Annotated in this window: 65 protein-coding genes and 3 pseudogenes (2 of these 68 only partly in view); 51 read left to right on the top strand and 17 right to left on the bottom strand. The window is 39.1% G+C overall.

The genetic code is table 11. The features are described 5' to 3' along the window. Positions 1-31, top strand: the 3' end of a protein-coding gene (locus NSQ23_RS08050) for a zinc-finger domain-containing protein (protein WP_339170054.1). Its footprint begins 158 nt before the window's first position; 31 of the gene's 189 nt are visible here — the last part of the coding sequence; the start codon falls outside the window, past its left edge; it ends in the stop codon at positions 29-31. A 32-nt stretch (positions 32-63) separates the two neighbouring features. Here the strand turns inward: NSQ23_RS08050 and NSQ23_RS08045 are convergent, their stop codons facing one another. Continuing rightward, the gene (locus NSQ23_RS08045; protein ID WP_064220540.1) at positions 64-345 is read right to left on the bottom strand and encodes a DUF2564 family protein; all 282 of its coding nucleotides are present in this window, start codon (positions 343-345) and stop codon (positions 64-66) included. 109 nt (positions 346-454) lie between these two features. After that, complete coding sequence (cspD, locus tag NSQ23_RS08040; RefSeq protein WP_003398931.1) at positions 455-655, bottom strand: cold-shock protein CspD; 201 nt, start codon at positions 653-655, stop codon at positions 455-457. Positions 656-904: 249 nt separating this feature from the next. Between cspD and NSQ23_RS08035 the strand changes: the two genes are divergently transcribed. The 10 genes and pseudogenes from NSQ23_RS08035 to NSQ23_RS07990 all read left to right on the top strand — a co-directional run bounded on the left by NSQ23_RS08035 (position 905) and on the right by NSQ23_RS07990 (position 9274). Then, positions 905-1153 (top strand): hypothetical protein, encoded by a 249-nt coding sequence (locus tag NSQ23_RS08035; protein ID WP_339170045.1) that lies wholly within the window; start codon positions 905-907, stop codon positions 1151-1153. A gap of 120 nt (positions 1154-1273) precedes the next feature. Next, on the top strand, positions 1274-1675 hold the full coding sequence (locus NSQ23_RS08030; protein WP_035019670.1) for a secondary thiamine-phosphate synthase enzyme YjbQ: 402 nt from the start codon (positions 1274-1276) through the stop codon (positions 1673-1675). Then, positions 1672-2226, top strand: a complete 555-nt coding sequence (locus NSQ23_RS08025; RefSeq protein WP_128356628.1) for a glycerol-3-phosphate responsive antiterminator — start codon at positions 1672-1674, stop codon at positions 2224-2226. The genes NSQ23_RS08030 and NSQ23_RS08025 overlap by 4 nt, the downstream gene beginning before the upstream one ends. Positions 2227-2389: 163 nt before the next feature. Next, entirely contained in the window at positions 2390-3220 is an 831-nt protein-coding gene (locus tag NSQ23_RS08020; RefSeq protein WP_192948552.1) for an MIP/aquaporin family protein, read from the top strand. Between the two features lie 23 nt (positions 3221-3243). Then, the gene (gene glpK / locus NSQ23_RS08015; RefSeq protein WP_339170041.1) at positions 3244-4734 is read left to right on the top strand and encodes a glycerol kinase GlpK; all 1491 of its coding nucleotides are present in this window, start codon (positions 3244-3246) and stop codon (positions 4732-4734) included. A gap of 127 nt (positions 4735-4861) precedes the next feature. After that, positions 4862-5023, top strand: a pseudogene (locus NSQ23_RS08010) (HD family phosphohydrolase); the annotation flags it as partial. Positions 5024-5179: 156 nt separating this feature from the next. After that, positions 5180-5929: a DeoR/GlpR family DNA-binding transcription regulator gene (locus tag NSQ23_RS08005; protein WP_339170038.1), complete on the top strand. Its 750-nt coding sequence runs from the start codon at positions 5180-5182 to the stop codon at positions 5927-5929. After that, positions 5929-6852 carry a 1-phosphofructokinase gene (gene pfkB, locus NSQ23_RS08000; protein ID WP_339174346.1) on the top strand — a complete coding sequence of 308 codons (924 nt, stop codon included), beginning with the start codon at positions 5929-5931 and terminating at the stop codon, positions 6850-6852. The genes NSQ23_RS08005 and pfkB overlap by 1 nt, the downstream gene beginning before the upstream one ends. Continuing rightward, a complete protein-coding gene (locus NSQ23_RS07995; protein WP_339170035.1) occupies positions 6849-8705 on the top strand; it encodes a fructose-specific PTS transporter subunit EIIC in 1857 nt (618 codons plus the stop codon). Before pfkB ends, NSQ23_RS07995 begins: the two co-directional genes overlap by 4 nt. Before the next feature lie 128 nt (positions 8706-8833). Continuing rightward, positions 8834-9274, top strand: coding sequence for a flavodoxin (locus tag NSQ23_RS07990; RefSeq protein ID WP_339170033.1), 441 nt, complete (start codon positions 8834-8836; stop codon positions 9272-9274). 79 nt (positions 9275-9353) lie between these two features. Here the strand turns inward: NSQ23_RS07990 and NSQ23_RS07985 are convergent, their stop codons facing one another. Then, complete coding sequence (locus tag NSQ23_RS07985) at positions 9354-10661, bottom strand: ATP-binding protein (protein WP_339170031.1); 1308 nt, start codon at positions 10659-10661, stop codon at positions 9354-9356. Positions 10662-10854: 193 nt separating this feature from the next. Between NSQ23_RS07985 and NSQ23_RS07980 the strand changes: the two genes are divergently transcribed. Then, entirely contained in the window at positions 10855-11661 is an 807-nt protein-coding gene (locus tag NSQ23_RS07980; protein ID WP_339170029.1) for a uroporphyrinogen-III synthase, read from the top strand. A gap of 21 nt (positions 11662-11682) precedes the next feature. Here NSQ23_RS07980 and NSQ23_RS07975 read toward each other — a convergent pair whose 3' ends face one another. Further along, positions 11683-12207, bottom strand: coding sequence for a methyl-accepting chemotaxis protein (locus NSQ23_RS07975; protein WP_339170027.1), 525 nt, complete (start codon positions 12205-12207; stop codon positions 11683-11685). Between the two features lie 110 nt (positions 12208-12317). Beyond that, positions 12318-13424, bottom strand: a complete 1107-nt coding sequence (locus NSQ23_RS07970; protein ID WP_339170024.1) for an acyltransferase — start codon at positions 13422-13424, stop codon at positions 12318-12320. Positions 13425-13589: 165 nt separating this feature from the next. On the opposite strand from NSQ23_RS07970, the gene NSQ23_RS07965 reads away from it, so the two are divergent. From NSQ23_RS07965 to NSQ23_RS07925, 9 genes and pseudogenes are all read left to right on the top strand, one after another. Further along, entirely contained in the window at positions 13590-14090 is a 501-nt protein-coding gene (locus NSQ23_RS07965; protein WP_339170021.1) for a metal-dependent hydrolase, read from the top strand. A 65-nt stretch (positions 14091-14155) separates the two neighbouring features. Then, positions 14156-14632, top strand: coding sequence for a ribonuclease E activity regulator RraA (gene rraA / locus NSQ23_RS07960; RefSeq protein WP_339170019.1), 477 nt, complete (start codon positions 14156-14158; stop codon positions 14630-14632). A 42-nt stretch (positions 14633-14674) separates the two neighbouring features. Next, a complete protein-coding gene (locus tag NSQ23_RS07955) occupies positions 14675-14827 on the top strand; it encodes a hypothetical protein (RefSeq protein ID WP_164970109.1) in 153 nt (50 codons plus the stop codon). Positions 14828-15064: 237 nt separating this feature from the next. Beyond that, positions 15065-15748, top strand: coding sequence for a 5-oxoprolinase subunit PxpB (gene pxpB / locus NSQ23_RS07950; protein ID WP_339170016.1), 684 nt, complete (start codon positions 15065-15067; stop codon positions 15746-15748). A 22-nt stretch (positions 15749-15770) separates the two neighbouring features. After that, positions 15771-16781: a biotin-dependent carboxyltransferase family protein gene (locus NSQ23_RS07945; RefSeq protein WP_339170014.1), complete on the top strand. Its 1011-nt coding sequence runs from the start codon at positions 15771-15773 to the stop codon at positions 16779-16781. A gap of 1 nt (position 16782) precedes the next feature. Continuing rightward, positions 16783-17553: a 5-oxoprolinase subunit PxpA gene (gene pxpA / locus NSQ23_RS07940; protein WP_339170012.1), complete on the top strand. Its 771-nt coding sequence runs from the start codon at positions 16783-16785 to the stop codon at positions 17551-17553. A gap of 56 nt (positions 17554-17609) precedes the next feature. Beyond that, a complete protein-coding gene (locus tag NSQ23_RS07935; protein ID WP_339170009.1) occupies positions 17610-18728 on the top strand; it encodes a transposase in 1119 nt (372 codons plus the stop codon). A 144-nt stretch (positions 18729-18872) separates the two neighbouring features. Next, positions 18873-20063, top strand: coding sequence for an NRAMP family divalent metal transporter (locus tag NSQ23_RS07930; RefSeq protein ID WP_339170007.1), 1191 nt, complete (start codon positions 18873-18875; stop codon positions 20061-20063). 71 nt (positions 20064-20134) lie between these two features. Continuing rightward, a pseudogene (locus tag NSQ23_RS07925) lies at positions 20135-20221 on the top strand (DUF1445 domain-containing protein); the annotation flags it as partial. 263 nt (positions 20222-20484) lie between these two features. Here the strand turns inward: NSQ23_RS07925 and NSQ23_RS07920 are convergent. Further along, positions 20485-20619 carry a hypothetical protein gene (locus tag NSQ23_RS07920; protein ID WP_268915713.1) on the bottom strand — a complete coding sequence of 45 codons (135 nt, stop codon included), beginning with the start codon at positions 20617-20619 and terminating at the stop codon, positions 20485-20487. Between the two features lie 65 nt (positions 20620-20684). Here NSQ23_RS07920 and NSQ23_RS07915 point away from each other — a divergent pair, with 65 nt between their 5' ends. Then, on the top strand, positions 20685-21359 hold the full coding sequence (locus NSQ23_RS07915) for a class I SAM-dependent methyltransferase (protein WP_004890518.1): 675 nt from the start codon (positions 20685-20687) through the stop codon (positions 21357-21359). A 9-nt stretch (positions 21360-21368) separates the two neighbouring features. Here NSQ23_RS07915 and NSQ23_RS07910 read toward each other — a convergent pair whose 3' ends face one another. Continuing rightward, positions 21369-22871 carry an MDR family MFS transporter gene (locus NSQ23_RS07910; RefSeq protein WP_339170005.1) on the bottom strand — a complete coding sequence of 501 codons (1503 nt, stop codon included), beginning with the start codon at positions 22869-22871 and terminating at the stop codon, positions 21369-21371. A 90-nt stretch (positions 22872-22961) separates the two neighbouring features. Further along, positions 22962-23870: a homoserine O-succinyltransferase gene (metA, locus tag NSQ23_RS07905; protein WP_339170004.1), complete on the bottom strand. Its 909-nt coding sequence runs from the start codon at positions 23868-23870 to the stop codon at positions 22962-22964. Between the two features lie 144 nt (positions 23871-24014). On the opposite strand from metA, the gene NSQ23_RS07900 reads away from it, so the two are divergent. From NSQ23_RS07900 to NSQ23_RS07890, 3 genes are read left to right on the top strand one after another with little or no spacing between them, the layout of a single operon-like run. Continuing rightward, complete coding sequence (locus NSQ23_RS07900; protein WP_032099505.1) at positions 24015-24449, top strand: BrxA/BrxB family bacilliredoxin; 435 nt, start codon at positions 24015-24017, stop codon at positions 24447-24449. Between the two features lie 40 nt (positions 24450-24489). Then, positions 24490-25266, top strand: a complete 777-nt coding sequence (locus NSQ23_RS07895; RefSeq protein ID WP_339169997.1) for a class I SAM-dependent methyltransferase — start codon at positions 24490-24492, stop codon at positions 25264-25266. A gap of 34 nt (positions 25267-25300) precedes the next feature. After that, the gene (locus NSQ23_RS07890) at positions 25301-25432 is read left to right on the top strand and encodes a YuzL family protein (protein WP_080601142.1); all 132 of its coding nucleotides are present in this window, start codon (positions 25301-25303) and stop codon (positions 25430-25432) included. Positions 25433-25548: 116 nt separating this feature from the next. Here the strand turns inward: NSQ23_RS07890 and NSQ23_RS07885 are convergent, their stop codons facing one another. Then, entirely contained in the window at positions 25549-25914 is a 366-nt protein-coding gene (locus tag NSQ23_RS07885) for a GIY-YIG nuclease family protein (RefSeq protein ID WP_339169993.1), read from the bottom strand. A 91-nt stretch (positions 25915-26005) separates the two neighbouring features. Here NSQ23_RS07885 and NSQ23_RS07880 point away from each other — a divergent pair, with 91 nt between their 5' ends. From NSQ23_RS07880 to NSQ23_RS07830, 11 genes are all read left to right on the top strand, one after another. Then, positions 26006-26200: a twin-arginine translocase TatA/TatE family subunit gene (locus tag NSQ23_RS07880; RefSeq protein ID WP_035018658.1), complete on the top strand. Its 195-nt coding sequence runs from the start codon at positions 26006-26008 to the stop codon at positions 26198-26200. Positions 26201-26288: 88 nt separating this feature from the next. Beyond that, positions 26289-27008, top strand: coding sequence for a twin-arginine translocase subunit TatC (gene tatC, locus NSQ23_RS07875; RefSeq protein ID WP_339174341.1), 720 nt, complete (start codon positions 26289-26291; stop codon positions 27006-27008). 25 nt (positions 27009-27033) lie between these two features. Continuing rightward, on the top strand, positions 27034-27246 hold the full coding sequence (locus NSQ23_RS07870; protein ID WP_339169992.1) for an AIR synthase-related protein: 213 nt from the start codon (positions 27034-27036) through the stop codon (positions 27244-27246). 94 nt (positions 27247-27340) lie between these two features. Next, positions 27341-28135, top strand: coding sequence for a thymidylate synthase (gene thyA, locus NSQ23_RS07865; protein WP_064221177.1), 795 nt, complete (start codon positions 27341-27343; stop codon positions 28133-28135). A 13-nt stretch (positions 28136-28148) separates the two neighbouring features. Beyond that, a complete protein-coding gene (locus tag NSQ23_RS07860; RefSeq protein WP_339169989.1) occupies positions 28149-28637 on the top strand; it encodes a dihydrofolate reductase in 489 nt (162 codons plus the stop codon). A 123-nt stretch (positions 28638-28760) separates the two neighbouring features. Then, positions 28761-30029: a threonine ammonia-lyase IlvA gene (gene ilvA, locus NSQ23_RS07855; RefSeq protein ID WP_339169987.1), complete on the top strand. Its 1269-nt coding sequence runs from the start codon at positions 28761-28763 to the stop codon at positions 30027-30029. 97 nt (positions 30030-30126) lie between these two features. Continuing rightward, positions 30127-30378 carry a YpmP family protein gene (locus NSQ23_RS07850; RefSeq protein WP_004890472.1) on the top strand — a complete coding sequence of 84 codons (252 nt, stop codon included), beginning with the start codon at positions 30127-30129 and terminating at the stop codon, positions 30376-30378. A 141-nt stretch (positions 30379-30519) separates the two neighbouring features. Then, entirely contained in the window at positions 30520-31362 is an 843-nt protein-coding gene (locus NSQ23_RS07845; RefSeq protein WP_004890470.1) for a DegV family protein, read from the top strand. Between the two features lie 13 nt (positions 31363-31375). Beyond that, positions 31376-31948: an SCO family protein gene (locus NSQ23_RS07840; protein WP_339169984.1), complete on the top strand. Its 573-nt coding sequence runs from the start codon at positions 31376-31378 to the stop codon at positions 31946-31948. A 65-nt stretch (positions 31949-32013) separates the two neighbouring features. Then, on the top strand, positions 32014-32766 hold the full coding sequence (locus NSQ23_RS07835) for an SGNH/GDSL hydrolase family protein (protein ID WP_339169982.1): 753 nt from the start codon (positions 32014-32016) through the stop codon (positions 32764-32766). 3 nt (positions 32767-32769) lie between these two features. Next, complete coding sequence (locus NSQ23_RS07830) at positions 32770-33330, top strand: YpmS family protein (RefSeq protein WP_339169980.1); 561 nt, start codon at positions 32770-32772, stop codon at positions 33328-33330. A 30-nt stretch (positions 33331-33360) separates the two neighbouring features. On the opposite strand, the gene NSQ23_RS07825 is transcribed toward NSQ23_RS07830, so the two are convergent. Together NSQ23_RS07825 and plsY are read right to left on the bottom strand one after the other, a co-directional pair. Next, positions 33361-34725 carry an RsmF rRNA methyltransferase first C-terminal domain-containing protein gene (locus NSQ23_RS07825; protein WP_339169978.1) on the bottom strand — a complete coding sequence of 455 codons (1365 nt, stop codon included), beginning with the start codon at positions 34723-34725 and terminating at the stop codon, positions 33361-33363. After that, positions 34725-35306, bottom strand: coding sequence for a glycerol-3-phosphate 1-O-acyltransferase PlsY (gene plsY, locus NSQ23_RS07820; protein WP_035018654.1), 582 nt, complete (start codon positions 35304-35306; stop codon positions 34725-34727). Before plsY ends, NSQ23_RS07825 begins: the two co-directional genes overlap by 1 nt. Before the next feature lie 135 nt (positions 35307-35441). Between plsY and NSQ23_RS07815 the strand changes: the two genes are divergently transcribed. From NSQ23_RS07815 to NSQ23_RS07800, 4 genes are all read left to right on the top strand, one after another. Next, the gene (locus NSQ23_RS07815; protein WP_004890457.1) at positions 35442-35846 is read left to right on the top strand and encodes a CoA-binding protein; all 405 of its coding nucleotides are present in this window, start codon (positions 35442-35444) and stop codon (positions 35844-35846) included. 123 nt (positions 35847-35969) lie between these two features. Beyond that, entirely contained in the window at positions 35970-37943 is a 1974-nt protein-coding gene (parE, locus tag NSQ23_RS07810; RefSeq protein ID WP_192948445.1) for a DNA topoisomerase IV subunit B, read from the top strand. Positions 37944-37947: 4 nt separating this feature from the next. Further along, on the top strand, positions 37948-40344 hold the full coding sequence (gene parC, locus NSQ23_RS07805) for a DNA topoisomerase IV subunit A (protein ID WP_339174194.1): 2397 nt from the start codon (positions 37948-37950) through the stop codon (positions 40342-40344). Between the two features lie 68 nt (positions 40345-40412). After that, positions 40413-40799: a PilZ domain-containing protein gene (locus NSQ23_RS07800; protein WP_035018652.1), complete on the top strand. Its 387-nt coding sequence runs from the start codon at positions 40413-40415 to the stop codon at positions 40797-40799. Positions 40800-40902: 103 nt separating this feature from the next. Here NSQ23_RS07800 and rpmG read toward each other — a convergent pair whose 3' ends face one another. Further along, a complete protein-coding gene (rpmG, locus tag NSQ23_RS07795; protein ID WP_339174190.1) occupies positions 40903-41076 on the bottom strand; it encodes a 50S ribosomal protein L33 in 174 nt (57 codons plus the stop codon). A 98-nt stretch (positions 41077-41174) separates the two neighbouring features. Beyond that, positions 41175-42023, bottom strand: a complete 849-nt coding sequence (speE, locus tag NSQ23_RS07790; protein WP_035018651.1) for a polyamine aminopropyltransferase — start codon at positions 42021-42023, stop codon at positions 41175-41177. Between the two features lie 241 nt (positions 42024-42264). Here speE and NSQ23_RS07785 point away from each other — a divergent pair, with 241 nt between their 5' ends. The 9 genes from NSQ23_RS07785 (at position 42265) to NSQ23_RS07745 (ending at position 51133) form a co-directional block, all read left to right on the top strand. Further along, a complete protein-coding gene (locus NSQ23_RS07785) occupies positions 42265-43083 on the top strand; it encodes a formate/nitrite transporter family protein (protein ID WP_004890446.1) in 819 nt (272 codons plus the stop codon). Positions 43084-43176: 93 nt separating this feature from the next. Next, a complete protein-coding gene (purU, locus tag NSQ23_RS07780; protein WP_339174186.1) occupies positions 43177-44076 on the top strand; it encodes a formyltetrahydrofolate deformylase in 900 nt (299 codons plus the stop codon). 160 nt (positions 44077-44236) lie between these two features. After that, complete coding sequence (locus NSQ23_RS07775) at positions 44237-44611, top strand: helix-turn-helix transcriptional regulator (protein WP_003397201.1); 375 nt, start codon at positions 44237-44239, stop codon at positions 44609-44611. 61 nt (positions 44612-44672) lie between these two features. Next, on the top strand, positions 44673-44936 hold the full coding sequence (locus NSQ23_RS07770; RefSeq protein ID WP_003397198.1) for a metal-sensitive transcriptional regulator: 264 nt from the start codon (positions 44673-44675) through the stop codon (positions 44934-44936). Positions 44937-45132: 196 nt separating this feature from the next. Further along, the gene (locus tag NSQ23_RS07765; protein ID WP_230456253.1) at positions 45133-45954 is read left to right on the top strand and encodes a MoxR family ATPase; all 822 of its coding nucleotides are present in this window, start codon (positions 45133-45135) and stop codon (positions 45952-45954) included. A gap of 10 nt (positions 45955-45964) precedes the next feature. Further along, positions 45965-47869 carry a VWA domain-containing protein gene (locus NSQ23_RS07760; RefSeq protein WP_339174180.1) on the top strand — a complete coding sequence of 635 codons (1905 nt, stop codon included), beginning with the start codon at positions 45965-45967 and terminating at the stop codon, positions 47867-47869. A gap of 25 nt (positions 47870-47894) precedes the next feature. Then, entirely contained in the window at positions 47895-48062 is a 168-nt protein-coding gene (locus NSQ23_RS07755; RefSeq protein ID WP_231106962.1) for a hypothetical protein, read from the top strand. A 119-nt stretch (positions 48063-48181) separates the two neighbouring features. Continuing rightward, positions 48182-48376, top strand: a complete 195-nt coding sequence (locus NSQ23_RS07750; RefSeq protein ID WP_006318467.1) for a hypothetical protein — start codon at positions 48182-48184, stop codon at positions 48374-48376. Positions 48377-49048: 672 nt separating this feature from the next. After that, complete coding sequence (locus NSQ23_RS07745) at positions 49049-51133, top strand: DNA topoisomerase 3 (protein WP_339174173.1); 2085 nt, start codon at positions 49049-49051, stop codon at positions 51131-51133. Positions 51134-51156: 23 nt separating this feature from the next. Here the strand turns inward: NSQ23_RS07745 and NSQ23_RS07740 are convergent. The 3 genes and pseudogenes from NSQ23_RS07740 to NSQ23_RS07730 form a co-directional block, all read right to left on the bottom strand. Continuing rightward, a pseudogene (locus NSQ23_RS07740) lies at positions 51157-51981 on the bottom strand (FAD-dependent oxidoreductase); the annotation flags it as partial. A 541-nt stretch (positions 51982-52522) separates the two neighbouring features. Then, on the bottom strand, positions 52523-52906 hold the full coding sequence (locus NSQ23_RS07735; RefSeq protein WP_032101750.1) for a hypothetical protein: 384 nt from the start codon (positions 52904-52906) through the stop codon (positions 52523-52525). Positions 52907-53005: 99 nt separating this feature from the next. After that, positions 53006-53710, bottom strand: a complete 705-nt coding sequence (locus tag NSQ23_RS07730; protein WP_042536415.1) for a phosphodiester glycosidase family protein — start codon at positions 53708-53710, stop codon at positions 53006-53008. Between the two features lie 215 nt (positions 53711-53925). Here NSQ23_RS07730 and NSQ23_RS07725 point away from each other — a divergent pair, with 215 nt between their 5' ends. Further along, a complete protein-coding gene (locus NSQ23_RS07725) occupies positions 53926-54456 on the top strand; it encodes a winged helix-turn-helix domain-containing protein (protein ID WP_042536414.1) in 531 nt (176 codons plus the stop codon). 26 nt (positions 54457-54482) lie between these two features. After that, positions 54483-54986 (top strand): IS630 family transposase, encoded by a 504-nt coding sequence (locus NSQ23_RS07720; RefSeq protein ID WP_244463840.1) that lies wholly within the window; start codon positions 54483-54485, stop codon positions 54984-54986. Positions 54987-55485: 499 nt separating this feature from the next. Here NSQ23_RS07720 and NSQ23_RS07715 read toward each other — a convergent pair whose 3' ends face one another. Continuing rightward, positions 55486-57180 carry the 3' portion of a helicase-related protein gene (locus NSQ23_RS07715; RefSeq protein WP_339174168.1) on the bottom strand. 987 nt of this gene lie beyond the right edge of the window, so 1695 of the gene's 2682 nt are visible here — the last part of the coding sequence; its start codon lies beyond the right edge, outside the window; it ends in the stop codon at positions 55486-55488.

Here is a 57180-nt window from a genome sequence, read left to right as displayed (position 1 = left end):
CGGTCAGTTGCTTGTGAAACAAAAAACGTAACAAGGTGCCCCGGGATACGGGACACCTCACCATTACGTGTGGTGGATCGTTTTTGATAATTGATGATACGCGTCCGCTAATTCCTTTTCACATTGTAATAGCAGTGGATCCTCGATGTTTGTTTTAGCGCGTGCGATCGCTTCTTTTGCATTTTCGATCGCTTGTTTTGCGTGATCGAAAGTGTGGCTGTCTAAACTCATCGTTGCCGCTGCAACCATCTTTTTTGCCGATTCAACCGCTAAATGTGCATCTTCAATTTTCGTAAATACGCTATCGGCCTGAAGGTGTGGCTTTTTTGGATTTTGTGTCATCATGATCCCTCCTCACTTGTAGTATTTGTGTGAAAAGAGGAGAGTATGTAATAAAAAAGACCAGCATATTGCTGGTCCTTTCGTCGAGCTATATATGAATCATCTCAGACGATTATAATTTCACTACGTTTGCAGCTTGAGGGCCACGGTTTCCTTGAACGATCTCAAAAGAAACAGCTTGACCTTCTTCTAACGTTTTGTAGCCTTCACCTTGGATCGCTGTGAAGTGTACGAATACATCGTCTCCACCTTCAACTTCGATGAATCCGTAACCTTTTTCGTTGTTAAACCATTTTACTTTACCGTTTTGCATAATACTGAATCCTCCTAATACCTTTTAGCCAACAGGCTAATGAAAAAATTTTTCATATAACGGAATATACTCACAGCAACCAAGTCGGTGCAGGACATATATTCAGTTAGATGATAATTAGAATATACACGAATGATGAGGAAGAGTCAAGACAAAAAGGCGATTTTTTCAAAAAATTTTTTTAGAGGAGGATTTTTACTATAAGTGCATAACATTAACAGTAAGTAGTATAGAAAGGGAGTGAGCGGTATGTATCGTGGTCAAATTCGTGGAAAAGAAGTGATCATTAAGTTAAGCAATCATGTACGGAAGCAAAAAGTCGATCAAGAAAAGCTATACCAAACGGTTTTAGCATTTAGTGAAGCTGCATTTGACCAACAGAAAGAACAATTTGGTATTGTAAGCAAGCAAGGATTTATCGTCGCGTCCGTCGAACAACATGATTTGCCTGTCATTTCAGTAGATTATATTATCCCATCCCATCATGTGTATGAATAAAGTCCAGTAAAGTCTGGGCTTTATTTATGTTATAGTCGTCAATAGATGAATTTTTTATAGAAAACAATTGTGAAAATATGTATGATCATAAATATATGAGGATAAAGGTGGGAACGTATGATGATCAAACAATGGGCGATTCAGACGACAAAGCGGGATGAATTTGTAGACATTACTTCACTTGTTCAATCCTTTATTACAGAGAGTGGTGTACAAGAAGGAGTTGTTGTTGTTTATTGTCCACACACGACAGCAGGAATCACGATTAATGAAAATGCTGATCCAGATGTTAAACGGGATATGATTCGCCGTTTTGATGAATTGTATCCATGGTATCATTCTCTCGATCGGCATAGTGAAGGAAACACAGCTGCTCATATGAAAGCAAGCACGGTTGGATCGTCTGCGCATGTCATTGTCACAAAAGGTCAGTTGCTTCTCGGAACATGGCAAGGCATTTATTTTTGCGAGTTCGATGGACCGAGAACGAGAACATTTTATGTGAAGGTGATTGAAGGATGAATGGACAACGTATTTTGCCAGCAGTGCGTTCGATGAAAGATTTTGACAGGCTATTAAAAATGAATTATGAATATGGTGTGTTTTTAGACATTCATGTTGGCATGTTGAAAAGTGTATATGCATATGCGAATGAACACGGGAAAAAGATGTTTCTCCATGTTGATTTGATACAAGGGTTAAAAAGTGATGAGTATGCCACGGAGTTTTTATGCCAACTTGTGAGGCCGTACGGATTGATTTCTACAAAAAGCAGTGTGATTGCAAAAGCAAAACAAAAGGGAGTCATCGCGATTCAACGAACATTTATTATCGATTCAAATGCCTTTGAAAGAAGTGTTCAACTCGTAGAAAAAACAAATCCTGATTATGTCGAGGTATTACCTGGTGTCGTGCCGAAAGTTATTTCCAAACTTCATGAACGAACAGGTAAAAAAATAGTCGCTGGAGGGTTGATTGAAAACGAAAGCGAAGTTGAAGCAGCACTTGCTGCAGGGGCGGTGGCAGTAACGACATCAAATGTCGAACTTTGGCGATATTTCGAGCCAAAATAATACAAAAAAATCTGTTGACAACGTTTTCAATATTTATTACACTTGTAAACAAGTTAATCAACTTTGTGACGGAGAAAAGGAGACTCACGCATGTTCCATGTAGCAGGGATATGTGTGAGTCTTTTTGTTTCCGTCAAAAAAATAGCAAAGGGGAGGAGAGGCTATGACACCATTTATAGCCGAAGTTTTAGGAACAGCGGTATTAATTATTTTTGGGGGAGGGGTTTGTGCAGCAGTTAGTTTGAAGAAGTCATTTGCCCAGAATGGCGGTTGGATTGTGATCACAATGGGGTGGGGACTTGGAGTCGCTATTGCAGTATATGTCGTTGGGCAATATAGCGGTGCTCATCTAAATCCTGCTGTTACACTAGCTTTAGCATTTAATGGAGATTTTCCATGGAACCAAGTTCCTGAGTATGTTTTAGCTCAAATGATTGGCGCAATGATTGGCGCAATATTTGTATTTTTGTACTATTTGCCACATTGGAAAGAAACAGAAGATCCAAATGTGAAACTCGGTGTATTTTCTACGGGACCAGCCATTCCAAATCGCTTTGCAAATTTACTCAGCGAGATACTAGGAACTTTTATTTTAACTGTTGGAATTTTAGCAATTGGAGCGAATAAGTTTACAGAAGGTTTAAATCCGCTTATTGTTGGTTTTTTTATTGTTAGTATAGGTCTTTCTCTTGGTGGAACGACTGGATATGCGATCAACCCTGCAAGGGATTTAGGACCGAGAATTGCCCACTTTTTGTTGCCTATCCCGGGTAAAGGAAGCTCGAATTGGGGATATGCTTGGATTCCGGTTGTCGGTCCAATATTAGGCGGTTCGTTAGGTGGACTTTTTTATAAAGGTGTGTTTAAAGGGGAAATGACACAATCATTTTGGTATGTTTTTATTTTGACAATGCTCATTTTAGTCATCGCGTTTGCATCAGAGCAGAGAAAAAATAATAATCCACAGATATCAAAAAAAATAACAATACAGTAAAAATGGTGAGGGGAGAATAAAATATGGGTAAATACATTTTAGCTCTTGATCAAGGAACGACGAGTTCACGTGCCATTTTGTTTAATCAAAAAGGGGAAATTGTTCATATTGCACAAAAAGAGTTTACACAATATTTTCCACAGCCAGGATGGGTGGAGCATAACCCAAATGAAATTTGGGGTTCTATTTTAGCTGTCATTGCAACGGTATTGTCAGAGGCAGCTGTCGAACCAAAGCAAATCGCCGCAATCGGTATTACAAACCAACGTGAAACAACGGTCGTATGGGACAAACAAACAGGACAACCGATTTATAACGCCATCGTGTGGCAATCGCGCCAAACCGCACAAATTTGTGAGCAGTTAAAGCAAGCTGGATACGATGAAGTGTTTCGTGAAAAAACAGGTTTGCTTATTGATGCTTACTTTTCAGGAACAAAAGTGAAATGGATTTTAGATCATGTTGCGGGGGCGCGCGAAAAAGCAGAACGTGGGGAGTTGTTATTTGGAACAATTGATACATGGCTCACTTGGAAATTGTCTGGAGGAAAAGCGCATGTGACAGACTACTCTAACGCTTCAAGAACGTTAATGTTCAATATTTATGAACAAAGATGGGATGATGAACTACTCGGTATTTTACAAGTGCCAAAAGCAATGCTACCGGATGTTCGGCCATCTTCAGAAATTTACGCACATACAGCACCGTACCATTTCTTCGGGCAAGAAGTGCCGATCGCTGGAATTGCAGGAGATCAACAGGCAGCTTTGTTCGGGCAAGCATGCTTTGAAGAAGGTATGGCGAAAAACACGTATGGAACAGGTTGTTTTATGCTGATGAATACAGGGGAAAAAGCTGTGCAATCGAATCATGGTTTGTTAACAACGATTGCATGGGGAATTGATGGAAAAGTTGAATATGCGCTAGAAGGAAGCATTTTCGTTGCTGGATCTGCCATTCAATGGTTGCGTGACGGATTACGAATGATTAAAGAAGCAAAAGATAGTGAAGCGTATGCGACAAAAGTACAATCAACAGATGGTGTATATGTGGTACCGGCGTTTGTAGGACTTGGGACACCATATTGGGATAGCGATGTACGAGGAGCGGTATTTGGCTTGACACGCGGAACGACAAAAGAGCACTTTATTCGCGCAACGCTTGAGTCACTTGCATATCAAACGAAAGATGTGCTAACTGCCATGGAAGCGGATGCGGGGATTACGTTGAAAACGTTACGAGTAGATGGTGGAGCGGTAAAAAACAATTTTCTAATGCAATTTCAAAGTGACATCCTCGGCGTACCCGTTGAAAGACCAGTTGTGAACGAAACGACTGCTCTCGGTGCTGCTTACTTAGCAGGGCTCGCGGTTGGCTATTGGCAAAGTAGAGAAGAGATTGCGAAACAATGGAACATCGACCGTGCTTTCGAACCAAAAATGAACGCTGATACTCAGCAACGATTGTATGATGGGTGGAAAAAAGCAGTTCGTGCTGCACAAGCGTTTAAATAAAAATAAAACCGGCTGCTTTTTAGGCAGTCGGTTTTTCTATAAATAAAACTATGTTCTAAATAATCAAAAAGAAAAACAAAATATTTCGTCAATATAACCGTTTCCATAGCAAAAAAAACGTGCTATTCGTCCGTATCAACGAGCAAAAACATTCTCCGAAGCGATTGTTGAATTGCGACGCTGTTCTGGTACGCAATTTGATCCTCAATACATCAAGCCATTTATCCAAATGATTGAAGAATATTATCCTGAGAAAGTCGGAAATGAAAACAAAACTGTCTCACCGTGAGGCAGTTTTTATTTTTTTTCTGAAAATTGACCGTTTGTGAATGATATATGGATTAAAGTGATTATTTTTGATTAAAATTGAGCGAATTTGGTTGATTTTTTGTATGTACTTCGGTATGATAAAGATGTAAGCGATTTAAAATAAGGAGGTGTAGAGTTGTTAACACCGGAACGACATCGTGTTATTTTACAGTTGTTGCAAGAAAAAGAAGTCGTAAAGTTGCATGAATTTGTTGAAGCTACACAATGTTCAGAGTCAACAATTCGGCGCGATTTAAGTCAGCTAGAAAAACAAAAAAAGCTAAAGCGTGTCCATGGTGGTGCGGCGTTATTACAGCAAAAAAGAGAAGAGTTAAGCGTTTTTGAAAAATCGACTAAAAACATTCACGAAAAACAACTTATTGGTAAATATGCCGCAAGCCTGATCCAAGACGGGGACTGCATTTATTTGGATGCAGGAACAACGACGTGGCAGATGATCCCCTATATTGAAGCGAAAGATATTGTCGTCGTGACAAACGGTATTATGCACATTGAAGCGCTGTTAGAAAGAAATATTCCAACGTATCTTGTTGGGGGGTTCGTGAAGAAAAAAACGAATGCGCTAATTGGTCGAGGGGCGATCCATTCGTTGCAACAATATAGCTTCGACAAATGTTTTATCGGTGTAAACGGTGTTCATATTGATTCTGGCTATACGACTCCTGATCCGGAAGAAGCGTTTATGAAACAAACAGCGATTCATTTATCTCGACAAGCTTTCGTATTAGCGGATCATTCAAAACTTAACGAAATCACGTTCGCTAAAATTGCCGAATTACAGGAAGCTACGATGATTACGAATGAAACGGATGAAGAATTATTAGCAATGTATGAAGCAAAAACGACAGTAGAGGTTGTGAAATGATGATTTATACATGTACGTTAAACCCTTCCGTCGACTATGTTGTTGAAGCGCAACAGATCGAACTTGGAAAATTAAATCGTGCGACAAAAACATCCTATTTTCCTGGGGGGAAAGGAATTAATGTATCACGCGTGCTAAAACGACTACACATTCATAATATTGCCCTCGGGTTTATTGGTGGATTTACCGGACAGTTCATTGCTGATGAATTGAAACGGGAACATATTTTAACGGATTTTATTACTGTACCTGGACAAACGCGATTAAACATTAAGTTAAAAGGAGAAAGAGAAACAGAAATAAATGGCGAAGGGCCTGTCATTAGCGATAAACATAAAGAAGCGCTGATCGATAAAATTAAGCAGCTAAAAAAAGGAGATATCCTTGTTTTAGCAGGAAGCCTTCCGCCGTCGATAGATGATACATTTTACGTCATGATGATGGAAGAAGCGAAAAAACGAAAAGTTGCAGTTGTTGTTGATACGAGTGGTAGTGCATTGAAACAAGCAATCGCATACGAGCCGTTTTTACTTAAACCGAATCAAATGGAGCTTGGGGAATTGTTCGGAGTGAGTATTCATAGTCGCCATCAAATTATAGAATACGGAAAAAAACTAATTGACAATGGTGTGCAACATGTCATTGTGTCCCTTGCTGGAGATGGAGCGATTTTGTTTCATAAAGACGTCATATTAATCGCTCAAGCCCCAAAAGGAATGGTAAAAAATTCAGTTGGGGCAGGTGATTCGATGGTAGCAGGATTTTTAGCTGCGTACGTGAACGAAGCACCACTTGAAGAAGCATTTCGATATAGCGTTGCGGCCGGTAGTGCAACAGCTTTTTCTGAAGATTTATGTACGGAGGACGGGGTTCATCGTTTGTTAAGTGAAGTGACTATTACAAGAATGGAGGATGCTGTATGAGGATTACGGATATATTGACAGAAGATACAATTGTCCTTGATTTGAAGTCAAAAACAAAAACAGAAGTCATCGAGGAATTAGCAGATGTGCTAGAGAAGACTGGGAAATTGTATGATCGCGAAATGTTTCTAGAAGCGATTTTTGCACGAGAGGCGCAAAGTACGACAGGAATTGGTGAAGGAATTGCTATTCCACATGCGAAAACGAAAGCAGTTCGTACCCCGGCGGTTGTTTTTGGACGCTCAAAAGAAGGAATTGACTACGATGCGTTAGACGGAAAACGAAGCCATTTGTTTTTTATGATCGCAGCGCCTGAAGGAGCAAATGACACACATTTGGAAGCGCTCTCCCGATTATCGACGTTGTTAATGGACGCATCATTCCGTTTGAAAATTGAAAGCGCTTCAACAAAGCGCGACATTATTCAAGCGATACAAGAAAAGGAGGGAGAAATGGTGACTGAAGAAAAACAGACGGTTGGAAAGAAAAAAGTATTAGCCGTGACAGCGTGCCCAACAGGGATTGCGCATACGTATATGGCTGCTGATGCTCTGAAGGCGAAAGCAAAAGAAATGGGAGTGGACATAAAGGTAGAAACGAATGGTTCAAGCGGGGTGAAAAATGAGTTAACACAACAAGAAATTGAAGATGCTGTTGCCATTATCGTTGCAGCAGATAAACAAGTAGAAATGGATCGATTTGACGGTAAACATGTCATCCAAGTACCTGTTGCCGATGCGATTCGTAAACCAGAGCACCTCATTGACCGAGCATTAAAACAAGATGCCCCAATTTATCGTGCAAGTGGTGGCAATCGCTCGTATGCGTCAAAAGAACGAACAGGTTTTTATAAACACTTAATGAATGGCGTATCGAATATGCTTCCGTTCGTTGTTGGTGGCGGAATTTTAATTGCGATCTCATTTATTTTTGGTATTAAAGCGTTTGATCCGAACGATCCGTCGTTCCATCCGATTGCAAAAGCATTAATGGACATTGGTGGCGGCAGTGCATTCGCACTCATGATTCCTGTATTGGCTGGCTTCATTGCAATGAGCATCGCCGATCGCCCAGGATTTGCACCGGGGATGGTCGGAGGATTTATGGCAGCGAATGGTGGCGCTGGTTTTTTAGGTGGACTAATTGCGGGATTTTTAGCCGGTTATCTCGTTGTTGGATTGAAAAAATGGTTTAGTCGTTTGCCACAATCACTCGAAGGAATTAAACCTGTTCTTCTTTATCCGTTATTCGGAATATTGCTCACGGGACTTATTATGATGTATGTCGTCATTGACCCAGTGAAAGCATTAAATGAAGGAATGAAAACATGGCTTGAAAATATGGGCACAGGTAACCTTGTTTTGCTTGGCCTTGTCCTTGGAGGAATGATGGCGGTTGACATGGGAGGACCGATTAACAAAGCAGCGTTTACGTTTGGAATTGCGATGATTGATGCAGGGAACTATGCACCGCATGCAGCTATTATGGCAGGTGGAATGGTTCCACCTTTAGGATTAGCGATTGCGACAACATTATTTAAAAAGAAATTTACAAAAGCAGAGCGGGAAGCAGGAAAAACATGCTATATTATGGGGGCTTCATTTATCACAGAAGGAGCCATTCCGTTTGCGGCGGCTGATCCAGGACGTGTCATTCCATCAATTATTGTTGGTTCAGCGGTTGCCGGAGCGTTGACGATGATGTTTGGCATCGGTCTCCCAGCACCACATGGTGGAATTTTTGTAATCCCGATCGTAAAAGGAAACCCGTTGTTATATGTGCTTGCCATTTTAATTGGTTCACTTGTGACAGCGTTTATGGTTGGATTATGGAAAAAAGAAGTAAAAGAATGATAGATAAAAAAGTAAGCGTGCGATGACAACATCGCGCGTTTTTTTTTTTTAAATTGACAAAGATAATCATTATCATTTAATATAATTATTGAAAGTGATTATCACTTATATACATAGGGGGACTATGCATGCCAAAAGCAATAATGATATTTACAAGCATGACAGGGAATACAGAAGAGATGGCTGAAGCGATTGCCGAAGGAGTTCGTGAACAAGGGATCGAGTTGGATGTAAAAGAAGTGTTAGATGCCGTAGCGGTAGAGCTTGAACAATATGACGGGATTTTGCTGGGGGCGTACACATGGGGAGATGGAGAATTACCTGATGACTTTTTAGATTTTTACGATGAACTAGATGACGTTGATTTAACAGGTAAAAAAGCTGCTGTTTTCGGTTCGTGCGATTCGAGTTATGAGAAGTATGGTGCAGCTGTCGACATTTTAATTGAAAAATTACAGGAGCGCGGCGCAGAAGTCGTCCTCGAGGGACTGAAAGTAGAATTGACGCCGACAAATGAAGAAAAGCAACTATGTATTGCGTTCGGTCGTAATTTTGCCAAACAGTTGTAAAAGGTCGTGTACGAAACGACCTTTTATTTAATTAAACTATGTTCTAAATAATCAAATTAAAATTAAAAAAAAGAACAAGTTAACAACTAACTTGTTCAACAGAGCGTTTGGATGATTTTTCGACATCTGATTTATAATATGAAGGAAAGTACATATATACGTCTGTTCCTTGACCGACTTCACTATGAATAAACAAATCGCCTTTCATTGTTTCAACAATGCGGTAAACAACCATCATTCCAAGGCCTGTCCCTTTCGTTTCTTTTGTTGTGAAGTAAGGTTCACCTAGACGTTCAATTTGTTCTTTTGTCATTCCAACTCCGGTATCACTAATATGAATCAACACATAATCTTTATCAATCGATACGTTAATGCGCAACGTTCCTCCGTTTGGCATGGCTTCAATGGCATTTTTCATTACGTTCAGTAAACATTGTTGAAACTTTTGACGTTCTCCTCTCACTGCAAACGGGACAAGAGATGTTTGAATTTCAATGCTACTCATGTTGGCAAAGGGGCGTAAAATATCAATCACTCGTTCGATTTCTGTTTTTACATTTAACTTTTCGACGTGTTCTGGCGCAGGTTTAGCAAATGTCAAATAATCTGTAATGATTGCTTCCGCGCGATCAATTTCCTCAATGGCAATTTGAATATATTGTCTATCCTTATAGTTTACTCGTTCACTTTGTAACAACAATTGCATAAATCCTCTAGATACGGTTAACGGGTTTCGTACTTCATGTGAAATGGAAGCAGCTAAATGTCCAACAACTTCTATTTTCTCAGCGCGAATGATGCGACGTCGAAGATCGCTATGTTTTTGAATCGCCTCGGTAATATAAGAACCTAAAAATGCTGTAAGTGGTTGAGCTGAAAAATATGTCGAAAGCATACGGATAAGCTGTCGCTCATCATTCATCCATATATGAGATAATATGATCGTTAAAACAGCTGTTCCAACTGATAGAGCAGTGATGGTGGTAATTCGTTGTTTGGAAGATAAATGTGTTTGAAACTTTTTATAAAAAAATAAACAGACGATGATTTGAATGGTCGTAATGATTATTGTGACAATAATACCTTCTGTTCCGCCAATCATCATCCGATAAATTATAGTGATCATTGCAAGAAAAAGGGTAGAGAACGCCCCACCGTACAAGCCACCAATCCAAATCGCCACTTGCCGTAAATCAAAAACGAACCCATTTGTTGTTTGAATAGGAAACATCATACAAAAGACAATACATATGCCGATTGCAAACGTTTTTAAAATGGCCTTTGAGCGATCGGATATGCGACGTTCTTCAAGCCAAATAGGAGCAATTAGCAACGCCAATATAATAAAAAATAGGTTAAGCAATACTTCTTCAATTAGTGGGGGCATATAAGCCCGCTCCTTTCGACATGTATTTCAGAATAATAAGAATATTTATGTCGGATGATTTCTTTTACATTGTAAGCTAATGTAGTTACGTTGTGAACACAAAACAGTTCGATGTTTTATGTCAAGATTCAACAAATTTTGCACTACTTTTCACTTTTATATGATATGATGGGAAGAAAAAGGGGGACGACGTATGGAAAAGGCATTAGCAAACAAAAAGATTGTGCTATGTGCTTCACGAAAAATTGAAGAAATGAGCGCGCTCATTGTCAAACAAGGGGGGATTCCGATTTTGCGACCCGCCCAAGGAACGACATTTTTGAATGAAGAGTTAGAGCAACATCTTCATCATATCGTTCACGAACAAAATGATTGGTTTATTTTTACAACGGGGATTGGTGTAGAGGCATTGATCAAAAAGGCGAAGGAATATGGGATTGAACAATTACTGCTTCAGTCCATTCGTCGTGCACATGTAGCGGTGCGTGGTTATAAAACGATGAATGTATTACGTACATATGGAATTACCCCTTGCATATGTGCAGACGACGGAACAACAAAAGGTTTGATCCGCGCATTACAAGAAGTCGACTGGAAAAGTAAAAAAGTTGTTGTCCAGCTTTATGGAGATTCCATTCCATCATTACAACAATTTTTAGTGAAGCGAGGGGCTTTATATAAGGAAATATGGCCATATCGACATACTCCGCCTACATTCGATGTAATGAAGCAGCTTACTGATGATATTATTTCCCGTGCTGTGCAAGCGGTTTGTTTTACATCAGCGATTCAAGTTCGCTTTTTCTTCTCGTTTGTTCGTGAGCACGGATATGTCGAACAGATCAAGCAGGCTTTTGCTGAAGATATCGTAGCTGTTGCTGTTGGAAAAGTAACGAAAGAGGCGTTACAAGAGGAAGGAATTAATCGTGTGATCGCACCGGCTCATGAAAGAATGGGGGCGATGGTCATCGAGTTAGCAAAGTACTATAGCATGATGTAGACGTGCACAAATATGGCACGTCTACATACGAAATGACTCAACTGTTGTGCGGGGTTGCTCGTCGAGTTTGGCAAGCGTTTGGGCACTAGAAGTGATTTGTTCGTTGACAGCTAATTGTTCTTCAACTGTTATTATGCTTTCATTGCTTCTTTGCATCACTTGCTCAGAAAGTTGCTTCAGTTGACTCATTGTTTGAGTTAGCTCGTTGGAAATGGCGGTTATTTGCTCGATAGCTGCCGATGTGGTTTGCACTTTAGAAAACACTTGTTCCACAGACTCGTCAATTGCGCAAAACGAGCGTTCTGCAGTATCGTAATATGTCTCGCCATCAACGAGTTTTCTTGCACTATGTTCCATGGATTGCGATACTTTTTTTGTTTCCACTTTTATTCTATCTAGCATTGTTTCGATTTCTTTTGCCGCTTCTTTTGACTGCTCGGATAGTTTGCGGACTTCATCAGCGAGCACAGCGAATCCTTTTCCGTGATCACCGACCCGCGCGGCTTCAATAGCAGCATTTAAGGCAAGCAAATTAGTTTGTTCCACGTTTGTAGTTCAGTGACAACATGTGCGCGTTCTTGTTTATGAGCTGTGCGTAAAATATGTTTGAAATAAGAAGTGGTTTGTGTGAACAAAATAAAAAAGCATCCCAAATATTAACTTGGGACACTCTTTTTAGATTTCGATAGCGATAGGATAGAAATAGTCCGATGTTCGCGCGCTTGACCGATAAACAGCAAGCTAAGTGGTGTAGCATGTATAATATAGCAAACGCCAATGGAAACGATTGTTGTGATTGTAAATAATATAACAGCTTGCAACATCGAATACATCGTTGTCGGAATGATCGGTGCAAACACGTATAAGAAAAACATATGTGCAATATATGCTCCATAAGTATATCGACTAATGAAACGTAACGCCGTATACAATCGAGATTTTGTTTGCACAATGGTAATCGATAAAGCGTATAGCAAGAAAATTTCTGATGTCACATACAACACCATCGAAGGCTTTAAATACGTAATCGCCGTTAAATCAATCGAAAAGATGCTTTGTGACGTAAACAGTTCATAACCAACAACGATAAAAAGCGATAAAAATAAAAATGTGTTGAACGGAATGGATCGAATGACAAACTTTCGCCATGCTGGTAACGTGTATGCAGCCATACCACCTAAACAAAAATAAAAGAAATAAGCTAAAAACGTACGGTCTACATAATGTATATATGATTCGCTTTGAACAATTGGAGAAATGAACGTAATGAAGCCAATGTAAATAATTGCGCTAACGATGATAAATGATTTCCAATACTTTTTTTGGTCAAGCCAACGGAAAAATGGAACAATGATTAAAATGAGTAAATGAAATTGTATAATCATTACGACGTACCATAAATGCGGTGCTGCCTCGCCGAGCAGTAGTTGTTTCATTGCATCAAGTACATGCAGATGACTAGAAAATAATATAAAGTAAACAAATGACCATATGATATACGGGATCATGAGTTCTACCCATTTATGGGATACGTAACGTCGATAATGAATCGCTTCTTTCTGTTGCACCATATGAAATCCTACTAAAAACACGAACACAGGAGCAGAAAATTTGACGAAATGAAACAGCATGCCAATCATAATCGCTTCCTCTGGATGAGGGGAACGATAATTCATTACGTATAGTAACGCGCTTTGAAAAACAACAGCTAAAAATGCTAAACTTTTCATAACGGTTAATTCTGCGGGTGTACTCTTTTTCATTTTCCTCACCAGCTTTATTTGTCAGTTTGTTCATACATTAGTATAATGCTAATAGTTTCACAAAGTTGGCTGGAGCGGTGAACATTTATTGAAAAAATCGTCTCGAATTCATGAATATTAATAACGAATATTATATAAAACGTTTACAAAAGGAAGGGAAAAACGATGCGTTATCATACTCATATTGTTTCATCATTAGCGGTTGGAACCGGGATTGCTGCGTACACTCCTGTTTCATTTACAATCGCCTATGCGGCTGGGCTGACGCTCGGGAGCTTGCTTCCAGATATTGATGAGCCTAACTCATACATCGGTCGTCGCTCGTTTGGGGTTGCCAAGCAGGTGAACAAGGCGTTTGGTCATCGTGGGTTTACCCATTCATTATTAGCATGGGGGGCTATCACTATCGTTTTATTATTGCAACATTTTTCTCCTTTTACGCTAGGGTTATGTCTTGGATATGCATTTCATGTTTTAGCCGACTATTGTTCAAGTCAAGGTGTTCCGTTACTATGGCCATTTTCTAAAAAAAGATATCGGTTTGTGATAACATATCGTACGTCTAGCTTTTTAGAAACACTCCTTTTTTATTGCTTTCTTGTTTTGTTCATTTATTTTTTAACAAATGTTGCGATTGAAGATAGTAGCTCGATCTTCTTATTTTAATTTATTGATTTTTTAGAATAGATTGACTATTATTGTGATGAGATTGACAAAAGTGGGGGATGAGGATGAAAACGGCAGATTTGTGTGATCAATATGGAGAAAGTGTCCGTGTTTGCTCTCTTTCGTTCCGAAGTTACGGTGGAAAAGCAACGTTTTATGGACGAATTACAACCGTCGATGTATGTGATGATAACGTTCTTGTTCGGGAAGCGCTGGAAACGGCACCGGCAGGAAGCGTCGTCGTTGTGGATGGCAAAGGTTCAAACAAGTGCGCCCTTGTTGGAGATCGGCTTGCACAAATTGCATGTGACCGTCAATTGGCTGGCATTATTGTACATGGGTGCATTCGTGATTCAAAAGAAATAGGGAATATGCCAATTGGCGTACTTGCGCTTGGGACATGCCCACGCAAAAGTAAAAAAGAAGGAAAAGGGATGCGAGATACAATTGTACATTTTGGCGATATTGAGTGGAAGCCGGGTGCATACGTATATGTTGATGAAGATGGAGTGGTTGTTTCAGACGAGCCTTTGCATGAATAACGATTTGTTCGGTTATTCTATCGTCTAAAGGGGGAATAGACGATGGATAAAAAGCGAACAATGATAGAAGACGAAGTAGCATTTGCTGAACAAGAGATCAATCGATATTTTTACGATCATCAACCTGAAGAAGTTGTCCCGTTTTATGTCGGCAACAACACACCTGCCATTCGCGTCAGTAAACAAGAAGAGTGAGTCGGGCTAATCGCCCGACTTCAGCTTGTCGACAAAGTCGACAAGCTGTTTTATGGTATTATGTCAAAAAATAATATGAATCTTTTTGATTTGCTTTTTCAATGCTTCCTGTCTTTTCTTTTGTTGACTTTCTGGTCGTCTGGCCCATGCATAGTATCCACTTCTTGAAACGCCTAAAAATGTTAATATAAAAAGTAAGATTTTGCTTATTCCTAAAAATGGTTAGGAGTTGTAAAAATGGATTATCTTTTTCATCCATTGGGTGATAACGCAGTAATAATTGAACTGGGCGAAGATATTAATTTAGAGACTCATCAAAAGGTAAACATGGTTACAACCTTGTTTGATGAACAGCCATTCGAGTGGATGATCGAATATGTTCCTGCATTTACAACAGTAACTGTGTTTTATGATCCGTTAAAGATTTCGGATTTTATCTCTTATACACTCCCGTATGATTACGTTTGCGGGCAATTGAAACCCTTATTGGAATCACTTAAGATCGGTGAATTTTCATCTGAAAGGATCGTGGAGATTCCAGTTTGTTACGGGGGAGAGCTAGGACCTGATTTGGAATATGTTGCGGAATATAATGGTCTCACGCCTGAAGAAGTCATTCATATCCATTCCAGCGGTGATTATTTAGTGTATATGATCGGATTTGCCCCTGGATTTCCATACATAGGAGGCATGTCGGAGAAAATTGCCACACCGCGAAGAGAATCTCCGCGATTAAAAATTCCTGCCGGTTCTGTTGGTATTGCTGGTAAACAGACCGGTATTTATCCGATCGAAACGCCAGGGGGATGGCAACTTATTGGCCGAACACCGATAAAGCTGTTTCGTCCTGATGACAAATCACCTAGCTTATTAAAGGCGGGGGATAAAATCCGATTTAAACCCATCACTATAGAAGAATAGAAACAATGGAAGGAGGACGTCAGTGATAAAAATCATTAAGCCGGGCCTCCTTACGACCATTCAAGATTTAGGAAGATACGGTTTTCAAAAATTTGGAGTGATTGTAAGCGGGGTAATGGATTCACTGTCACACAGAATTGCAAATCTATTAGTTGGTAACGAAGAAAATGCCCCTACTTTAGAAATAACAATGGTAGGTCCTGTTATTGAATTTGAAAGAGATACACTAATATCTATTTGCGGGGGAAATTTATCACCTTCTATTGATGGAAAATTTGTTCCGTTATGGCGACCAGTTCTTGTAAAGAAAGGTAGTCAGCTTCGTTTTGGGCAATGTAAAGCAGGCTGCCGAAGCTATCTAGCTGTTGCGGGAGGATTCGATGTTCCGCGTGTGATGGGGAGTACTTCCACCTACCTTAGAGCGGGCATAGGCGGATTTAAAGGACGTCCATTAAAGACCGGTGACGAGTTAAAATTATCTCCCCCTAATAATCGATCGGTCCAAATGATTCATGATTTTTCTACAAAAATAGGAGATCAAAAGTTTGTAGCGACGAAATGGTCGGTATCTGCTGGATTTATTCCCATTTCTAATAAAATTCCTTCCATTCGGGTAATAAAGGGGAGACAATACCAACTATTTTCAAAAGAAAGTCAAAAAAGTTTTTTTCGTGAACCATTTGAAATTACAACCCAATCCGACCGGATGGGATATCGTTTGAAAGGCTCCGTTTTGTCGTTAACATCCGCGGAAGAAATGATTTCGGAAGCCGTGAATTTTGGTACTATTCAAGTTCCGCCTGATGGAAATCCGATTGTGCTTCTAGCTGACCGGCAAACGACAGGCGGTTATCCGAAAATCGGACAAGTTGCCACCGTGGATTTACCATACATCGCCCAATTAAAACCGGGTGACAAAATAAAGTTTGTTGAAGTTTCTCATGAAGAAGCACAAAGGCTTTATTTAGAAAGAGAAAGAGAGATCCAACAACTGAAACGAGCATTATCAATAAAATGGAAAGGAGAAATGTAACATGCATATTGTCGATTTGAACTGTGATATGGGAGAGAGCTTTGGCGCTTATAAAATGGGGAGAGACGAAGAAATTTTAGATTATGTTACATCAGCCAATATCGCTTGTGGTTTTCATGCGGGCGATCCGTCAACGATGAGGAAAACAGTTCGTTTAGCCCTTGAAAAAAACGTCGGAATTGGCGCCCATCCTGGATTTCAAGATTTAGTGGGATTTGGCAGAAGAAACATCGATATTACTCCTCAGGAAGCTTACGACATTGTTGTGTATCAAATTGGCGCCTTATATGCATTTGTAAAATCTGAAGGTGGAAAGCTTCAACATGTAAAACCACATGGAGCATTATATAATATTGCCGCTAAAAACGCTGCGATTGCTCAAGCCATTGCAGAAGCAGTTTATAAAGTAGATCCGGAATTAATCTTGTTAGGATTAGCGGGTGGAGAGCTTGTCAAAGCGGGAAAAAAAATCGGCCTTAAAACCGCTAGCGAAGTGTTCTCCGACCGCACTTACCAAGAGGATGGGTCCTTAACATCAAGACGGGAAGCGAATGCTCTCATCAAAGACCATGACGTAGCTTGCCAGCAAGTTATTCGTATGGTAAAAGAAGGAAAAGTTACATCTCTTCAAGGGAAAGATGTATCGATTCAAGCTGATACGATCTGCATACACGGAGATGGAGAACATGCATTAGACTTTGCAAAATACATACGTAAAGCGTTGAAGGAAGCCAATATTACAGTTACAAAACTTGGTGGTTTTCTAAAATAAAGATTCATTTTTCGCTAAAAAAATATAAAATAAAATTAGTGAAAGGTGGTGAGGACATGAAATTGACTTTAACAGCAAAAATTAAAATTTTACCGACATCTGAACAAGAACAACTTCTTCAAAAAACGATGCAAGCATATCGTGATGCGTGCAATGCGGTGTCGGAAGTGATATACAAAGAAAACACCCTTGTGCAAGCCAAACTTCACAAGATGACGTACCGCAAACTTCGCTCTACATTTGGCTTAAAATCTCAAATGGCGCAGTCTGTGTTAAAAACGGTGATTGCAAAATATAAAACCAACCAAACCAATGGACATAAGCGTTGTCAGATTGCGTTTAAAAAACCGCAAATAGACCTCGTTTTTAATCGAGATTACAGCCTAACCAAAGGGTTGTTTTCCATCAATACGTTAGAAGGACGAATCAAAGTTCCTTTTCAAACGAAAGAACTTGAAACGTATTTCGACGGAACATGGACGTTTGGAACAGCAAAGTTAGTGAATAAACATCAAAAGTGGTTTCTCCATATTCCTGTATCCAAAGAAATGGAAGAAGCAAACCTTCATCACATTTGCCAAGTGGTTGGCGTAGATATGGGTGTAAATTTTCTTGCGACTGTTTATGATTCAAACGGACAGACGTTATTTTTCAAAGGTAGACACATCAAACACAAACGAGCAAAGTATAAACAACTCCGCAGACAACTACAAAAAAAGCAAACTCCGTCTGCTCGTAGAAGATTAAAGAAAATCGGTCAACGAGAAAACCGTTGGATGCAAGATGTCAACCATTGCATCAGTAAGGCACTCGTTGAGCGTTATGGTAAGAACACGCTGTTTGTGTTAGAGGATTTAACAGGTGTTCGCCAAAGAACAGAAAAAGTGTCCGTTAACCATCGGTATGAAATGGTATCTTGGGCGTTTTATGATTTAAGACAAAAAATCGAGTACAAAGCACACAAACACCGAGCCAAAGTGATTGTGGTAGACCCAACATACACATCCCAAACATGTCCAAAATGCGGACATACAGAGAAAGCAAACCGAAATAAGAAAACGCACACGTTTTGTTGTCGAACATGCGGATATACCTCAAACGATGACCGAGTTGGTGCCATGAACCTTCAACGAAAAGGAATCGAGTACATCGTTGAAGGAACGACACAGGCATGACCTGCGTCGTTGGGTAGTTGTCAACCTGCCCTGATGCAACCCCAAGTGAAGGAAGGAGGATAACATCCGCTTGCACTTCTGGGGAGTTGCAAGCCCACGGCTTTAGTCGTTGGGTAGTTGACAGGTTCTTAGGGGGGATAGAAAATGCAACAAAAAAAGAATATAAATGTACTTTTAGGTGCGGCGTTTTTGATGGCTACTTCGGCCATCGGTCCAGGATTTTTGACACAAACGACACACTTCACACAAACGCTTGCAGCAAGCTTCGGATTTGTTATTTTAATATCCATAATTATTGATATTGGAGCTCAAATGAACATTTGGCGCATTATGGCGGTCGCAGAAAAAAGAGCTCAAGATATTGCCAACGAAGTATTGCCGGGATTGGGATATTTTCTTGCTGCACTTATTGTCGCCGGTGGACTTGCATTTAACATTGGAAACATTGCTGGTGCTGGATTAGGAATCAACGTATTATTCGGGATTTCTCCAGAAATGGGGGCATTATTAAGCGGGATCGTCGCGATCGCTATTTTTGTCGTGCGGGAAGCTGGAAAAATGATGGACCGCTTCGCTCAATTGATGGGTTTTGTCATGATTGCTCTAACGTTATATGTGATGTTTACAGCTAAGCCCCCTGTCGGAGAAGCAGTGGTAAAAACCTTTGTTCCAGATACGATCGATATTCTTGCTATTGTTACACTTGTTGGCGGAACGGTTGGAGGATATATTACGTTTGCGGGCGGGCACCGCTTATTGGATGCTGGAATAAAAGGAAAGGAAGCACTTCCTGAGGTGACCCGTAGTTCGATTTCAGGAATCGGTATTGCGTCTATTATGCGAATTTTCTTATTTTTGGCAGCTTTAGGTATTGTCGCGCAAGGGTTAACCCTTGACCCTTCTAACCCTCCGGCATCCGTATTTAAATTAGCTGCAGGCAATATTGGTTACAAAATATTCGGAGTGGTTATGTGGGCAGCAGCCATTACTTCCGTTGTAGGTGCCGCGTATACATCGGTTTCATTTATTCGTACCTTTCATCCAATTTTGGAAAAGTACCACAAGTGGATTATTATCGGATTCATTGCCATTTCAACGTTAGTTTTCGTTTTAGTCGGAAGACCAGTGAAAATCTTAATTTTAGTAGGCTCATTAAACGGTCTGATCTTACCAATTTCTCTAGGCGTGATGTTAGTGGCGGCATACAGAACAAAAATTGTCGGAGATTACAAACATCCATTATGGATGACCATTTTTGGCGTTATTATAGTTATCGCTATGGCTTATATGGGTGTTTACTCTTTAATTAATGGTATACCAAAACTATTTGAATAAGAATCGATGGGGATCATGATGTTTCCTGTTGCGACAATGAGTCCTGCGGAGGCTCGGGAAATGATACGAAATTAGGATGCAGTTTTACGTTTGAGTATGCTTTGATCAACAATGGCATTCCCGTTCGGCATATAGAAGAAAATTGCAATGTTCCGATCAGAAGGGAGTGTGGTCGCCACGTTAGCCATCGGTGAGGCTTTCGGGCTTTCTCTAAGGGAAAATAGCGGGTTTTGTACAGAGAACTTTTTGCGTCATTGGTCTCGTTTCGATCATTCAAAGTGTTTTTGTTCACCGAATGCCTATTGCAGAAGGTTCTGCTGTTTTATGGTGGGGAGTTTTCCTCGTTTTTTAGGCTTAAATGGAACAAATAATGGAACCCATTTTGTCAACAGTCTGTAGTCGGGCTAATCGCCCGACTTTTTTAATGGTCGGTTTTATCGTTTTGGCTTTTGTTTTGTTTGCGTCCTTTACTGTTGTCCCCTGCCCCCTCATTCAACTTGCCATGTTGTGTCGGTGCGTTTTGATTTTTGCTTCCTTCGTTCACTTTTTTTGTCATGTTCTTTGCCCCTTTCTGCTACAATAAACGTAACATGTTTATTTTTTTCAAAAAGGGGTGGAGTTATGCGCGGGTGGCATAAAGAGGCTGAAAAACAATGGGATGAGCGAGCAGAATGGTGGCATCAAAGCAGCGAGGAGATGTGGGAGAGAGGAAGTCGAAAAACGATCATTCCGTTTGTGACGACATATATGCCGAAAGAAGGATATATTGCAGATATTGGATGTGGAGATGGATACGGATCGTATAAGCTATGTCAACAAGGATATCGTGTCATCGGATTAGATTTATCGAGTGAAATGATTGAATTAGCCAAAAACCGAAGAACTCATGAACATCTTCATTTTCAACAAGCGGATATTATGAATTTACCTTTTCCAGATGAAACGTTTACAGGTGCGATGATTATTAACTGCTTTGAATGGACGGAACGTCCGCTTGCTGCGCTTGAGGAAGTGCGGCGTGTATTAAAAGCAAATGCATATGTTTGTGTAGGTATCCTTGGACCGACAGCTGCTCCGCGAGTAAATAGCTATCGCCGCTTATATGATGAGGCGGTGATCTGCAATACGATGATGCCATGGGAGTTTGAACGGCTAGCTACTGAAAATGGTTTTACAGTTGTTGATGGAGAAGGGGTGTATAAGCGCGAAATTGATAATTCTATTATCCGACATTTACCGACAGAGTTAAAACAGGCCGTTTCTTTTATGTGGTTATTTATGTTGCAAAAAAGGTAGGAAGACGCATCATTGCTCCCTACCTTTTTGTTGAACTTCTAATTTTTCGTTTCCCATGAAGAAAATAGCTATTGCACTAAGAGCGATCGGAATTAATGCAATAGAAAATGTAAATGTAATTGACGAAGCCATCGCATCGACAATTTTTTGCAGCACGTTCGGTGGTATTTGAGCCCGTGCTCCTGTTTCAAACAACGCATGTGGATCTAGCGAAAATGTTGTCGTATTCGCACCGAATGATTCGCGTAATTCAGCAGCTAGCTTATTTGATTGAATCGTTCCGAAAATGGTTATACCAATTGTCATGCCGAGCGAACGAAAAAATGAATTTGTTGAATTCGCTGTCCCACGGAAACGGGGCTCTAAATTATGCATAGACGCCGATGGCAAAAGTGAAAAAGAAAATCCAACCCCAAATCCAGCTAATGCCATATAAACAGTTAACCATATTCTCGATGTTTCTGGCGTCATCATACTAAGAAGAAGCATGCCAAAAAAATAAGCGACAATCGAAACGAACATAATGTTTCGATAAGATGTTTTCGTTTGGGAAATTCCTGCCGTCGAGCTTCCCGCAACAGAACCAAGCATCATTGGCATTAAAATAAGCCCTGCGTTTTTGGCCGTTCCACCATATACCGCTTGTACGAATATAGGAATAAAGACAGTTAAAATAACGAATGTTGCTCCATATAAAAATGCTAATAGTTGTGCGATCGCAAACGTGCGCCGTTTAAACAAAACAAATGGGATGATTGGCTCTTTTGCTTTTGTTTCTACATATAAGAAAGCAATAAAGAACACAAAGCTAATAGAAAACAATGAAATGATAGGTGCAGATTTCCAATCGTATTGTTTTCCACCTAATTCTAATGCAAACATTAAACTAACGACAGCAACAACGAGAGTCAAAGCGCCAAACCAGTCAATGGCTTGTTTTGTATGCTGTGTCGATTCTTTGTAATAACGAACAATGAAAAAAATGGACAATAAACCGATTGGGACATTCACATAAAATACCCAATGCCAACTTAAATAATCGGTAATATAAGCACCGAGCAATGGACCAAGCACGCTTGACATTCCAAAGACTGCACCGAGCAACCCGGTCATTTTTCCCCGTTTTTCAGGTGGGAATACATCGAATACAATCGTGAATGCGATGGGCATTAACGCACCGCCACCAATTCCTTGAATTGCACGAAAAATGCTGAGCTGGACGATGTTTTGAGCTAAACCACACAAAGCGGAGCCGATGAGAAAAACAATGAGTCCAAAAAGAAAAAATCGTTTTCTTCCATACATATCAGATAACTTCCCGAAAATTGGCATGCCGGCCATGACGGTCACCATGTAAGCAGATGTGACCCAAATAAATTGATCTACGCCGCCTAAATCTGCGACAATTGTACCGATTGCGGTTGCAACAATTGTATTATCCATTGCTGCCATAAAAATAGCTAACAGCAATCCTGCTACAATAAAAGAAATATGTCGGGTTTGATCAACCACGTGTACATCTCCTTTCTTTATGTATACAAAACATTATATTCTTTTTTTACATACTTACAAATAAAAAAGCTCTCGCAGAAAAGCGAAAGCCTACTCCCACACATAAGGCGTCTCTTGATAAACATAATAGTTGAGCCAATTGACAAACAGTAAGTTAGCGTGAGAGCGCCATGTGTTATACGGTTGTTTATTTGGATCGTCATGTGGAAAATAATATTTTGGAATTTGAATGTCTAGACCTCTGGCTAAGTCGCGTTCGTATTCTTCTTTTAGCGTTGTGGCATCATACTCTGGGTGCCCTGTTAAAAACACTTGTTTGCCATCGTTTGAAATGACGAGACAGACGCCAGCTTCTTCGGATGAAGATAAAATCGTTAACTCTGAAACCGCTTCGATATGTTCACGTTTCACATCTGTATGGCGTGAGTGTGGAATTTTATGAATATCGTCAAATCCACGAATCAGTTTCACGTGCTTTTGTTCTAACACATGATCAAATACACCAAAACATTTTTGTGGTAAATCGTATTTTGGAATACCATAGTGATAGTACATCCCTGCTTGTGCACCCCAACAAATATGTAACGTAGATGTGACATTTGTTTTTGTCCATTCCATTATTTTGGTCAATTCATTCCAGTAATCGACTTGTTCAAACGGTAAATGTTCAACAGGAGCCCCGGTAATGATCATACCGTCATACTTTCGATGTCGTACATGCTGAAATGTCGTATAAAATTGATCGAGATGGTGTTTCGATGTTGTTTTTGCTTCATGTGTTTCTGGACGCAAGAAGGTTACATTCACTTGTAGCGGTGAATTTCCAAGTAAACGTAGCAATTGTGTTTCCGCTTTTTCTTTTTGGGGCATTAAGTTTAAAATAATAATGTTTAGCGGTCGAATGTCTTGAGAATAGGCGCGATCTTCATCCATGACGAAAATATTTTCTTGTTCTAGTACCTCTTTCGCAGGAAGATCACGTGGAATATTAATTGGCAATGTCCTCAACCTCCATTTACATTATATAAATACATTCATTATAAAAATTTTTAGAAAATTATTCAATGTTTTTTATTTTATTGATTTTTCTATTTACATTGTTGTATTCTTGTAAAAGCAAGAATGATTTGGAGGGATGTACGTATGTTTATGTCATATGAAGAATATATGCGCCAAGTTGTACAACCGATGCGTGATGAATTAGTAAACGGTGGATTTAAAGAATTGCGCACGAGTGAAGAAGTGGAACAGTTTATGGAGCAGGTAGAGGGAACAACTTTTGTTGTCGTTAATTCTGTTTGTGGTTGTGCAGCAGGGCTTGCGCGTCCAGCAGCTATTCAGGCGGTACAAATGAGCGAGAAAAAACCGAATCATCTCGTTACTGTTTTTGCAGGGCAAGATCGAGAAGCGACAGCTAAAATGCGTGAGTATTTTGTCGGTATCGAACCTTCTTCTCCATCGATGGCATTATTAAAAGGTAAAGAAGTTGTTCATTTTATTCCACGTCACGATATCGAAGCAAACTCGCTCGAAAATATTATGCAAAATATTATGCAAGCTTTTGAAAAACATTGCTAAGGGTGTCCTACAGACATCCTTTTTCTTTTGAGGTGAACGTATGATTGTGACAACTGCAGGTAGAACGAATGACCAAATGATCGAGAAAGCGAAACAAATTGCGTTAGAATTACAAACTTCATACATTCCACGTCGAAAACGTTCCATTACGACCATCCACCAATTCGTAGCTCAACCTGTTCTTGTCGTTGGAAAAGAGAGATTAGAACTCCATTTTCCGAACGGGCGTGAACCGTTATTTTTTCATCCTAATTCTGCTTCTTTTCGAGCAAAGCGCATTTTAAAAGGAGAAAGTGAACCGTTTTTACAAGCTACGAAGTTACAAAAGGGGATGACGTTTTTAGATTGTACGCTTGGATTGGCGACCGATAGTATTATCGCCAGCTTAGCTGTTGGTTCGGAAGGAAAAGTGGTAGGAATTGAGGGGAGTGTATATATCGCTTACTTAACAAAACAAGGGTTACGTCATTGGGATAGCGATGTAGTTGAACTTAATGAAGCGATGCGACGTATTTGTGTGCATCATGATGATTTTCGCTCATTTTTAGCGCAATGCGATGATAAATCATATGATGTTGTTTATTTGGATCCGATGTTTGAAGTAAGTATTGAAGAGTCGGATGGGATAAAGGGATTAAAACAGGCAGCGCTATATACGAACGTAACAAAAGAAGATATCGAACAGGCGAAACGAGTAGCCCGTCAACGAGTTGTGTTGAAAGATCATTGGCAAAGCTCGCGATTTCATCAATTTGGTTTCTCTGTTTATCGAAGAAAAACAGCAAAATTTCATTTCGGTACGATTGAACTTTCGTAAATGGCACAAAATAAAGCAGTAGGGGGTGAATCAGATGGGAAAACGAAAAAAAGATGCTTCGAAAACAGGATTAAGTGCGCCAGAAATTAAGGGACAAGGAACAACAGAACAGGAAACAGGAAACATTGAGTTGGATTCAAGTCGTAAAAAAACAAAACGGATGTAACTTACTACTTCTTTCCCCTCTTTTCCGAGCGAAGTTGAATACGTGTTGCAGGAAAAGGAGCAAAATCGAAAGAAACATATGGGGAATAAAGGTTAACGAGGGAGTGTATCCCTCGTTTATTCTTTATAGTAAATAAGGTGGGAAGGACAACGGCAGTCAGATGAACCAAATCCTTTTACGATCCATTGTCCTTTGTATTGTTGTAAAAGTTGTTGGGCACGCTCACATTCACTAAGCTCAGAAGAATATGTTTGAACGTGTGTAATTTCTCCATATGGACGAATGTAATCGATATGCCAACGTTTTCGTTTTTCCAGTTGCATATGACGTTGAATACGTGATTGAATGTTTCGTTTCGCACTCCCTACATAAATATAGTTTCCGCTCGGGAATAAAAAAGTGCCTAATTTACCCACTTCAACGGTTACATCACTAGATATTGTAAAGAAAACTGCATAAATAGTATGATGATTATCAAACATTTCACACACCTCTAAAAAAATTGTCATTGAAAAATGAAGATCTTAGCAATACAATAAAAGAAGCGTATGTATGAAAAAAGGAGATGACGTTATGCTTTCAAATATCGGAGTGCCTGGTTTAATTTTAATTCTTGTCATCGCTCTTGTCATTTTCGGACCGAAAAAACTGCCTGAAATTGGACGTGCTTTCGGTGAAACGTTGCGTGAGTTTAAAAAGTCAACAAAAGGATTGCGCGATGAAGTATTAGAGGAGCTTGACGAAAAGAAAGAAACGCGTAAATCATAAAGCGGCAACGATGTGTTGCCGTTTTTAACATGGAAAAAGGTTGGTGTTTACGCTCGTGGAAGAAAAGCAACGATATGAAGATAAAGAGATGACGTTAGTTGAACATTTAGAAGAATTGCGCAAGAGAATTTTTATTGTTGTTGGAGCACTGATTTTATTTTTTATTGTAGGATTTATTTTTGTTCAAGATTTATATCGTTGGCTGATCGCCGATTTAGATGTCAAGCTAACGATTTTAGGGCCGACCGATATTTTGTGGGTATATGTGATGTTAGCTGGAGTATTTGCGATTACAATGACGATTCCTGTATTTGTTTGGCAACTATGGATGTTCGTGAAGCCTGCTCTTACTCCAAGAGAACGAAAAGTAACGTTATCGTATATTCCAGCGACATTTTTGTTATTTGTTCTCGGTTTATGTTTTGGTTACTTTGTTGTTTTGCCGATGGTGTTCCACTTTTTAATGAGTCTTGGCGAAGATTTGTTCGCGACGATGTTTACAACAGAGAAGTATTTTCGATTTATTTTAAACATGACGATTCCGTTTGCTATATTGTTTGAATTACCGATCATCGTTATGTTTTTAACAAGCGTTGGTTTAATTAATCCGTACGCATTACAAAAAGTAAGAAAATACGCGTATTTTGTATTAGTTATTATTGCGGTAACGATTACCCCACCAGACTTTATTTCTGACTTTTTAGTAACCATCCCGTTACTCCTATTATATGAAGTGAGTATATCTATTTCAAAATTTGTGTATAAACGCAAAGAAAAGCAGACAGAGCAAGAAGCGTCTTCAGAGTAGAAGGCGCTTTTTGTTTTTTAATTATTTGGCTAACGAAGGAAAAGTAGTCATGATCGTACCAAAAGAAGATGAACAGACCATTCTTGATGTACTTCGTTCCCAACTAGAAGGAAAAGACGCAGCTGTGATCGGAACAGTTCGAGCAACAAACAAAGAGCAGTTGTTATTACGGACACCGCTTGGTACAACACGACGGTTATATCGACTGACAGGGCTTATGTTACCTCGTATTTGTTAAACCGTAGGGCAAATCCTACGGTTTTTTTGTCTTTCCTACTTTTTTGCTTTATGTCATAATAAATGACAGTAAATAAAAAAAGGGTGAGGGCATCATGAAGCAATATTTACAATTACTTGAAGATATTTTGCAAAACGGTGTGTATAAAGATGACCGTACGGGGACGGGAACGCTTTCTGTATTTGGACGTCAGTTACGTTTTGATTTACGAGAAGGATTTCCTTTACTGACAACCAAAAAATTACATATTCGTTCCATTATTCATGAATTGCTTTGGTTTTTGAGCGGAGATACGAATATTCGCTATTTAAAAGAAAATGGTGTAACGATTTGGGATGAATGGGCAGATGAAAACGGAGATTTAGGACCGGTGTACGGAGCGCAATGGCGTTCGTGGAGAGGAGCAGACGGACGAACGATTGATCAAATAAGTGAAGTGATTGAACAAATAAAAACAAATCCAAACTCCCGCCGTCTTTTAGTGAGCGCGTGGAATGTGGCAGAATTAGATCATATGAAATTGCCACCTTGTCATTATGCTTTTCAGTTTTATGTGGAAAATGGGACATTATCATGCATGTGGCAACAGCGATCTGTCGATACGTTTTTAGGTCTTCCGTTCAATATCGCAAGCTACGCGTTACTTACATATATGGTTGCTCAACAATGCGATCTGCAGCCGAAAGAACTTATTTTTACTGGCGGTGATGTCCATTTATATATGAACCATATTGAACAAGCAAAATTGCAATTAACAAGAGAACCGCGACCGCTCCCGAAATTGATAATCAAACGAAAGCCTGCTTCTATTTTTGAGTATCGTTTTGAAGATTTTGAAATTGTTGATTATGATCCACATCCGCATATTAAAGCGGACGTGTCTGTATAAGGAAGTGATTTAGTTGATCTCTATTATTGTGGCTATGGATCGAAATCGAGTCATCGGTTATAACAATACGTTACCTTGGCATTTACCAGCAGATTTAGCTTATTTCAAGCGGGTAACTATGGGACATCCGATTGTCATGGGGCGAAAAACATTTGCATCGATTGGTCGTCCACTCCCAGGGAGAATCAATATCATACTGACACGAGACAAAACGTTTTCAACAGATGCGAATGTGCAAGTCATTCATTCGATAGATAACATTCGACAAATCGAACAACAATATGGTCATGTGTTCATTATTGGAGGGGCACAAGTATTTGAACAAGCGATGCCGCTAGCGGATCGCCTGTATGTTACACATATTGACGCAACGTTTACAGGAGATACATTTTTCCCGCCAATTGATGAAAAAGAATGGATGCTTCGTACCGCTCAACCGGGTGTACAAGATGAAAAAAATCGCTATCCACATACATTTTGCATATATGAACGAGCTCGCTAATCGGCGGGCTTTATCTTTTTAAATAATTTTTAGAGAATTTACTTTTCTTTATCCGAAAATATGATATATTTTAGAATAACATAAATGTGACAACGAATTTATAAATGGAAAGGAAACGAGAAGATGGAACAACAAGTAAAACGAAAACATGGCGTATATGTAGAAGATATTTTAATTGCTTATCAAACGTTAAAAGATGTCGTGTATCATACTCCTTTACAAAAAAATGAATTGCTTTCAGAACGTTATGATTGCCACGTATACTTTAAACGAGAAGATTTACAAGTCGTTCGATCGTTTAAAATTCGCGGGGCATATTATCGAATGAAAAGTTTATGTGAAGAAGAAAAGAAAAACGGGATTGTTTGTGCAAGTGCAGGAAATCACGCCCAAGGCGTTGCTTATTCGTGTCGAGTACTCGGCGTACACGGTAAAATTTATATGCCGTCTACTACTCCACGACAAAAAGTATCACAAGTACAATTTTTTGGTCGGGAATTTGTTGATATCATTTTAGTTGGTGATACATTTGATGACTCTTATGAGCAGGCGATTGTTTGTGCCAAAAAAGAGCAACGAACGTTTATCCATCCGTTTGATGATGAGGCTGTCATTGCTGGACAGGGAACGGTCGGGGTTGAAATTTTAAATGATTGTGAAGAGCCGATCGACTATGTGTTCGCAAGTATTGGCGGGGGAGGGCTTATTTCTGGTGTCGGTACGTATATAAAAAGCATTTCACCAACGACAAAATTAATCGGTATCGAACCTGAAGGAGCTCCTTCGATGAAAAAATCGTTTGAAGCAAAAGAAGTCGTTACTTTAAATGGAATCGACCCATTTGTAGATGGTGCAGCAGTCAAGCGCGTGGGTGAAAAGACATTTACGTTAGCGAAAGAGCTCGTTGACGATATTGTAGTCGTTCCTGAAGGAAAAGTGTGCACAACAATTTTGCAACTTTATAACGAGAATGCGATCGTTGTAGAACCTGCTGGAGCGTTGCCAGTTGCTGCACTTGACTTATATAAAGATCACATTCGTGGCAAAACAGTTGTTTGCATTATCAGTGGAGGAAACAACGATATTGGACGTATGCAAGAAATTAAAGAGCGTTCTATGATTTATGAAGGACTTCAGCATTATTTTATTGTCAATTTTCCACAACGTGCAGGCGCTTTACGTGAATTTCTTGATGAAGTGCTGGGACCAACAGATGACATTACATTGTTTGAATATACGAAAAAGAATAATAAAGATAGTGGTCCAGCTCTTGTTGGTATTGAATTGAAATGTCGTGAAGATTATGGTCCGCTCGTTGAACGAATGAAGAAAAAAGGTTTTCCGTTTATGGAAGTGAATAAAGATAGTAGTTTATTCCATTTGCTCATTTGACAAAAATTTTTTATAATTCGATGACGAAATGTGACATACTTCAACACAAAAATCGTGTATAATATAAGTAAATCGGTCAAAAAAGAGGATTGATATTTTGTTATTCAAAAGCCTAGAGTTTAAAAACGTAGATGGGCAAAAAGTAAAAATTATTGAAATTCCGGTATTGGAGGACGATAACCCTTATCAATTTATGGTAAAAGTAAGGTTACAAACGTTTATTGCACAAGTGTATGCGAGCAAAAAAACAAAGAAGGTGCATTCGTTTAAAGATTATTTAAAACGTGTGTTGAAGTGGCCGGTATACGAACAAATATTTAAATCTGAAATTTTAAAAAACAATGCATAAATGACGAAGGAGCTGTTTTGCTAATGTGCAAATCAGCTCTTTTTTTACAAAAAATTTTATGAAAACGAAGACACGCAGGGCGATTTTATTATATAATTTCACCGTACGAAAATTTTAGAATGAAATACAGGAAGTGAAAAAATGAGTAAAGTAAAAATTGTAACAGACTCTACGGTCGATTTACCAAAAGAAATAATTGAAGCGTGGGACATTCGTGTCGTTCCATTATCCATCTCTATTGATGGGGAAACATATTTAGATGGTATTGACCTAACTCCACAACAATTTATTGAAAAAATGAAACAAGCAAATGAACTTCCGAAAAGCTCTCAACCGTCTGCAGGACAGTTTTTACAAGTGTATGATGAACTTGGAGAAGCGGGATACGATGTTATCTCGATTCATATGACAGGAGGAATGAGCGGAACGGTGCGCTCTGCCGAAAGTGCAGCTGCGATGACAAAGACGAACGTCACCGTTGTCGACTCACGCTTTATTTCTCTTGCACTTGGCTTTCAAGTATTAGAAGCGGTCAAAATGGTCTCTGAGGGAAAGACAGTATCAGAGATTGTTTCCCATCTCGATACAGTTCGTGCGAATACACATTTATTCGTTGTTGTTGATACGCTTGAAAATCTCGTCAAAGGTGGACGTATTGGACGAGGGAAAGCGATGATAGGTTCGTTACTAAACATCAAACCGATCGCTTCATTAGAAGATGGGGTATATACGCCTGTCACAAAAGTTCGGAGCCAGTCCCAAATTGTCAAATATTTAACCAATCAATTTGTTGAACATACGAAGGGAAAAAAAGTTCGAGCAGTCGGAATTGCTCACGCAGAGGCGCTTGATTTAAGTGAACGATTAAAACAATCCATTGCGGAAACGACAGGATGGACACAGACGGACATTGTGTATACAACTCCAATCATTTCGACACATACAGGTCCAGGAGCGATAGGGTTTATGTACTATACGGAATAGGAGGACATAAAAGGTGAAGCGTATACGCTTATGGCTGTTTGCTGTGCTTTTGTTGTCGCTTGTCGCTTGCCAGCAAGCGATTCCAGATGCAAAAAATTGGCCGATCGAAGATTTCACATTTACTGACCAACATGGTCAACAGTTTGGTCTAGCTGATTTAAAAGGAAAAGTGTGGGTAGCCGATTTTATTTTCACACGATGTGCTGACGTTTGTCCACCGATGACAGCAAATATGGCGAAACTACAAAAAATGGCTAAGGAAAAAGGGTTAGATGTGCACTTTGTTTCATTTAGTGTAGATCCCGAAAACGATACACCAGATGCGTTAAAAACGTATGTTGAAAAGTTTCAAGGAGATTTAAGTAATTGGCACTTACTTACAGGTTACACCCAACAAGACATTGAACGCTTTGCGCAGAAAAACTTTAAAGCCGTTGTAAAAAAGCCACAAGAAGGGGATCAAGTCATTCACGGTACAGATTTCTATCTCGTTGACCAAAATGGAACGATCGTGAAGTATTATAGTGGCTTAAACGATGTACCGTACGAAGAAATTTTAAAACATATTGACATGTTACAAGAATAACATATGCAGACAAAAATGATGACCGTGTCATTTTTGTCTTTTCTTTTATAGAGAGGGGAGCCCATATGAACAAACTGCTTCTTCTATTTCTTTGTGTATGTTTAGTCGGATGTTCCTCGACCTCTACAACTACTGTCCCAACGACCATACAAGAAAATGAACAAGAACAAATAAAGCCACGTGATTTACATGTTGTAGCGTTAGGTGATTCGTTAACGAAAGGGGTAGGGGATGGTAAAGGTGGCTATGTCACATTCATTAAGCAATATTTAGAGCAACGTGAAGATGTGAATAAGGTGTTTGTTCAAAATTTTGGCAAACGGGGGTTGCGTAGTGAACAACTAACTGATGTCATCATGAACAATGAATCGGTCATTCGAAAAGCAGATGTTATTTTGATTACAATTGGCGGAAACGATGTCATGAAAGTTATTCGGTCACATTTTTTATCCTTAACGTATGAATTGTTTGTTAAAGAACAACAGATGTTTGCTTCCCGACTTGACGAGCAATTGCAACTTCTTCGCTATATGAATCCAGATGCTTATATTGTACTTATCGGGTTATACAATCCGTTTTCTTCGGCTTTTCCGAATATACAAGAAATGGGGGAGATCATACACATGTGGAACGAAGGAAGTAAGAAAGTGATCTCGCGTTATGATCGTGCGCTATTTGTACCTATTGACGATTTGTTTGAAGAACGTGATGATATATTGTATGACGATCAATTTCATCCGAACACACGTGGCTATGAACTAATCGCACAACGTATGTATGAACATCTACAAAAACATGAAGAATGGATAGGGGAATAAATAGTGAAGTGGAAAGTGTTATTTTTTAGTTTGTTAGGAATAAATAGTTTAGTGATGGCGTTATTACTTTTTTATATGTTTCAATCATCTCCTTCCCCATATATATCGAATGTTAACGTGGAAGGACCGACATTTACTGTTCAAACATCTAAACAACATCTAAATGCGTTAGTGAACGACTATATTCAGAAGCATGAAAAAAAAGGTGGTTTGTCTTACAATGTTCAATTAGCTGATCGGTTGTATATAACAAGTGCTATCCCGATATTTGGAAAGCCTGTTGATTTGACAATGGCATTTGATCCAAGGGTGGATGAGAATGGTCATGTTGTACTTGCTCATCCGACGATGACGTTTGGGCAACTCCGTTTACCTGTACCGTATGTATTAACGTATATCAATAAACATGCTTCATTGCCAAATTGGGTGAAAATCGATGCGAAACGTGAACGCATTTATATTGTTGTAAGCAACATTCGTATAAAAGAAGGACTCGTGTTGAAGGCGAAAACGTTCGATTTAAATAAAAATGATATCACTTTTACAGTTACTATAACAAAATAATAAGGATGTCTCTCATTACTGAGGGACATCCTATTTGATTCGCAATCCTTTAGGATAAAAGTTTTTTACAACTCCTTTTACTTCTTTTCCCCAACCAAGCGGATATCCATCAATAGTCACTAATATCCATCCACGATCTCCGCTCGTTTGTAATGTTTCTCCTTTCATGTATCGTAGGCTTTCTTCAAATGTAAGAGACAGATATGCTTGTACTTGTTGTTTTGTTAATGCCATCGCTAAAGCGTGGTTTGGTTCAAAGCGATTTTTTTTCCATTCTCCGATATGGAGACCAGGGCGGACGACTTTTAAGCCATCTAAGCGAGGGCACGAATGTGGGAGGGCAAATAAGTGTGCACCAAACGCATACATCGTTCCTTTTATTGTTGTTTGGATGGTATGATTCGTAAACGTTTCATAATCACGCCACATCACTTTAGGGACGTTACATGCAACTGTTTTTCCATTCCAACGTTTGACGCTACTTCGTTTGCGCATTTTTGCGACGAAATGTCCTTCCCCTTTTAGATGATGCGGCCAGAGCCTTGCTGTATGTGCAATGTTTCCATGATGTGTGTTTGTCCAATGTGACACACCTGGTTGAATGCCATGTTTTTTTTCAATTGGTATTAATTCCATATCCTCGTAAGTTGTTAAAAACCAGTCAATGATTTGCTCGTTTTCTTCTGGAGAAAATGTGCATGTCGAGTAAACGAGTGTGCCTCCTTCGCTTAACATCTTATAAGCACATGATAAAATGTGCCGTTGTGTTTGTGCACATTTTTGAACGTGTTCTAAACTCCAAAATTGGATCGCTTCTGCGTCTTTTCGAAACATGCCTTCTCCTGAACATGGAGCGTCAACTAAAATTTTATCAAAAAACCCTTCAAACGTTTCCGATAATTTTTCAGGCGTTTCATTTGTCACAACAGTATTTGTAATTCCGAGCCGTTCAATATTTTCAGATAAAGCTTTGACGCGTTTTGGATGAATTTCGTTTGCCAGTAGAAAACCTTCGTTATTCATCATCGCTGCTAATTGTGTCGTTTTCCCCCCCGGTGCTGCGCATAAGTCGAGCACTCGTTCTCCTGGAGATGGGGCAAGCACTTCAGCGACAAACATGGCGCTAGGTTCTTGAATGTAATACAATCCCGCAGCATGATATGGATGTTTTCCGGGTTGGGCGTTGTAATAATAAAATCCTGTAGGACAAAAAGGGATCGGTTCAAGTTCCCATGGGCTTATGTGTAAAAATGTTGATGGTGATACTTTCAATGAATTGATCCGTAAACCGTTGACTTTTTCTTCATTGTACGTCGCAAAAAAACGCTCCGCTTCATCTCGAAGCAAAGCATTCATTTTCGTTACAAATTGTTTTGGTAAATGACATGTAGCCACTATAACCACTTCACTTTCGGTTCTGTTTTGTTTAAAATACGTTTTATGTTCGCTCGGTGACGATAAAACACAAAAAGTGTTAATAATGTGACGACAATGCGCAAAGGAACGTCATCTGTCCACACGAATGCATAGACGGTCGCATACACGCCTGTTAACATAGATGAAAGTGAAACGTATTTTGATATATATAGAATGAGAAAAAAGACAGCTAACATCGTCATAAATAGAACGGGTGAATAAAATAACAACACTCCACCAGATGTAGCAACCGCTTTTCCACCGCGAAATTGAGCAAACACCGGATATGTATGACCAAACACAGCAAACATTCCTGTAAGAAGTGGGTGAATATCTACAGAAAACAATATAGGTAGGCTCGCGGCTAACGTCCCTTTTAAAATATCAGCAATTGTCACAATTAATCCCGCTTTTCCACCGAGCACGCGAAATGTATTTGTTCCACCTAAATTGCCGCTCCCGTGTTCACGTATGTCAATTCCATACCCTATTTTTCCAACGATCAATGCGAACGGAATTGAACCAAGTAAGTAACTGAAAATCACAAGCAAAACAGACATCATATGCCCCCTCTACTCCATTCATAGTTCCTCTATGGATGTTATGTTTTTATTGTAACATGCTTTTTTAAAAAATGAAGGCAGGATTATTTTTTTACATGAAGAAGTACTAGTTTATTATGGGAGGTAGATGATATGGGTCCAAGTCGTGAACAAATTAAACAAATTTTAAACAAGGCGAAGCGAATTGCTGTGGTAGGATTGTCAGATCGTCCGGAGCGTACATCTTATATGGTTGCAAAAGCAATGAAAGAGGCAGGCTACGACATTATTCCAGTTAACCCTCTTATTAAAGAGTGGGAAGGCATTCCAGCCGTTGCTACGTTAACAGATATCGAAGGACATGTCGATATTGTTAATGTGTTCCGTCGCTCTGAACATTTGCGTGAAATCGCTGAACAGTTTGTTCAAATGGATGCAGACGTGTTTTGGGCGCAATTAGGTGTATATGATGAAGGCGTATATCATGATTTAACAAAAAAAGGGTATACGGTTGTGATGGATCGCTGCATCAAAGTAGAACATGCGCTCACACGGTAAAAACGACCATTCTTTTTGTAATGGTCGTTCTTTTTCTTCACGACGTTGGACGTTTTACGAATGTATGTTAAAATAGAGAAAGTCAAAAAAAACAGAAACAAATGTTCTTGTTGTGAAAGGGGAATGATTGTGACAGATAAGCAGCTTCTTACATATAACGAAGACGCCATTCAAGTGTTAGAAGGGTTAGAGGCGGTTCGTAAACGTCCGGGGATGTATATTGGAAGTACAGATAGTCGCGGTTTGCATCATCTTGTATATGAAATTGTTGATAATGCGGTTGATGAGGCGCTCGCAGGATATGGGAGACGCATTGTTGTAACGATACATAACGATCAAAGTGTAAGCGTGCAAGATGAAGGACGTGGGATGCCTACAGGCATGCATAAGTTAGGAAAGCCGACTCCCGAAGTTATTTTAACGGTATTACATGCTGGAGGAAAATTTGGTCAAGGTGGCTATAAAACGAGCGGTGGGTTACACGGTGTTGGCGCTTCTGTTGTGAATGCTTTGTCTGAGTGGTTAGAAGTGACCATTCATCGTGATGGGTTTATATATTATCAACGGTTTGAACATGGTGGAAAACCTGTGACTACACTTGAGAAAATCGGAGTAACAAAACAAACAGGGACAAAAATTCAATTCAAACCAGACCCAACGATTTTTAGCACAACGACGTTTCATTACGAAACGATTAGTGAACGGTTGAGAGAATCTGCATTTTTATTAAAGGGGTTAAAAATTGAATTATACGATGAACGAACAGGTTTGCGCGATACATTTTATTACGAAAACGGCATTGAGGCGTTTGTGCAATATTTAAATGAGGAAAAAGACGTGCTTCACCCTGTTGTATTTTTTAATGGTGAGCAAAGTGATATTGAAGTCGAGTTTGCTTTCCAATTTCATGACGGATACTCAGAAAACATGCTTTCTTTTGTAAACCATGTCCGTACGAAAGATGGAGGGACGCATGAAATTGGGGCTAAAACAGCGATGACTCGTGTGTTTAATGAATATGCACGAAAAGTAGGTTTATTAAAAGAAAGAGATAAAAACTTAGAAGGGACAGACATCCGTGAAGGATTATCTGCCATCATTTCTGTTCGCATTCCAGAAGCACTTTTGCAATTTGAAGGGCAAACGAAAGGCAAATTAGGAACACCTGAAGCTCGTTCCGCTGTTGAAGTTGTCGTTAGTGAAAAACTGACGTATTTTTTAAATGAAAACCCAGATATTGCAACGCTGTTAATTAAAAAAGCGATTCGCGCGTTTCAAGCGCGTGAGGCTGCACGAAAAGCTCGGGAAGAAGCAAGGTCGGGGAAAAAGCGCAAGGGAAAAGAGCACGTATTAAGCGGAAAGTTAACGCCTGCTCAAACGCGAAATCCCAAAAAAAATGAGTTGTATTTAGTTGAAGGGGATTCAGCTGGTGGATCTGCGAAACAAGGTCGTGATCGTCGCTTTCAAGCTGTATTACCTCTTCGTGGAAAAGTGATTAACACGGAAAAAGCGAAATTAACCGATATTTTTAAAAACGAAGAAATTAATACAATCATTCATGCCATTGGTGGCGGTGTCGGGGCTGATTTTTCACTCGATGATATTCATTATGACAAAGTGATCATTATGACTGACGCGGATACAGACGGTGCGCATATTCAAGTATTGTTGTTAACGTTCTTTTATCGCTATATGCGACCGCTTATTGAAGCGGGCAAAGTGTTTATCGCTCTTCCACCGCTGTATAAAGTGAGTAAAAAAGTTGGCAAAAAGGAAGTTGTGGAATATGCATGGACGGATGAACAATTGCAGTCGATTTTGAAAAAGGTCGGTAAAGGATATACGATTCAACGTTACAAAGGACTCGGTGAGATGAATGCCGATCAATTATGGGAGACGACAATGAACCCTGAAACACGGACGCTTATTCGTGTTCGTATTGATGATGCAGCCCGTGCAGAACGTCGTGTAACAACATTAATGGGCGATAAAGTAGAACCGAGAAGGAAATGGATTGAATCAAATGTGCAATTCGGTTTAGAGGACGATATGAATATTTTAGAAAACGATCATGTGATGACAGCTGAGGGGGAATAAGGGAATGGAACGCGTATTAGATTTACCATTTGAAGATGTGCTTGGAGACCGATTCGGCCGATATAGTAAATATATTATCCAAGAGCGCGCCTTGCCGGATGTGCGCGATGGATTAAAGCCGGTGCAACGCCGCATTTTATATGCAATGTACGTAGATGGAAACACATCGGATAAGCCATTTCGTAAATCGGCTAAAACGGTCGGAAATGTCATCGGTAATTTTCACCCGCACGGTGATTCTTCTGTATATGAAGCGATGGTACGCATGAGTCAGGAATGGAAAGTAAGAAATGTACTTATTGAAATGCATGGGAATAATGGGAGTATTGATGGAGATCCACCCGCAGCGATGCGTTATACAGAAGCAAGATTATCTGCCATCGCATCAGAATTGTTGCGCGACATTGAAAAAGAAACGGTAGAGTTTGTACCGAACTTCGATGATACGAGTAAAGAACCAGTTGTATTACCAGCGATGTTTCCGAATCTGCTCGTCAACGGTTCCACAGGCATTTCAGCAGGTTATGCCACAGAAATTCCACCACATCATTTAGGAGAAGTAATTGATGCTGTTATCATGCGTATTAATCATCCGACTTGTACGGTTGATGATTTAATGACGGTACTGAAAGGACCAGATTTTCCAACTGGTGGTATCATTCAAGGAAAAGAAGGCATTAAAACAGCCTACGAAACAGGAAAAGGTAAAATCGTTATTCGTGGGAAAGCCACGATCGAGCAAGGGAAAGGTGGTAAACAAGCGATAGTTATCACAGAAATCCCTTATGAAGTGAATAAAGCGAACTTAGTTAAAAAAATTGATGAATTGCGTCTAGAAAAAAAATTGGATGGAATTGTTGATGTGCGTGATGAAACAGATCGTACAGGATTACGCATTGTTATCGAAGTGAGAAAAGACGGCAACGCGGAAGGTATTTTAAATTATTTATATAAAAATACAGATTTACAAATTACGTACAATTTCAATATGGTCGCTATTCATGAGCGTCGACCGAAATTATTAAATTTACCGCAAATGTTAGACGCATATATTGAGCATCAAAAAGAAGTAGTTGCCAATCGTTCGCGTTATGAATTACGAAAAGCAAAAGAGCGTGCTCATATTGTAGAAGGATTAATGAAAGCTGTATCCATTTTAGATGAAATCATCGCAACGATTCGCGCTTCTCAAGATAAAAAAGATGCTAAAACGAATTTAATGGATCGATATGGGTTTACAGAACCTCAGGCAGAAGCCATTGTCACATTGCAGTTATATCGTTTGACGAATACAGATATTTATGATTTACGTGAAGAAGCAAATGCGCTTCATGATAAAATTGAGCAGCTAACATCGATTTTAGAAAGTGAACAAAAGCTATTATCTGTCATTAAATCGGAATTAAGAAAAATGAAAAAAACGTATGCCGATGAACGAAGAACGACCATTGAAGAAGAAATAAAAGAAATTAAAATTGAAATGAACGTTGTTGTTCCAGAGGAAGATGTCATTGTCACTATTACAAAAGACGGATATATTAAACGCACGAGCCTTCGATCCTATAGCGCCTCGAACGGACAGGACATCGGAATGAAAGAGGGCGATAGGTTGCTCGGAATGTTTGAGATGAATACAACACATACGTTATTGTTATTCACAAATAAAGGAAACTATTTATATTGTCCTGTTTATGAACTTCCAGACATTCGTTGGAAAGATCTTGGTCAACACATTTCTCATATCATTCCGCTTGATCGAGACGAGCAGTTGACTAGTGCCATCCCAATCGCAAGTTTTAACAACGGGTATTTATTATTTATTACAAAACAAGGGTTGGTGAAAAAAACACATCTCGTTCATTATAAAGCGCAACGTTATTCTAAGCCGCTTGTTGCTATGCGATTAAAAGAAGATGATGAAGTTGTGAACGTATATCAAACAAACGGAATGGGACATATATTTCTTGTCACACAATACGGATACGGATTATTGTTTTCAGAAGAAGAAATTGGAGAAGTAGGCGTTCGAGCGGCGGGAGTAAAAGGCATTCATTTAAAAGATGGAGATTATGTTGTTTCTGGTCAACAGGCAACAGACGAAAACATAATTCTTGTAACAAAACGTGGAGCGGTGAAAAAAATCGCTCGGGCAGAGGTCGAACCATCTACTCGTGCGAAACGAGGACAACTTCTCATTAAAGAAGTGAAAACGAATCCACATCGATTAGTAAGTTGTCACTTCCTTTCACATGGTCGCGTTATCTTAAGGACAGAGAAAGGAATGACGGAAGACGTCCATGTCGATGAGTTACGACTAAGCGATCGATATGGTAATGTTACGTATGTAATTGATTGTGACGAAACAGGTAACGTGACAGATACATGGGTGAAATGGTCATAATTCCCTTGCATTTATTTATGATTTCAATTATATTGAAGAAGGTATAGTTTGTATGTGGGGGATTTATGATGAGGTTTAAACGTCAAGAACCTTTTCGATATCAATTTGGTCAACCGCTTCCTTGTACGTTTCGTATTACACATATTGGGGAACGGGAAGTAGAAACGGATAAAGGAGCGGCCGAAATTCACGATATTAGTCCACGCGGTATTCGACTGGAGACAAACTTAAATTTACCCATTGACTCCGCCAAAGGTGAACTCGAAGTGGAGTTGCAATTTACAATCGTTGATCAACCAATCAACGTGCGTGGGATTGTCATTTGGAAGAAAACATATGTAAACAAATTTCAATACGGTCTTTCCCTAGAGATTTCAAAACAAGAGGAAATACAATTAATTGGCGAAATTAAACGACACGCGGCGATGTATGCACGAAAAAAAGAAAGTAAATAAATGTGAAAAAGATGTCCACAAGGGCATCTTTTTTCTTTGAAAATTATTTGAAAGCGGTTAACTAACTCGTATATACAAGTTCACAAGAAATGTTGTAATCGCTTTAACTAAGGAGGAATAAAGGATGCGACAATCTGTGGAGCAAATTGTTCAAGCTTTTGATAATCTTATTAAAGAAGCGCATAAGCGCAACAAAAAGATTGTTACGCTTATTTTTCGTTGTTATGTAGTTGCGATCTCCAGTTTCTGTACATTGTAAAACAACTTTCACACGCATATAGGCACTCTCCTTATAAAGAAAATAGGAATCATTATGTTTTGTGTCATAATATAAAAACGCCTCTTTGTCAACACTCGCAGCCGGAATGATTCCGACTACGATTGAAGATGTTCCTTCATAAATTGTGGAAGACGGAAACATTGGCTTAAAATATCAGCGTTTGCATATTTCGTTTGCTTTGTGAAAGTGTGGAGCCGTTCAAATAAAATCGGCTGTTTTGCACCAAGAGTGAAGCTCCATAGCCCGCCAGGATACGTTGGAACAGTAGCTGTATATACGTGAACATGCGGGAATAAATGACGAATATTTGCATATGTTTGTTTCAATACGTCCATATGGAAAATCGGCGATTGGCTTTGACAAACCATCATTCCATCTTCTTTAAGCGCTTTATGCACACTTTCATAAAAATCGTATTCAAATAATACTTGGGCAGGACCAATAGGATCAGACGAGTCAATGATAATGACATCGTACGTATTCATATGATCTTTCACAAATTGAACCCCATCTTTATATACGTACTGAACACGTGGATCGGAGAGATTTCCCGATACTTCAGGTAAATGTTCTTTACATGCTTGAACAACAAGTTCATCGATTTCGACGAGATGGATTTCTTCTACCTCTTCATATTTCGCCACTTCACGAGCTGCACCACAATCGCCCCCACCGATAATTAAAACTTTTTTTGGCGACGGATGAAGAGAAAGAGGAACATGTGTGATCATCTCATTGTAAATATGTCCATCAATAGAAGTTGTTTGTACAATTCCATCAAGCACAAGCATTCTTCCAAAGTCGTATGAGTCTAAAATCATCACATGTTGAAATGGTGAACGTTCTGAGTAAATAATCTCTTTAATACGATAACTAATTTTTAAATTTTCACGCTCATCTTCTGTTAACCATAGCTGTCCATTTTGCTCTTTTATGTAGTTCATAGCTTCCTCCTCTAACAATGTATTTTGCGCCTTCTTTATATTAATACATTTGTGCATGAGTTTGCAAAGGATGAGAACATCAGATAAAAAAATTGCAATAGTCATTTTATTCGTAAACGTTTACAAAAATAAAGTGTTGACAGTTCTTTTAACATTTACACAAATGCATTGAAAAATAGAACGAAGAGGGGTAGGATAAATGTGAAAAACATCACAAAAAAGAAAGAGAAGTGAGAAAACAATGGAAGCTTTACAAACATGTAAAGAGCTTGCATTAAAGAAGCGCTCCATTTTGCAAACAACGCCTCTTCAATATATGATTCGTGCTGCGTTGGCAGGTGTATACATTGGTTTTGCTCTCGTTCTTTGCGTACGTATCGGACAATACTTTTATGAGGCGCATTCACCTGTAACGTATTTAGTGAGCGGTATTTTCTTCGGAATTGCCCTTGTGTTGATTATGTATGGCGGTGCAGAACTATTTACAGGGAATACGATGTACTTTACTGTAAGTACGCTTCAAAAAGAAACGACGATTGGTGACACGCTTCGTAACTGGGTGGCGTGTTATAGCGGCAACTTGCTTGGTGCGATTTTCTTCGCCTTTTTGATTGCACAGTCAGGTATTTTTCATGACATTCCGATGGATCATTTACTTTTTGCAATTGCTTTGAAAAAAATGCACGCAACAACGATACAATTGTTTGTCAAAGGGATTTTATGTAACTGGCTTGTTTGTTTAGCTATTTTTATTCCAATGCAAATGAAGGAAGATATGGCAAAAATGTTTGCGATGATTTTAATCGTTTTCGTCTTTTTTGCTTCCGGATATGAACACTCTATTGCAAACTTTGTTATTTTTTCACTTGCTTTAGCTGTCGAGCATCCAGATACAATTCATGTAGCAGGGATTATCCATAACATCGTCCCTGTAACGCTTGGGAATATCATTGGTGGCTCATTATTTATGGGGGCGTTATACACATATCTTTCATCTAATAAACAATCTACGCCTGTGTGGAAAGGGGCGTTTGGAGTAAGAAAAATATTGAATAAGTAAAAAATAGTCGGGATATGTTCTCGACTATTTTTTTATTTGTTATAATAAAAGTTATTATTTTATTTCATTTTTCTGTCTATGGGGGGAGTTATGATGTATTTTCAACAAAAACATGTGCAAAAGTTTATGAACAAATATAAAGAGCGAGCACGCTTGCTTATTTCATGCCCAGATCAACCAGGCATTGTGGCCGCTGTCACTACTTTTTTGTACGAAAAGGGAGCTAATATTGTGGAATCCAGTCAATATTCGACAGATCCTGAGGGAGGTACGTTTTTTTTACGAATCGAGTTCGATGCTCCGAATATATTAGAAAGAAAAAAGACGATAGAGAAGGAATTTGCAACGATTGCACAACAATTTGAGATGAATTGGCGATTGAGCTTACATATACATGTGAAAAAAGTAGCCATATTTGTTTCAAAAGAAGAGCATTGTTTATTAGAGTTACTATGGGAGTGGCAAGCGGGTGAATTACTTGCAGATTTTGTTCTAGTTATTAGCAATCATGAGCAAATGAGAGAAACGGTAGAGTCTTTTGGAATCCCATACTATCATATACCGGTAACAAAAGAAACAAAAGAGGAAGCGGAAGAAAAACAAATCCAACTATTAAAGGAACACGATGTGGATGTCATTGTGCTTGCACGTTATATGCAAATTTTATCACCGCATTTTGTTGCAACTTTCCCAGCACAAATCATTAATATTCATCATTCGTTTTTACCGGCATTTGTTGGCGCACGACCATATGAGCAAGCTTATCGACGCGGAGTGAAACTGATCGGTGCCACTTCTCATTATGTAACAGATGATTTAGATGAAGGCCCAATTATTGAACAAGATGTCGAGCGGGTGGATCATAAGCATCATGTAGAAGACTTAAAGCGAATCGGGCGCATGATCGAAAAAACGGTTCTTGTCCGCGCCCTAAAATGGCATTTAGAAGACCGTGTCATTATTCATGAAAATAAAACAATTGTTTTTAAATGAAGGAGGGGGAACCTTCTTCTTTTTTTTTACAAAAAATTGATATCATAAAACTATGTTCTAAATAAAAACTGAATAAAAATAAAAATGTTCAATTATAATGGAAATGGAGAAGGGATTTTCTTTTAAGTGAAGAAAGTGTCATATGAAAGGAGGAGAAAAAATGAGTGAAAAAAGAAAACCGAGCGGATTTTTATTAAAGCAACGCGCATTTTTAAAGTTATATTTAATTACTTTAACTGAACAGGAACGATTGTATGGGTTGAAATTGTTAGATGTGCTTCGTGAAGAGTTTCAACCATTTGGATATCGCCCGAATCATTCAGAAGTATACAAAGCGCTACATGATTTGATTGAAGATGGCATTTTAGAACAAGTAAAAAAGAAAAAAGAAGGGATGAAATACCAAGAAGTTGTTTATTATCGTTTTACTGAGGAAGGATATAAGAAAGCCCAGTTGTATAAGCGACAATTAAAAACAGAACTTGATCGTTGTGAAGCGCTTATCCGTAAAGCGATCAAAGATAATTTTAGTTGACAAAAGAATTATATTTCATTTAATATACTGATAAGGGTATAAGAAAAGGGGTTTGATGAATATGACATATGATAATCAAGTGAAGAACCGTTTAAAACGAATTGAAGGACAAGTTCGCGGCGTACTAAAAATGATGGATGAGCAGAAAGACTGCAAAGAAGTCGTTGCTCAATTGTCAGCTATTCGTAGTGCTGTTGATCGTGCCATTGCGGTTGTTGTAAGTGCTAATTTAGAGCGTTGCATTCGTAAGGATATAGAAACAGGATCATTAGAAAGTGAAAAACTTATTCAAGAAGCGGTAGAGCTACTCGTCAAAAGTCGATAATGCCGAGTGGCTCCCTTTCTCATTCATTTGTTAACATAATATAATTATGTTAAACTATTCTTTTGTTTGTACAAATCCATTTGTTTTTTGTACAATACGTACGTATAAAAATATAGAGAGGAATGACATCATGATTTATACACAGTCATTTACACTACCAGAAACGATTGAAGCGATCATTAAAGAAAGAAGAGAGATGTTTAAAAATAACATAGACGAACAGACTGGATATACGGCATATACACCCGCTCATGAGTCTATTTTATACGATGCAATTATTGCTTTGGCCCTAGGGAAAAATGTGTTGTTAAAGGGGCCGACAGGATCCGGAAAAACAAAATTAGCTGAAACGTTATCGCTTTTCTTTGGACAGCCAATGCACAGCATTAATTGTTCAATTGATTTAGATGCTGAGGCGATGCTTGGTTTCAAGACGATTCAACAAACAAATGGGCAAGCAACAATTGAATTTATCCCCGGGCCTGTGATTCAAGCAATGACAAAAGGGCATCTGCTATATATTGATGAAATTAATATGGCTAAGCCGGAGACGTTACCGATTTTAAACGGGGTACTCGATTATCGAAAAATGATTACAAATCCATTTACTGCGGAAGTTGTTAAAGCGAAGCCGACATTTGGCGTCATTGCAGCGATTAACGAAGGATACGTTGGAACAGTACCATTGAATGAAGCATTGAAAAACCGTTTTGTTGTCATTGATGTGCCGTACGTCCAAGGTGAAGCATTAAAACGTATTTTACAACAACAAACGAAGCTAACAAATGAAGTGTTATTAGATCGTTTTGTTACACTATCTGCAGATTTAATTGTTCAAGTGAAGCAAGGATATGTATCAGAAGAAGCTGCTTCCATTCGGGCGTTGATCGATGCTTGTGATTTAGCGGTGTATATTCCACCTCGACGCGCCATTGAACGGGCGATCGTCGAGAAATTAGAAGACGAGCGGGAAAAAGCTGCGGTGCGCAATTTAGCCGAAACGTTGTTTGATGAATGAGGGTGGTTACATGAACCGTTTTATTATGTTTAATGATAAAAAAGTTGATTCTTTTTTGTTTATGGAGCTATCTGATTTAGTGAAAACATTAACAAAAGATGAGGAAATGGAGCTCGAGTTCGGTTATCAGTCGTATCTTGATCGGCAACATAAAAAAGTCGTTGTCAGTTACTTTTGGGATAACCGTCCAAAAGAACAGTACGTATATGGATTAAAAAGCGATGTGTTTTTGCGCACGATCGGAAATTTTTATCATACAAATGACGAAGATATCCTTTTTTTTCTTAACCAAATAAAATCATATTGTATCCCAAACTTTGCTAAACAATTGTTTGTGTTGCTTGAAGACATGCGGTTAGAAGATATATGTCGGCATGTACGTCCTGGTACAAAAAAAGCGTTCGTTATTCGGAAACATGTATATCGCCATTACTTCGAAACTCAATGGAATGTGAATATGATAAAAAGCGTTTATACAGATGCATTGTTTAATTATTTATATTTACTATTAACAGCGGAACAACCCGTAAACGATATTTTTCTTCCTGAACGTTTACGTTTAGCTCTTCCATTTGTTGAGCGCGAAATAAGAAATGTATATGATGCAAAATCAACCGCTCATATTTCACATATTGTACTTACAGTTATAGATGTGTTAGATGAATTGTTGGATACTGATATGCTAAACACGTATTTTCATCTCCCGGAGTATATTTACGTTAATCAGCAACAAGATAGGGAAGATATCCGACGAAAAGATCCATTGAAAAATCATGATGTACTTGATAAGAAATCGGAAAATGAAGATATTTTTCAAGAGACGATGCATACATGGCATCGTGAAACAAGCGATATGACGAATAGTTTTTTACAGTTTGATCTCGAACAAGGTTCACAGACTGACTTGCTCGGGGAAGGGGTTCGTCAAGGGGAAGCAGGAGACCAATCTCTTGGGATAGTGCATGGTTCATCACAAAAAACAACACATAATGATTATACGCATTTAGAACAACAAGAGCATCGCTACGAACTTTCTGGACGTTCCGAGTATGAATACGGAAAAGAAAATCGTTATGCTAAGCCGATATTTGTGGATGCTTTGCCACCGACAACTGAGCAAACTAAACAGTATGAACGTAACCAGGGAGTAATTGCGCCATATCAAAAAAAATTGACACAATCCATTGAAAAAGTGCTTGAACATAAAAAAATGCACCCACGTACAGATTTACATGCAGGTCGTTTAAATAAAAAGCTATTACGCTTTTTTACAGAAGAACATCCGCGTTTATTCTATAAAAAACACGAAACATCCCCGTTATTAGATGCTGTTTTTGTTTTGCTTGTCGATTGTTCTGCATCGATGTATGACAAGATGGAAGAAACAAAAAAAGGAATTATTTTATTTCACGAATCTCTTAAAGCGCTTCGCGTTCCGCATAAAATTGTTGGTTTTTGGGAGGATACGAACGACGCTACATCGTCTTATCAACCTAATTATTTTCAAACTGTTATTGATTTTGATGATTCTCTAAGAAAAGATCATGGGGCAAGAATTATGCAATTGGAGCCACAAGAAGATAATCGTGATGGTTTGGCTATTCGATTAATGACAGAAGAATTGCAAAAAAGAAACGAAAAACAAAAATTTTTACTCGTCTTTTCGGATGGGGAACCAGCTGCTTTCGGCTATGATCAAAATGGGATTGTAGATACACACGAGGCAGTTACCGAAGCGAGAAAATTAGGAATTGAAGTAGTAAATGTGTTTTTGGCGAATGGAATAATTAGCGAAAGTCAACAAAAAACGATTGAAAATATATATGGACATTATAGTGTACTCGTTCCAAACGTAGAGCAATTACCAATATTTTTAGCCCCATTGCTAAAGAAATTACTGCTGCATAAATTGTAAAACACCCAGAATGGTGGGTGTTTTTATGTTAATCATCAAAAAAATTTTTTTTAAAAAGCTTGATGACTATATGATAAAACGGAAACGCGGAGAAAATCCAGTATTCTATGCTGATGATATCGAGGGGTTAAAAAGTGTTGAATGCTGGCCAATTCGTGAAGAAGAACAAATGAAAAAAGTTGCTGGAAAATGAGTATAAAAGTTTACAATGTTGTAACAGTTTCAATCTTTTTTGTAATACAGGTTTGCATTATAATAATAAACGAAATGATTATAATGAATATATAAATAAATTGAGAGAGGAGGATGTGTATGAAACAGTACATCTTCACTTTTAGTACACATCACCAACAACCAGTTGTATGGGAAGAAGCCATTATTGCAGATGGCATGATGGATGCGTGTGTAAAAGCGAAAAAATTGTGTCGCCAGTATGAACAAGAAAAACAAATTCCGATCCGTATTCAATACAAAGGCGTTCGCTATTATAATGAAGATATCGCATAAGTGACATAAGAAAGGACGGATTATATAGTGTTTGTTTCATCACAAGCCCGTAGCTAGTTACTAACGTATTGTATTTATGAGCAGCTGCGGGCTTATAATTTTTTCTTCCGTCTCAAAAATAAAAGTTTACTTATTATATGAGATACAATTTGTTCAACTTCCTATAATTTATGTTATGTAAACTAAAAACGCATAAAAAAAGAAAGGTGCATTTTATACTGCCCTTTCACGGTTAAGATTCGTTTGTCGCTACGCGTCGGAATATTTGTCGTATAATCCGCTATTTTTATGTTGTTCATCCTATGCTCAAAACTATGCTCAAAATCATCTGGGCATTCTGATGATATTTTTTCAGATCGAATTAAATCGCACTATATCCTTTGGTAATTGCCTTTTCCGTGTCTTACATAAACTTTGCAACAGTGGATTTCACCTTGCTTTCTTCATTTTATCCCGATCTTAATCTTATGAGCTATTAACGGATCGATGAGCACGGCTCCCCTTCTAAATTAACGTCCCAATCGTAGCGGAAACGATAACGACGACTAAAGGTTGTTGGCAATCTTATCTCATTTTATTGCAATCCTTTTTTCGTTTGAAGTGTCAAGTGTGCAAACCTCTCCCCTTTCCGCTATACTGAACAAGTAGTCTAGCACTTAGGAGGAAAATAGGATGAAATCACTTGTTCTTGCTGAAAAGCCGAGCGTGGCGCGGGAAATTGCCCGCGTACTTGGGTGTCGGGAACAACATAAACATTACTTGGAAGGACCGAACTATATTGTCACATGGGCGCTCGGGCATTTAATTGAATTGAAAATGCCGGAACATTATAATCCCGCTTATAAAACGTGGCGGCTGGAAGATTTACCGATTATTCCGAAAAAAACGGGACTGAACGTCATTCGCCAAACGAGCCATCAGTTTCGCGCTATCGAAACACTAGCAAAACGCCCAGACATTAAAAACTGCATCATTGCCACCGATGCCGGACGGGAAGGCGAACTTGTTGCACGATGGATTTTGCAAAAAATCCGTTGGAAAAAGCCGCTCCTTCGCCTTTGGATCTCGTCCCAAACTGATCAAGCCATTCGGGATGGATTTCAACATTTAAAACCAGGAAAACAGTTTGAGCGTTTATACGAATCGGCTGTTTGTCGCGCAGAAGCTGATTGGCTTATTGGGTTAAACGTGACGAGAGCGTTAACGACTAAATACAATGAACCTCTTTCTGCAGGTCGTGTTCAAACACCGACGCTTGCGATGATCATCGAGCGGGAAAAAGAAATTCAGTCGTTTCAACCGGTGCCATATTGGACGATTCATGCCAACGTCGGGTCTGTTCCTGCTGTTTGGGAGCGTAACGGGGAAAAACGAATTTTTTCGAAAGAACTAGCGGAACAGCTATATGAAAAGCTAAAAAACAAGCAAGCGACGGTTATTTCTGTTGCGCGAAAAATAAAAAAAGAAGCACAGCCTCTCCCTTACGATTTGACCGAATTGCAACGAGACGCAAATAAACGATTTAGCTTTTCAGCGAAGAAAACGTTAAGCGTGTTGCAGCGGCTATATGAACAACACAAACTCGTCACCTACCCGCGCACCGATTCGCGCTATTTAACAACCGATATGGAAAACACGATGTTTGAGCGGCTAGAGGCAATGAAATCTGGATATGTAGACGAAGTTATCCCGTTGTTAAAGAATAAGGGAAAAGTGATGGCTCGACGAGTTTTTGATAACGAAAAAGTAACAGATCATCATGCGATTATTCCGACAGAAGAACGGCTTGACATCAGCAAGCTCTCTGCTGATGAACGAAAACTATATGACTTGGTCGCTCGTCGCTTTTTGGCTCTTTTTTATCCAGCTTGCGAATATGAAACCGTTCAAGCTGTTTTTGAAATCGACGGCGAAACGTTTGTCGCGCGCGAAACGCGAGTAGTGAACGCCGGGTTTCGACGCATTCTAGAAAAGCAAGAAGAGAAAATGACTTTCCCTATTTTTACGAAAGGCCAAACGGTTTCTGTTAGGCTAGAGAAAAAAGAAGCGCTAACAGAACCGCCTCTTCGCTATTCCGAAGCCGACCTGTTGTCACAAATGGAAAAATACGGACTCGGTACGCCAGCGACGCGGGCTGACATTATTGAACGCCTCGTCGAAACGGAAACGGTCGAACGAAAAAACGGACGGTTTTATCCGACACCGAAAGGAAAACAATTAATTGAACTCGTGAACGAGGAATTAAAATCGCCACAGTTGACCGCAAAGTGGGAAAAAGAATTAGAAGCAATTGCCCGCGGGAATGGTGATCCGAAAACGTTCCTCCAAAACATCCGCAAGCAAACGGAGCGGTTAGTGGCGGAAATCAAACAGAGCGATCGAACGTATCGCGCCCATAATTTAACTGGCTCGATGTGTCCAGAATGTGGCTCGTTTTTAAAAGAACGAGTGACAAAAGAAGGTCGCATGCTCGTATGTTCGAATATGACATGCCGATTCCGAAAACGAAAAGATCCAAAGCTTTCGCATCGTCGCTGCCCACAATGCAAAAAACGGATGGAAATTCATGAAGGAAAAGCAGGTGTCTACTTCCAATGCCGCCCTTGCAATGTTATTGAAAAAGCAGAAGAACAGAAAAAAGCAAAACTTGGGCAAAAAGAACGGGCACTACTGAAAAAATATAGTGCCGAGAATGATTCGTTTAGTACAAGCTTAGGAGATTTGTTAAAACAAGCGTTAGATAAGAAAAAAAACTAGAGCCGCTTCTGCATGGAAGTGGCTCATCCTGCGCAACAAGATAATTTTTCGACATCTTGGTCGAACGTTAACGCCGCTAGTTTTAATCCTTCTGCCATCGTTAAGTACGGCGCGAGCGTTTCGCGAAGGTCGTCTATCGTTAAGCCGAGTTTGACCGCGAGTGTCGCTGCATAAATGACTTCTCCCGCATGTTCTGCTACAATGTGGACTCCTAGCAATTTCCCTGTTTTTGCATCTGCCACTAGTTTAAAGACACCGATCGTTTCGTGATTGACAATTGCTCTCGGGACAGCTTCTAACGGCAAAACAGATGTTTTTACTTTGTATCCTTTTTCTTTTGCTTGCTGTTCCGTTAGTCCAACCGTTGCGACCGCCGGAGAACTAAATGTAACCGCTGGGATGGTGTCAAGCTGAGCTTTTTTATTTTGGGCACCAACGGCGTTTGCTGCGGCAATCGTTCCTTCGTATGCGGCGACATAAACAAATTGTGGGCCGAGTGTGACATCTCCCGCTGCGTAAATGCGCGGATTTGTCGTTTGTAAATAGTCATTAACAATAATTTCGCCACGCGAACCCGTTTTCACCCCAGCCGCTTCTAAACGTAACGCTGCAGTATTCGGTGTTCTCCCAGTGGCAATCAGCAATTCGTCCGCTTCGATCACCTGTTTTTTTCCATCGACTTCTATATATATTTTTTTGACGTTTCCGTCTTGTTCGACGCGTTCAAAGGACGCTCCTGTGAGGAGGTGGATGCCTTGAGTCGTGAGCGCTTTTGTCATCGCCTCTGAAACTTCTGGCTCATATGTTTTTAATAGTCGTTGGCTCCGTTGCATCAATGTGACTTCAGAACGGGGTCCTACCAACAAAAAGCGCAAAACATACGCTAAGCAAATTTCGACATAAAAAAAGCCGATTGTTCCTACGCTAAGGAATCATCGGCTTTATTACAGACTGAGGCAATATAATCTTTTTCAATAAGAGATCCTACCGACAAAACACAAATATTATACATTAAGGAATTTATTGAGACGAAAAATAGAGTAAAAAGTCACTTTTTGAATACTTGATAACGAGAAGGCATTAAAATTAATTAATCTTATTTGAATAACCTATGCCTTTTAATTCATTAGAACGCCTTAAGGCGTTCTTGTTGCATTCATGGCAACGATCTGTTGTAGAATTCGTGTAGGGAGACTCGATTTTAAGAATAATACGTTGTTCACATGTCCTTAATGTAAAAACCTTATCAAATCAAGGTTTTTTTAGTCCTAAGTATAGATAAATGCCGTTTGTCGGCAGGACCCTAGTTTTTTCCTAAAAAATCTGAACGTTTTTATAAAACAAAAAAGGACAACTCTAATCGGTCATCCTTCTCTGATATATATTTTGTTAAACACTTTTAGAATTCGACTGAAACAAAGATAGAACTGCAAATAGTGGGAAAATTAGATACAAAGACTTTAATTCAAAATTTTTTAATACCCAAATATCAACGCAACCTATTAAAATTAAACCTACAATATTAAATAAAACAAATGATATTAATTTATTATCAATTTTCTTAGTTATATAAATATTAATAGGTACTACAAAAGCAATAGTAAATAAATAGATTGTTAAAAAGATCATTGTAAACATCATTAGATTTTCAAACATCGTAAAGTGAAGTAACTCCGATTTCAAAGTTCCCTCAATGAATTGAACGCTTAACGTAGTAACTAAAGCTACTATTATCGGCAATAAAAGTATCATTACTTTATAACTTTTTTTCATTTAAGCTACCTCGATTAGTTTTTATAAACCAGTCTAGACTGGTTTATAAAAATAATTATAGAAAAAATTATATAAAATCTCAACCTTATACCCTTTCTATTAACCGAAATGGTCACTTCCATAGACACGAATCATATTTCCGATATAACGATTTTCAGTGTCGCAGCCATAATATTTAACAACTCCACCAACTGGAACACGCATTTTACTCGAACAAGAACCATCCAACACAATTGAATTTACAGGGTTAAATCCCATCTGTGTCATATGATTTTTAAGTACAGGAATATTTACATTTCTGTCATGGGTAACAATCATATAAGCTTTCCCTTTCGCATTATCCCACGCTAAAACAGTACGATTCAAAGCAACATAATAAGCTGTAGAACCCCAACTATCTAAATTATAGTCATTCCCACCTATTACAGCTTTAACATAACCTGCTGGATAATTACCCAAAGCTTCATTTAAATTTTTTACATATCGATAGTCAGCTCTATATCGCCCATCCTGCCAATAAGAAATAAATGTTTTACGAGAAATCTGATTTGATGAAGTCCCATTGTATTGATATTGTTTTGTATCACCCTTCCAAAAGCTAATAGATTTCAATGATGTTGGAGGACTAGTGTAACTACCTTCAAAGAAACCACCATTAATACCAATATGCGGTACATCAATAAGTCGTTTATTAATAATTTCTGGTTTTGCATTCTCAATTTCAGTTGTAATTACAGCGTAATTGTATTTAACATTAGGATTCCCTACATCAGTAACAGTTTTCATAGAAAATGAATAAGACATAATAACACTCCTTTAATTTTAAGTTTGCAGGCGTGTTGATTAACCAATAATATCCATAAAAAACATAGAAAAAAGAGCACCTTTCCTGTAGAATGTAAGTAACAACACAAACAAATCTATATACATGCACTTTAAAGTAATGACTTCTGTATGAACACCCTTTTCCATGGCTATACTGCTCCTAAATACTCATGTGTAAAAGGAGCGGAAATGACATGAAACGTCTTAAAATTACAAATGATCACGGTTGGACGCCTCGAACACTTCGGAAACAAGAACGGAAAATCAAAGATGCTTCGCTTCGCGTTCGGGTGACCGCTGTTCGTCTCGTCATGGAAGGTCATCTTGGCAAAGATGTGGCCAAAATGGTCAATCTGTGCCGTCAATCTGTTGCCCTCTACGTTGCACGTTTTAATGAAGGAGGGCTCGATCATCTACTCGATCGTCGGTTGCCGCCTGGTCGCGTGCCATTTCTGACGGAAGAACAACAACAAGAAATTAGACAACTCGTGTTAACTACTACACCTGCGGATGCTGGCTGGGGCATTGCTTCATCATGGAACACGCGTATTTTACAATCCTACATCCAACATACCTATGGCGTTTCGATGTCACGTGAAGGCATTCGTAAGTTATTGCATCGTCTTCGTTTGTCATGGACACGTCCGACGTATAAGCTTGTGAAAGGGAATCCAGAACATCAAGCTGCTTTTCAAAAGGAACTCGAATTTATAAAAAAAAACTAATCACCGAGAACGTCACTATGTTTTATGTGGACGAAACGCATGTTCGTGCGTATCAAGCGCTTCGTACGACATGGGCAGAAGTAGGAAATCAAAAACAAGTGCCAAGCTATGGTCACCACGCCCACGTTTCTATTTTTGGCGCCGTCGATGTTCAACAAGGCGATGTAGTGTTTCATCGTGCATCATCCGCCAATGCCGAAACCTTCCTCTACTTTCTGCGCCGATTGAAAGAGAAATATGCCGATCGATTCCTCGTGCTTGTGTTAGACAATTCGCGTATTCATCATGCCAAGATGGTACAAGCCTTTCTTGATGGCGAGGAAGGCGATGCTTTTCATTTCATCTTTTTGCCACCGTATTCCCCACAGTTGAACCCGATTGAACGGCTGTGGAAGTGGTTGAAAGATGAAGTGATTGCCAACGTTTTTCACAAGGATCAAAACGATATTGCCCAATCCATTACTCGTTTTGAACAGTACGTTCTACAACACCCGGATGAGGTGTTGCGCCGCATCGGGTGTACTGCGTGAACCAGAGGTTAAAATTTTAAATTGGATGTATATAGAAGGAAATAAGTTTTTATATTGTTCATTTGTCAACTACCCCCACTTAGCTAACGCTTGAAGTGAGGGCTTGCAACTCCCCAGAAGTGCAAACGGACTTCGTCCTCCTTCCTTGACTTGGGGTTGCATCAGGGGCAGGTTGACGACTACCCAACGACGCAGGTCATGCCTGCATCGTTACCGATTCTCTCGGTGTGTCTGTTGGCAGTACTTGGCTTCCACACACAACAGACGGACCTACGCTCGATGTTTTACGGTTACAACGTTTCCTGTAACCAACTCCATACATCGAGTAGCAGTTATTGGAGTGCCTTTATTGAACGGTTTTCTCCACGCCTTTATTATATCATACACAAAAGAAAGGGGGAACGCGCATTCCTCTCCCACTTACTCCCTTTGGTCGTTGAAGTGGGAGTCTCCTGCGCGAAATAGGATGAAAAATTCTCCTAGAAAGATAAGCAGCAAATTAAAAAGACATCTCCACATACATATATTCATGACAATGATGGCAATGTGGATATGGAAAATCCCAAGGCAATTCCTGATTGCAAATTTTACATTTTTTCATATAGCGTATCAAATGTTTAGATAGTACTTCAAATATTTTTTCAGAAATTTTTTCTTTTAGTTCAAAAACCTCTTCTTCGTTAAAAGACAACGATTGAGAATAAGCAAATGACGTAAATAACATAAGCTGTTTATAGCCGTTCTCCAATTCATCAATTGCATCGACCGACGTAAGGATAGGCGGCAGAGCTACCTTCCCTTCCGTTAAATATTCTCTAATCATCGTTAGCCAACAATCTGTTATCTTCGTTTCTTCGATTGAAAACGGAACGAAACAGAAAGATAATTTCTTCCAAAGAGGAAGTTCGAGCTTCATCTTTTTCAATGCTTTCTCTAAAACGAACATTTTTCTTTCCCATTCGCTTATTTCACGAACACGATAAGGCGTTTCTTTTAATTCGTTTTGATAAAAGCTCCATGCCCGTTTGAATAAATCGAATGATTCGTAAGGAAATTTTTTTAGTGATTCGATTGATATAGGGAGAAAACTATATTCAATAGGAGCTACCGGCGCCTCTAACAACTTTTTTATTTTTTTTCGATTTACCATAGCGCAGACGAACCCTTCTTCATATATTCCTTTTCTTCCTGCTCGTCCTGCGATTTGCTGTACTTCTTCTGCTTTTAACGTTCGAACGGCTTTCCCATCAAACTTTTTACTTTCCATAAAGATGACTCTTCGAATAGGAAGATTCATTCCCATGCCGATAGCATCGGTTGCTATTAATATATCGGTTAACCCTTTCCGAAATTGCCTGACTTGTTTTCTCCTTGTTTCAGGAGGCATGCTTCCGTACAAAACCGAGACGTTATATCCTCGTTTTACGAGTGAAGCGGCAACATGGAGAACGTTCTTTTTTGAAAAAACAATAAGTGCATCTCCTTTTTGCAAGTCATTTGGAAAAGAAAAATCCTTTTCTTCCCAAATGAGTGGAGTGGTACGTTTGTGTTCGATTACTTCAAAATCAAACTGATGGTAAGTTAGCAGTGTTTGAAGCAAGCCAACAGCATGCGGTGCAACAACCAAATGAATTTCTTTCGCTTTCGCCCCGATAATCGCTTTGACCCAAGCAGCCCCCCTCGTTTCATCCGCTAATAATTGACATTCATCAATAACGACAACTTCAAATTCCTCGTTGACATTCACCGACTCGACCGTTGCGCTTATATGTGTACTGCCATGTACATTTTTTCTTTCTTCCCCTGTTATTAAGGCACATGCAATACCGTGGGAACACATCTCTTCAAACTTTTCTAACGCAAGCAATCTCAATGGGGCTAAATACATCCCTGTTTTCGCTTGAAGCAACCGTTGCATCGAATCATATGTCTTTCCAGAATTAGTCGGACCGACATGAACGACATATTTTTTGTGAACCGATGAAGCGGAAAGTGATAAAGGGTGGTCAAAAATTTGCTTGCTTATCGCCTTTAAGTGGCGGTTAAACTCTTTAGAATGAAGAAACGAGCGTTCAAATTCCTCCATTGATGTAAACCACGTACTCAACCAGCGGTTCATTTTCTGTGGATTCCATTCTGTTGAACATTGATATTTTTCGTTTAGCAACTGTACATACGTATACGCAATTTTAGA

Source organism: Anoxybacillus sp. FSL W8-1294, assembly GCF_037965005.1.
Taxonomy (GTDB): domain Bacteria; phylum Bacillota; class Bacilli; order Bacillales; family Anoxybacillaceae; genus Anoxybacillus; species Anoxybacillus flavithermus_G.
Note: the sequence above shows the minus strand (reverse complement) of the source record. Positions and strands in the feature narration are given on the sequence as shown.

Excerpts from the sequence above, each read along its gene's own strand:
- NSQ23_RS08045 (WP_064220540.1), bottom strand. The coding sequence starts at position 345 with ATGATGACACAAAATCCAAAAAAGCCACACCTTCAGGCCGATAGCGTA.
- cspD (WP_003398931.1), bottom strand. The coding sequence starts at position 655 with ATGCAAAACGGTAAAGTAAAATGGTTTAACAACGAAAAAGGTTACGGA.
- NSQ23_RS08035 (WP_339170045.1), top strand. The coding sequence starts at position 905 with ATGTATCGTGGTCAAATTCGTGGAAAAGAAGTGATCATTAAGTTAAGC.
- NSQ23_RS08030 (WP_035019670.1), top strand. The coding sequence starts at position 1,274 with ATGATCAAACAATGGGCGATTCAGACGACAAAGCGGGATGAATTTGTA.
- NSQ23_RS08025 (WP_128356628.1), top strand. The coding sequence starts at position 1,672 with ATGAATGGACAACGTATTTTGCCAGCAGTGCGTTCGATGAAAGATTTT.
- NSQ23_RS08020 (WP_192948552.1), top strand. The coding sequence starts at position 2,390 with ATGACACCATTTATAGCCGAAGTTTTAGGAACAGCGGTATTAATTATT.
- glpK (WP_339170041.1), top strand. The coding sequence starts at position 3,244 with ATGGGTAAATACATTTTAGCTCTTGATCAAGGAACGACGAGTTCACGT.
- pfkB (WP_339174346.1), top strand. The coding sequence starts at position 5,929 with ATGATTTATACATGTACGTTAAACCCTTCCGTCGACTATGTTGTTGAA.
- NSQ23_RS07995 (WP_339170035.1), top strand. The coding sequence starts at position 6,849 with ATGAGGATTACGGATATATTGACAGAAGATACAATTGTCCTTGATTTG.
- NSQ23_RS07990 (WP_339170033.1), top strand. The coding sequence starts at position 8,834 with ATGCCAAAAGCAATAATGATATTTACAAGCATGACAGGGAATACAGAA.
- NSQ23_RS07985 (WP_339170031.1), bottom strand. The coding sequence starts at position 10,661 with ATGCCCCCACTAATTGAAGAAGTATTGCTTAACCTATTTTTTATTATA.
- NSQ23_RS07980 (WP_339170029.1), top strand. The coding sequence starts at position 10,855 with ATGGAAAAGGCATTAGCAAACAAAAAGATTGTGCTATGTGCTTCACGA.
- NSQ23_RS07970 (WP_339170024.1), bottom strand. The coding sequence starts at position 13,424 with ATGAAAAAGAGTACACCCGCAGAATTAACCGTTATGAAAAGTTTAGCA.
- NSQ23_RS07965 (WP_339170021.1), top strand. The coding sequence starts at position 13,590 with ATGCGTTATCATACTCATATTGTTTCATCATTAGCGGTTGGAACCGGG.
- rraA (WP_339170019.1), top strand. The coding sequence starts at position 14,156 with ATGAAAACGGCAGATTTGTGTGATCAATATGGAGAAAGTGTCCGTGTT.
- NSQ23_RS07955 (WP_164970109.1), top strand. The coding sequence starts at position 14,675 with ATGGATAAAAAGCGAACAATGATAGAAGACGAAGTAGCATTTGCTGAA.
- pxpB (WP_339170016.1), top strand. The coding sequence starts at position 15,065 with ATGGATTATCTTTTTCATCCATTGGGTGATAACGCAGTAATAATTGAA.
- pxpA (WP_339170012.1), top strand. The coding sequence starts at position 16,783 with ATGCATATTGTCGATTTGAACTGTGATATGGGAGAGAGCTTTGGCGCT.
- NSQ23_RS07935 (WP_339170009.1), top strand. The coding sequence starts at position 17,610 with ATGAAATTGACTTTAACAGCAAAAATTAAAATTTTACCGACATCTGAA.
- NSQ23_RS07930 (WP_339170007.1), top strand. The coding sequence starts at position 18,873 with ATGCAACAAAAAAAGAATATAAATGTACTTTTAGGTGCGGCGTTTTTG.
- NSQ23_RS07920 (WP_268915713.1), bottom strand. The coding sequence starts at position 20,619 with ATGACAAAAAAAGTGAACGAAGGAAGCAAAAATCAAAACGCACCGACA.
- NSQ23_RS07915 (WP_004890518.1), top strand. The coding sequence starts at position 20,685 with ATGCGCGGGTGGCATAAAGAGGCTGAAAAACAATGGGATGAGCGAGCA.
- NSQ23_RS07900 (WP_032099505.1), top strand. The coding sequence starts at position 24,015 with ATGTTTATGTCATATGAAGAATATATGCGCCAAGTTGTACAACCGATG.
- NSQ23_RS07895 (WP_339169997.1), top strand. The coding sequence starts at position 24,490 with ATGATTGTGACAACTGCAGGTAGAACGAATGACCAAATGATCGAGAAA.
- NSQ23_RS07890 (WP_080601142.1), top strand. The coding sequence starts at position 25,301 with ATGGGAAAACGAAAAAAAGATGCTTCGAAAACAGGATTAAGTGCGCCA.
- NSQ23_RS07885 (WP_339169993.1), bottom strand. The coding sequence starts at position 25,914 with ATGTTTGATAATCATCATACTATTTATGCAGTTTTCTTTACAATATCT.
- NSQ23_RS07880 (WP_035018658.1), top strand. The coding sequence starts at position 26,006 with ATGCTTTCAAATATCGGAGTGCCTGGTTTAATTTTAATTCTTGTCATC.
- tatC (WP_339174341.1), top strand. The coding sequence starts at position 26,289 with ATGACGTTAGTTGAACATTTAGAAGAATTGCGCAAGAGAATTTTTATT.
- thyA (WP_064221177.1), top strand. The coding sequence starts at position 27,341 with ATGAAGCAATATTTACAATTACTTGAAGATATTTTGCAAAACGGTGTG.
- ilvA (WP_339169987.1), top strand. The coding sequence starts at position 28,761 with ATGGAACAACAAGTAAAACGAAAACATGGCGTATATGTAGAAGATATT.
- NSQ23_RS07845 (WP_004890470.1), top strand. The coding sequence starts at position 30,520 with ATGAGTAAAGTAAAAATTGTAACAGACTCTACGGTCGATTTACCAAAA.
- NSQ23_RS07835 (WP_339169982.1), top strand. The coding sequence starts at position 32,014 with ATGAACAAACTGCTTCTTCTATTTCTTTGTGTATGTTTAGTCGGATGT.
- plsY (WP_035018654.1), bottom strand. The coding sequence starts at position 35,306 with ATGTCTGTTTTGCTTGTGATTTTCAGTTACTTACTTGGTTCAATTCCG.
- NSQ23_RS07815 (WP_004890457.1), top strand. The coding sequence starts at position 35,442 with ATGGGTCCAAGTCGTGAACAAATTAAACAAATTTTAAACAAGGCGAAG.
- parE (WP_192948445.1), top strand. The coding sequence starts at position 35,970 with ATGATTGTGACAGATAAGCAGCTTCTTACATATAACGAAGACGCCATT.
- parC (WP_339174194.1), top strand. The coding sequence starts at position 37,948 with ATGGAACGCGTATTAGATTTACCATTTGAAGATGTGCTTGGAGACCGA.
- NSQ23_RS07800 (WP_035018652.1), top strand. The coding sequence starts at position 40,413 with ATGAGGTTTAAACGTCAAGAACCTTTTCGATATCAATTTGGTCAACCG.
- rpmG (WP_339174190.1), bottom strand. The coding sequence starts at position 41,076 with ATGCGTGTGAAAGTTGTTTTACAATGTACAGAAACTGGAGATCGCAAC.
- speE (WP_035018651.1), bottom strand. The coding sequence starts at position 42,023 with ATGAACTACATAAAAGAGCAAAATGGACAGCTATGGTTAACAGAAGAT.
- NSQ23_RS07785 (WP_004890446.1), top strand. The coding sequence starts at position 42,265 with ATGGAAGCTTTACAAACATGTAAAGAGCTTGCATTAAAGAAGCGCTCC.
- purU (WP_339174186.1), top strand. The coding sequence starts at position 43,177 with ATGTATTTTCAACAAAAACATGTGCAAAAGTTTATGAACAAATATAAA.
- NSQ23_RS07775 (WP_003397201.1), top strand. The coding sequence starts at position 44,237 with ATGAGTGAAAAAAGAAAACCGAGCGGATTTTTATTAAAGCAACGCGCA.
- NSQ23_RS07770 (WP_003397198.1), top strand. The coding sequence starts at position 44,673 with ATGACATATGATAATCAAGTGAAGAACCGTTTAAAACGAATTGAAGGA.
- NSQ23_RS07765 (WP_230456253.1), top strand. The coding sequence starts at position 45,133 with ATGTTTAAAAATAACATAGACGAACAGACTGGATATACGGCATATACA.
- NSQ23_RS07760 (WP_339174180.1), top strand. The coding sequence starts at position 45,965 with ATGAACCGTTTTATTATGTTTAATGATAAAAAAGTTGATTCTTTTTTG.
- NSQ23_RS07755 (WP_231106962.1), top strand. The coding sequence starts at position 47,895 with ATGTTAATCATCAAAAAAATTTTTTTTAAAAAGCTTGATGACTATATG.
- NSQ23_RS07750 (WP_006318467.1), top strand. The coding sequence starts at position 48,182 with ATGAAACAGTACATCTTCACTTTTAGTACACATCACCAACAACCAGTT.
- NSQ23_RS07745 (WP_339174173.1), top strand. The coding sequence starts at position 49,049 with ATGAAATCACTTGTTCTTGCTGAAAAGCCGAGCGTGGCGCGGGAAATT.
- NSQ23_RS07735 (WP_032101750.1), bottom strand. The coding sequence starts at position 52,906 with ATGAAAAAAAGTTATAAAGTAATGATACTTTTATTGCCGATAATAGTA.
- NSQ23_RS07730 (WP_042536415.1), bottom strand. The coding sequence starts at position 53,710 with ATGTCTTATTCATTTTCTATGAAAACTGTTACTGATGTAGGGAATCCT.
- NSQ23_RS07725 (WP_042536414.1), top strand. The coding sequence starts at position 53,926 with ATGAAACGTCTTAAAATTACAAATGATCACGGTTGGACGCCTCGAACA.